Genomic DNA, 57,671 nt, shown 5'->3' on the forward strand with positions numbered 1-57,671 from the left:
GCCCCCCCACCCGGGCGGGGGGGGGGGGCGGCCCCGGGGGGGGGGGGGGGGGTGGTTCCCCCCCCCCCCCCCCCCCCCCCCCACCACGTTCCTACGACGGAAGCCCGCGCCACCCCGCCGGGTCCACCCCACCCGGCACCGGCGCCCCCGCCTCGTACGGCTCCCGCGTGAAGAAGAACGACCCCAGGTCGAGATGGCTCACCGCCCCGTCAGGCCGCCGCACCGCCCGCAGAGTCTCCCCCGCGAAGTAGCCGTCGAGCCCGGTCCAGGTGCCGTCGCCGTTCGGCCGGAACCGCGAACCGCGCCCCCCGCCCGCAAGGAGCGACAACTCGACCGCCCCATCAGCCGTCGGCCGCAGCACGAAGACGCTCGTCCCCCAGTACCAAGGCCCCGCAAGGGCCAGCAGATCCTCGTCAAGCTCGGGCAGGGGCCGCCATGCCTCCGGGATACGCGGCTCGGCCTCGGCCACGATCGTCAGGAGTTCGACAGCCAACGTCGTCACGGCAGGACCGGAGGTGCAGTTGGTCAGCGTGACCGCCACCAGGCCGTCCTCCTCGCTCGCCCACAACCCGGCCATGAAGCCCGGCAGCGAGCCACCGTGCCCGACCAGGGTGCGCCCGTCCACCCGGATCAACTGCGTGCCCAACCCGTACGTCGCATTCCAGTCCCCCGGCGGCGTGGGTGACGCCGGCGCCCTCATCTCCCGTACCGAATCGGCGGACAGGACCCGGTCGTCGCCCTCCAGGAGGAAGGCAGCGAAGCGCGCCAGGTCCGCCGTCGTGGACCACAGCTGTCCGGCCGGAGCCATGAGACCCAGGTCCTCGCTGGGTTCCGGCATCATCACGTCCGCCCACGGATGCACCGCCCAGCCACCCGCATGTGGCGCCTGCGGCTGCGCACTCGTACGGTTCAAGCCCAGCGGCTCCAAGATCTCGCGGCGGAGCACCGCTTCCCACGAGTCGCCCCGCAAGGCCTCGATCAACGAACCGAGCAGCGTATAGCCGGGGTTGGAGTAGTGGAAACGTCGACCGGTGGGGTGCTTGAAGGGCTGCTCGCCCAGTACGTCACCGAGCTCGGGGCGCTGCGAAGCAGGCGTACGCTCCCACCACTCCCCGGGCGTCTCCGCCGCCAACCCGCTGGTGTGCGCGAGTAGTTCCACGATGGACACATCGCCCGCGGCCGTGCCCGGAAGGTGCTTCCCCAGGGGATCGGAAAGGTCGAGGACACCCTCGTCGCGAAGCCGCATCACCAGGACGGCGGTGAAGGTCTTGGTGATCGAGCCGATGCGGTACTGGACGTTCTCATCCGGTGCGTGCCCCTCGACGCAGGTCCGCCCCTCGGTCCACACCACCTCGCCGTCCCGGAGGATCGAGGCGACGAGGGAAGGGGCCCGCCCCTCAGCCTGAGCGGTGGCGACGCGGTGCAGCAGGGCTCGACGAGTGGCGGGCAGTAGCTCTTCACGGGGTGGTGTCATGGTCACAGTCCACCGGCGGAGAGCCTCCACGTCGAGCGAATTCCGCTGGGCGCGCCATCCGGAACGCGTACCCGTGGCTCTATCCGTGGCTTTAAAACGCGTACCCCTGGCCTCAGCACGTACCCGTGGCTTTGAAGAACGTGTAGTGGAAGGTCCCGTCGTCGTCCGCGGCCCTGCGCAGATCGGCGATCCCACGGTCCCAGTCGGCCTCGGTGATGAGGGCCGCGGCCAGCGCGTCGTCCCTGACGGATTCGATCATGGCGATGAACGTGCCGCGGGTGAATCCGTCGACCAGCTCGGGCCGGGTCCGATCCGCGTAGACAGTGCGCGGAACCACCCGGACGTCGTCGTATCCGGCTTCTGCAAGGAGTGGCTGCAACTGCCGTCCTACCAGGGCGTTTCCGCCGCCGTCGGCTTGCAGCTGGACCTGGCAGTCGATCGCCGCGCGGGCATAGGTGCTTTCGGGGTGGAAGAACGCCGACCCGTGGTCCCCCTCGATCACGGTGATGGTCCCGCCAGGACGAAGCAGCCGCCGCAGTCCGGCGAGCGCCTGCCGGGCCGACGACAGATGCTCCAGGACGAAGCACACGAAGATGTGGTCGAACTCGGCATCCGGGAAAGGAAGATCGAAGAGGTCGGCACGGCACCACCGCACGTCCGCGTCGGGCGCGTGGGCCATGACGCGGGCGCGGGCCTTCGCCAGTGAGTCCGCCGACCGGTCGACGGCCACGAAGTGCGCGCCGGGGCTGGAGTCGACCAGGTGGACGGTCTGAGCACCGACCCCGCAGCCGACCTCCAGGACGCGGCTCCCCGCCGGATACGCCGTACCGCCGTGCAGCAGCGTGGCAAGCGTGTCCGCCTGGTCCCCCAGCCTGTGGGCCTCGCGGTGCGAGTATCCGTGGACGTACTCAACTGCCGCTCGGGTGGCGGGGTTTGTCAGCGGGGTCGCGGTTTCCGTGGCTGTACCTGCGTCTGTCTGCATGACTTCAACTCTGCTGCGACTATGGCCCGGTGAACAGGTCCAAAGAGCGCGATACCGACCGGTCCATACCGCCTGAGTCCAGGCCTATGACGTACATGAGGCCGAGCCCATGACGTACGAGACGCGGTCCCTGGCGGAGTCGGCACCGGCCGGAACAGACAGAACGGAAGCCGCACCAGCCGGAGCCGACTTCCTTCAGCTGAACATCGGCGACGCCCCGGCCGGCGGACGCTCGGACTGGCTGGCCCAGCACCTTCGCCTCGCGATAGCCGACGGCCGCCTGCCGGTGGGCAGCAGACTCCCGGCCACCCGGGTTCTCGCCGGCGAACTCCGCGTGTCCCGCGGCGTGATCACCGAGGCCTACCAGCGCCTCAGCGAGGACGGGCACGTCGCCGGGCACGGACGGAACGGCACCGTCGTGGTCGCCGCACCGGTGACAGCCCTGCCCGACACACCCGCGGACCCGCCTCCACCACCCCCGAGCACGCTGTTCACCGCCCCGCCCGACACGGACGTCTTCGACTCCCTGCGCGCCGCCCCGGCCCGGATCGACCTCTCGCCCGGCGTGCCCGATCTCGCAGCGTTCCCCCGCGCCGCATGGCTGCGAGCCGAACGCACCGTACTCAAAGAGCTTTCAGCCTCCGCCCTCGGATACGGAGACCCGCGCGGAGCCCCGGCACTGCGCGTCGCCGTCGCCGACTGGCTGGCCCGCACCCGAGGCATCCGCGCCGACCCGGGCGACATCGTCATCGTCGCGGGCACCGCCCAGACCATCACCCTGCTGGGCCAGATACTGCGTGGCGACGGAATCCGCACGATGGCCGTGGAGGACCCCGGATCGCTCGGCGCCCGCCACCATCTGCACAACGCAGGCCTCGATACACCGCCCGTCCCCGTGGACGCCGACGGGATCCGCGTCGACGAGCTGCGCGCCACGGGCGCCCCCGCGGTCCTGCTGACTCCGGCGCACCAGTTCCCGACCGGGGTGGTGCTCGGCGGCGAACGGCGGCGCGAGCTGATGCGCTGGGCCACCGAGCGCGACGGGCTGATCGTCGAGGACGACTACGACGCCGAGCACCGCTACGACCGCGCTCCGGTGCCCGCCCTGCGCTCCCTGCTCGCCGAGCACGTCTGCTACGCCGGGAGCGTGTCCAAGCTGCTCGCCCCCGCGCTGCGCATCGGCTGGGTCCTCGCGCCCCCGAAGTACCGGGACGCGCTGGTCGCCGCCAAGCGCTACGCCGACCTCGGCAACGCCACACTGCCACAGCTCGTCCTGGCCCAGCTGATGGAATCGGGCGCCCTGGAACGCCAGTTGCGCCTCCTGCGCGGACGCCACCGCCGCCACCGGGACGCGATGATCACCGCGATCAAAGCCCATCTCCCGCACGCGGTCGTCCACGGCGCCGCGGCAGGCCTGCACCTGACGATCACCTTCGATGCCGGATTCCACGACACCGATCTCGCAGCGGCGGCCCTGGCCCGCGGCGTGAAGGTCCAGCCGCTGTCCTGGCACAGACGGCGCGCGCACCGCCCCGGCCTCGTCCTCGGCTACGCCGCCCCCACCGCCACCGACATAGCCGAGGGCATCGCCACCCTCGGCGACGTCTTGCGGCGGCTGCCCTGACGCTACGGCCAGTCCGGGCCCCGCCGCGCGTCACCTTGAGATGCGGGCCCCGATGCCGTCGAGCAGGAAGTCGAGGCCGATCCGGAAGGTGTGGTCGGCGTCCAGGTGGGCGGCATCGCGCACCACCGTGGCCAGCGCGGGGAATCGGCCGGTGGCGAAGGTCCGCTCCAGGTAGGGCCCGAGTGAGGCCTGCCACCGCTTCTCGTCCATCCCGGTGGCTCGCTCGGCACGCCGCTCGGCGATCTCCCTACGCACCGCGCCGATCACGTACGCGTTGACTGCGGAAACCACCGGCATGACGGCGTCCACGTCCACGTCGTCGCCAAGTCCGGCCATCACGGCCTCCCCACTGGCCAGCGCGTGCGGCCCGAGCTGGGGTCGGCCACCCAGCAGATCGGCGAGCCATTCGTGCTCGTGAGCGGTGTGCCGAGTGGCTTCGGCAAGAGAGTGGAGCACCTCCCGCCAGCCGTCTCCGACCGGCCGGATCTCGGCGTGAGCGGCGTCGACCATCAGGTCGAGCAACTCCTCCTTGCTGGCGATGTAGCCGTACAGCCGCATCGGACGGACGTCCAACGCGGTGGCGACCTTGCGCAGCGACACCGCATCCAGGCCGTCCGCGTCGGCCAGCTTGATCGCCGCTCGCACGATCCGTTCCCGGCTCAACGGGGCCGGCACGGGTCGATTCGACGGCTCCGGCCTCTCCCACACCAACATGCCGTCAACAATACATCGCATCGAACGATACAGTGTATCGACCAGTACGCCGTATCGAAGGGGAAGCAGCCATGAAAGCAACCATTGCCATCGCCGGAGCCGGCCTGGGCGGCCTGGCTCTCGCCCGTGTGCTGCACGTGAACGGCATGGATTCCGTCGTGTACGAACGTGAATCGTCACGCTGTGCGCGCGGCCAGGGCGGCATGCTCGACATCCACTCCGGCCAGCGGGCGCTGCGCGAGGCCGGTCTGATCGACCAGTTCCACGCGATTGCCCGTGGTGAAGGCCAGGACATGCGTCTGCTCGAGCCGGACGGCACCCTGCTGCTCCAGGAGGACACGCCCGACGACGCCCCGCTCGAGCGACCCGAGGTCGACCGCGCCGATCTGCGCGACCTGCTCCTCGATTCCCTCCCCGAAGACGCGGTGCGCTGGGGGCGCGCGTTCACGTCCGCCGACAACGGCCTGCTGCACTTCGCCGACGGCAGCAGTGCGACGTACGACCTGCTGGTCGGCGCGGACGGCGCGCAGTCCCGGGTCCGCGTGCTGCTCACCGACGCCCGCCCGGCGCATATCGGCCAGAACATCGTCGAGATCGGCATTCCCGACATCGACCGCACGCACCCCGACCTCGCGGCGATGGTCGGACGCGGCAACTACTGGGTGCTCGGCAACGGAATATCCCTGGGGGCGCAGCGCAACGGCGACGGGCGCGTTCGCATCGGCCTCAGCTTCTACAACACCGCCGAGGACTGGTTCGCCACCAGCGGGATCCCGTTCGACGACCCGGCCGCCGCCCGAGCGCAGCTGATCGAGCTGCTCCCCGGCTGGGACTCACGGTTCACCGCGCTGATCGCGGCCTGCGACGACACGGTCGTGCCGCGGTCGATCACCACTCTCCCGACCGGCCTGACCTGGCCGTCGACACCAGATGTCACGCTGCTCGGCGATGCCGCGCACCTGATGCCGCCGGTGGGAGAGGGCGCCAACATGGCACTGCTCGACGGCGCCCTGCTCGGTCTCGCGCTGGCCGCGCACCCGGACGACTTTCCCGCCGCCGTCAGAGAGTACGAACGCGAGATGTTCGAACGCACCGGCGCTGCCGCCCGGATGTCCGCGGACATACAGGAATTGCTGATGTCACCGGACGCCGCCCAGAAGATGTTCGCATTCTTCCAACCGGGCTGAACGGCGGGTCAGCGCAGTCCGGCGAAGAGATCGTCCTCGGTTGCGGCCGCGCCGGTGGCGTCCTTGACCCGTACGAAGGTCTCCACGCCCATCAACTCGCCGAACCTCTCCTTGCCCATCTTGAGGAAGAAGATGTTCTCGCCCTGGCTGGCGTGCGCGGCCAGCGCATCGAACTTCTGACCGCTGAATGCGGTGGTGTCCACCCACGTGGTGATCTCATCGTCGGGGAGGCCGATCTCGGCCATCGCGGCGGCCTCGGCAGGGTCCGGCTCCGGCATGTCCTCATTGAACTCGCGCATGATCTCGCCGAACCGCTGCATCCCCGAACGGGGCATCGTCGTCCAGTACACCTTCGGCGTCAGCTCGGTCATCTCCAGCGCCGCCATCGTGATGCGGTGGGCCTGGATGTGGTCGGGATGGCCGTAGAAGCCGTTCTCGTCGTAGGTGACGACCACATCGGGACGGTAGTGGCGCATGAGTTCCGCAAGTCGGGCGGCGCCTTCCTCCACGGGGGTCTGCCAGAAGGATCCGGGGGCGTCGTTGCTCGGCCAGCCCGTCATCCCGGAATCGGCATAGTCCAGCATCTCCAGATCGCTGACCTTCAGGACGTCACAGCTCGCCTCAAGTTCCTGACGGCGCATCAGGGCGACGGCCGCCGGATCATGGCCGGGATCGCCCGGCTTGACACCCCCCGGCCCGTCACCGCAACCGCCGTCGGTACACGTCACGAGAACCGTGCGGATGCCTTCTGCCGCGTACCGCGCGAGGACCCCTCCGGTGCCGGTGGCCTCGTCGTCGGGGTGGGCGTGCACTGCCATGAGCGTCAAGGGCCGGTCAGTCATGAAACAGTCCTCCTGCGATAAATACGTCTCGGTCCGAGTGCGCGGCGGGCGTACCGCGTCCCGGGGCCCGGCCCTGGCGGGCGGACGACCTTGTGGTCCCCGTGTCCCCAGCCCGTACGGCGCCGGTGCCTCGGTCGATGCAACAGCGCCGACCGGACCGGCTGTTCCCGGCGCGGCCGCTTGGAAGTTCCGCCACGAGATGTGAGTGCCTACGACGTCAACGTCCTGCTGCGTCCGCACAACGTCCTGCTGCGTCCGCACAACGTCCCTGCTACGTCTGCGACAACGTCCCTGCTACGTCTGCGCCATGTCCACGAAGCGCGAGTAGTGGCCCTGGAAAGCCACCGTGATCGTGGCCGTCGGGCCGTTACGGTGCTTGCCCACGATGATGTCCGCCTCGCCCGCGCGCGGTGATTCCTTCTCGTACGCGTCCTCGCGGTGCAGCAGGATGACCATGTCGGCGTCCTGCTCGATCGATCCGGATTCACGCAGGTCGGAAACCTGAGGCTTCTTGTCCGTCCGCTGCTCGGGGCCACGGTTCAGCTGCGAGAGCGCGATGACCGGCACCTCGAGCTCCTTGGCCAGCAGCTTCAAGTTTCGCGACATGTCCGAGACTTCCTGCTGACGGCTCTCGGCACGCTTCGAACCACCGGACTGCATCAGCTGCAGATAGTCGATGATCACCATCTTGATGTCCGCGCGCTGCTTGAGGCGGCGGCATTTCGCGCGGATCTCCATCATCGACAGGTTCGGGGAGTCGTCGATGTAGAGCGGAGCCGCCGAGACCTCGGGCATCCGGCGCGCGAGCCGTGTCCAGTCCTCGTCCGTCATCGTGCCGGAACGCATGTGGTGCAGCGCCACGCGGGCCTCCGCGGAGAGCAGACGCATCGCGATCTCGTTGCGCCCCATTTCCAGGGAGAAGATGACGCTGGGCAGGTTGTGCTTGATGGAGGCGGCACGCGCGAAGTCCAGCGCCAGCGTCGACTTACCCATGGCGGGGCGGGCGGCGATGACGATCATCTGGCCCGGGTGCAGGCCGTTCGTCAGCGAGTCGAAGTCGGTGAAGCCCGTCGGCACACCGGTCATCTCGCCGCTGCGCGAACCGATCGCCTCGATCTCGTCGAGCGCACCTTCCATGATGTCGCCGAGCGGCAGATAGTCCTCGCTGGTGCGCTGCTCGGTGACCGCGTAGATCTCGGCCTGGGCGCTGTTGACGATCTCATCGACGTCGCCGTCGGCCGCGTATCCCATCTGGGTGATGCGCGTACCCGCCTCGACGAGGCGGCGCAGGACCGCGCGCTCGTGGACGATCTCCGCGTAGTACTCGGCGTTCGCCGCTGTCGGCACCGTCTGCACCAGCGTGTGCAGATACGAGGCGCCGCCGACCTTGGTGATCTCGCCGCGCTTGGTGAGCTCGGCGGCGGCGGTGATCGGGTCGGCCGGCTCACCCTTGGCGTACAGGTCGAGGATCGCCGTGAAGATCGTCTCGTGCGCCGGCCGGTAGAAGTCGTGGCCCTTGAGCACCTCGACGACATCGGCGATAGCGTCCTTGGAGAGCAGCATGCCGCCGAGCACGGACTGCTCCGCGTCGAGGTCCTGCGGCGGTACCCGCTCGAAGGCCGAACCGCCGCCGTCCCAGCCGCCGCCTTCACGGCCACGGTCGTGCTGTTCGCCCCGGCCGCTGCCACCGTCGCGGCGCTGCCGGGAAGCGGGCAGACGGTCACTGGGACCGCTGTCGGCCCAGGGGTCGTCCAACGGCTCGGAAATACTCACCGGGCCACCTCCTCCCGTCCGCCGCGCGGACCTAGCCGTGCCCCTCTTTCATACGGCACGACACTGACAAATGAGCGGCCCAACTCCGGTTCTGACGCGTCGGTTTTACAGGGTTTCCGAGGCCGGAGCACGAGGGGGACGTCGCACCACGGTAGGCCCGTGGCCACCGTCAGCCAATCTGGTTATCCACAGGCCATGTGGATGACGGGCGTCATGCTGTGGAGAACCCCGCCAAACCTGTGCACGGCTCGGTGGACAGCCCTGTGAACAAGCACTCAGCCTTCTCAGCAAATACACTCTGACCTGCTACTTTCCCGTCCACCGGCTGTGCAGAAGAAAAACTTTCCCAGTCGGCCGAAGATCGTGCGAAACAGCGCGCCGAAGAGTGTCCCAACAGAGACCAGGTAAGGGTCCATCAGGCATTGCATCTCTTACCTGTGGAAGATTAGATTGATGTCCATGACACCGGCTCCCACGGCGACCAAGGCCGCCCGGCGACAGCACGACCGAGAGATCGTCGCCCTCGCCGTCCCCGCCTTCGGCGCGCTCGTCGCCGAGCCTCTCTTCGTGATGGCCGACAGCGCCATCGTGGGCCACCTCGGCACCGCACAACTGGCCGGTCTCGGAGTCGCCTCGGCTCTCCTCACCACCGCCGTGAGCGTCTTCGTCTTCCTCGCCTACGCGACCACGGCCGCCGTCGCCCGCCGGGTGGGGGCCGGAGATCTCCAGTCCGCCATCCGCCAGGGCATGGACGGCATCTGGCTCGCCCTCCTGCTCGGCGCCGCCGTCATCGCCGTCGTCCTGCCCACCGCACCCGCGCTCGTGGAGCTCTTCGGCGCCTCGGACACCGCGGCTCCGTACGCGATCACCTACCTCCGCATCTCCTCGCTCGGCATCCCCGCGATGCTCGTCGTGCTCGCCTCCACCGGCGTCCTGCGCGGACTGCAGGACACGAAGACCCCGCTGTACGTCGCGCTCGGCGGCTTCATCGCCAACGGCGTCCTCAACGTGACCCTGGTGTACGGCGCCGGCCTGGGCATCGCCGGTTCCGCCTGGGGCACCGTCATCGCCCAGTGGACGATGGCCGTCGTGTACCTCTTCGTCGTCGTCCGCGGAGCCAGACGCCATGGCGCCTCACTGCGCCCCGACGCCGCCGGGATCAGGGCCTGCGCCCAGGCCGGCGCCCCGCTGCTCGTCCGTACGCTCTCGCTCCGCGCCATCCTGATGATCGCGACCGCGGTGGCCGCCCGCCTCGGCGATGCCGATGTGGCCGCCCACCAGATCATCCTGTCGCTGTGGAGCCTGCTGGCCTTCGCGCTCGACGCCATCGCCATCGCCGGTCAGGCGATCATCGGACGCTATCTGGGTGCCAACGATCCCCAGGGAGCGCGCGACGCCTGCCGCCGCATGGTGCAGTGGGGCATCGCCGCAGGGGTCGTACTGGGAGTCCTGGTCGTCCTTGCCCGGCCGCTGTTCATCCCGCTCTTCTCCAGCGACTCCGTCGTCCAGGACGCCGCCCTGCCCGCGCTGGTGATGGTTGCGGTCTCCCAGCCGATCTGCGGCATCGTCTACATCCTCGACGGCGTCCTGATGGGCGCCGGGGACGGCCCCTATCTGGCCTGGGCGATGCTGGCCACGCTGGCGGTCTTCGCTCCGGTGGCACTTTTGGTGCCGGTCCTCGGCGGCGGGCTGACTGCCGTCTGGGGAGCGATGACGCTGATGATGACGGTCCGGATGGTGACCCTCTGGCTGCGTGCGCGCTCCGGACGCTGGATCGTCACGGGCGCCACCCGCTGATCCTGGCGGCAGGCCGCCGCCGCTCTGTTTCAGCAGGCCGCCGCCGCTCTGTTTCACGTGAAACAGAGCGACCTCTGCGACCGACACCGCTTCCGTAAAACACGTTGGGCCGCACCCTGAGGGTGCGGCCCAACGGTTGCTTCAGCTCTGCCAAGCGCAGTGCTTAGGCGGAGACGACCTCGATGCTGACCTGAGCGGCAACCTCGGGGTGCAGACGCACGGACGTCGCGTAGGCGCCCAGCGTCTTGATCGGCGCGCCCAGCTCGACACGGCGCTTGTCGATCTTCGGACCACCAGCGGCCTCGATCGCCGAAGCGACGTCAGCCGGGGTGACGGAACCGAAGAGACGACCGGCGTCGCCGGAGCGGACAGCCAGACGGACCTTGACGCCCTCGAGCTTGGCCTTGACCTCGTTGGCCTGCTCGATGGTCGCGATCTCGTGGATCTTGCGAGCACGACGGATCTGCTCGACGTCCTTCTCGCCACCCTTGGTCCAGCGGATCGCAAAGTTCCGCGGGATCAGGTAGTTGCGGGCGTAGCCGTCCTTGACGTCTACGACCTCGCCGGCGGCACCGAGGCCGGAGACCTCGTGGGTGAGGATGATCTTCATTTGTCGGTCACCCTTCCCTTATCGCGCGGTGGACGTGTAGGGCAGCAGCGCCATCTCACGGCTGTTCTTCACGGCCGTGGCGACGTCACGCTGGTGCTGCGTGCAGTTGCCGGTCACGCGGCGGGCACGGATCTTGCCGCGGTCGGAAATGAACTTCCGCAGCATGTTCGTGTCCTTGTAGTCCACGTACGTGACCTTGTCCTTGCAGAATGCGCAGACCTTCTTCTTAGGCTTGCGCACAGGCGGCTTCGCCATGTGTTCTCTCCTGTTTGATCAAGAAGTGTGGGAACGGCCCACCCTTGGCCCTGAGGCCTAGAAGGGGGGCTCGTCCGAGTAGCCGCCGCCAGAGCCGGAGCCGCCGGAGCCACCGGAGCTTCCGCCCCAGCCACCGCCGCCGCCCTGCTGCTGCTGACCGCCGCCGGCCGGCGCACCGGTCGCCCAGGGGTCGTCGGCGGGAGCACCGCCGCCGCCCTGCTGCTGACCGCCACCGGAGCCGCCGCCCCAGTTGCCGCCGCCCTGCTGCTGACCGCCACCGCCGCCGTATCCGCCCTGGCCGCCTCGACCGGTGGTCTTGGTGACCTTGGCCGTGGCGTTCTTCAAGCTGGCGCCGACTTCCTCGACGTCCAGCTCGTAGACCGTGCGCTTGACGCCCTCACGGTCCTCATAGGACCGCTGCTTCAACCGGCCCTGCACGACGACGCGCATGCCTCGCTGAAGCGACTCCGCGACGTTCTCCGCCGCCTGACGCCAGACCGAGCAGGTGAGGAACAGGCCTTCGCCGTCCTTCCACTCATTGGTCTGCTTGTCGAAGATGCGGGGAGTGGACGCGACACGGAACTTCGCGACCGCCGCACCGGACGGGGTGAAGCGCAGCTCGGGGTCGTCGACAAGATTGCCGACAACCGTGATGACGGTCTCGCCTGCCATGGGGGAACCTCTCGGCGGGTTTGCTGCTGGCTGCTTTTGCTGCTGCTACTCGGAACCCGAGTACCGCTGAGCTAGGAAGCTCAGTGGGTCTCGGGACGGAGGACCTTGGTCCGGAGGACCGACTCGTTCAGGTTCATCTGGCGGTCGAGCTCCTTGACGACCGCAGGCTCGGCCTGCAGGTCGATGACCGAGTAGATGCCCTCGGGCTTCTTCTTGATCTCGTACGAGAGACGACGACGGCCCCAGGTGTCGACCTTCTCAACCTTTCCATCGCCCTCACGGACGACGGAGAGGAAGTTCTCGATCAACGGGGAGACAGCGCGCTCCTCGAGATCGGGGTCGAGGATGACCATCACTTCGTAGTGACGCATGTGGAACCCACCTCCTTTGGACTCAGCGGCCACGGTCGTTCCGTGGCAGGAGGGTCGTGATGCGTACGCAACGGTATCGGCAGCCACTGACAATCGGGCTTCCCGATCATGAAGACCGATCGGGAGTCCCTGCCATGGCCCGGGCAGACACCGGTGCAGACGGTACACACTACCCGCACCTGGGCTTCCGGTTGAAATCCGGCGGCGGACGGGCAGAATCTGTACACATCGGGTGTTGATGGCGCTACGATGCGCCGCCTTCCGCAGGAGGTGCCTTATGGCACAGGTATTGCGACCGAACACCGCTGGCTCTCTCTTCGCCACGGACGGCAAGGCCCATCCACTGCAGGACACGCTGCTCGCCGTGACCCTGGTCCTCGGTGCGATCGCCTTCGTCTCCGCGATGTTCCACAACCTCCACCTGCTCAGCTCGTGGGCCGGTCTGGTGGGAATCGCCACGGGTGCGTGGGGGCAGTTCGTCTCCGAGACGACCCGTGAGCGCTTCTGCCTGATCGTCGGCCTCGGTGCCTCGGCGGTGGGATTCTTCCTGGGCATGGCACACGGCGGCCTCTTCGGCGGACTCTGGTAACCGGCTCTCGACGCCCCCGCCACCCGTAGGCGGGGGCCAAGGTTCCGTACGCCCAGACGGGGCGCTCGCGGGGCACAGTAGGCTTCGGCGCGAGAGCCGGAGCCCCTGTACCCATGGGGACACACCAGCCCGAGGAGCGCCCCGAATGAGTCTGACCCTGAGGACCATCAGTCGCGAGCAGCATCTGGCATATATCCAGAGCCTGCCGTCGGCAAGTCATTGCCAGGTCCCGGCATGGGCGGATGTGAAGAGTGAATGGCGTTCGGAGAACCTGGGCTGGTTCGACGACCGGACCGGCGAACTCGTCGGTGCGGGCCTGGTGCTCTACCGGCAACTGCCCAAGGTGAAGCGCTATCTCGCGTACCTTCCCGAGGGCCCGGTCATCAACTGGTACGCCCCGAACCTGGACGACTGGCTGCAGCCGATGCTCGCGCATCTGAAGCGGCAGGGCGCCTTCTCCGTGAAGATGGGCCCGCCGGTCGTCATCCGGCGCTGGGACGCTCCCGCGATCAAGTCCGGCATCCAGAACCCGGATGTGAAGCGACTGCGGGACGTCGAGGCCACGCACATCGAGCCGCGTGCCTTCGAGGTCTCCGACCGGCTGCGGAAGATGGGCTGGCAGCAGGGCGAGGACGGGGGCGCCGGTTTCGGTGACGTACAGCCCCGCTACGTCTTCCAAGTGCCGCTGGCCAACCGCTCCTTGGACGAGGTCCTCAAGGGCTTCAACCAGCTGTGGCGGCGCAATATCAAGAAGGCCGAGAAGGCCGGCGTCGAGGTCGTCCAGGGCGGTTACGAGGACCTCGCCGAATGGCAGCGCCTCTACGAGATCACCGCGCTCCGCGACAAGTTCCGTCCGCGGCCGCTCGGTTACTTCCAGCAGATGTGGCGGACCCTCAACTCCGAGGACCCCAACCGCATGCGTCTGTACTTCGCGCGGCACAACGGCGTGAACCTGTCCGCGGCGACGATGCTCGTCGTCGGCGGGCACGTCTGGTACTCCTACGGCGCATCGGACAACATCGGCCGCGAGGTCAGGCCCTCGAACGCGATGCAGTGGCGGATGCTCCGGGACGCTTACGCGCTCGGCGCCACCGTCTATGACTTGCGGGGCATCTCGGACTCTCTGGACGAGACGGACCACCTCTTCGGACTGATTCAGTTCAAGGTGGGCACGGGTGGAGAGGCAGTCGAGTACATCGGCGAGTGGGACTTCCCGCTCAACAAGCTGCTCCACAAGGCGCTGGACATCTACATGTCGCGCCGCTGACCGAGACGACCCGGGACAATTCACACAGCCACACATAGTCTTCATACTTCTGATACACCGCAGCCACGAGAAAGGTTCCGGGATCCGGCCATGGCGCTCACGCTCTATGTCGACACCGCGCGCTGGCGAGCACACCACAAGCACATGCTGGAGCAGTTCCCGGGAATAGTCCCGGTCTGCAAAGGCAATGGCTATGGCTTCGGTCATGAGCGCCTCGCGGAGGAAGCGACCCGCTTCGGCTCCGACATCCTCGCCGTCGGCACCACGTACGAAGCCGCCCGGATCAAGGACTGGTTCAGCGGCGACCTGCTGGTCCTGACGCCGTTCCGGCGGGGCGAGGAGCCTGTGCCGCTGCCCGACCGCGTCATCCGCTCCGTGTCGTCGCTCGACGGCGTGCACGGTCTGGTGGGCGCCCGCGTCGTCATCGAGGTCATGTCCTCGATGAAGCGGCACGGCGTGAGCGAGCAGGAGCTCTCACAGCTGCATGCGGCCATCGAGGACGTACGGCTCGAGGGCTTCGCGATCCACCTGCCGCTGGACCGCACGGACGGCTCGGACGCCGTCGAAGAGGTCATCGGCTGGATGGACCGTTTGCGCGCCGCCCGTCTTCCGCTGCACACGATGTTCGTCAGCCACCTCAAGGCCCACGAACTCGCCCGCCTGCAGCAGCAGTTCCCGCAGACGCGTTTCCGCGCGCGCATCGGTACGCAGCTCTGGCTGGGCGACCACGACGCCACCGAGTACCGCGGTGCGGTCCTGGACGTCACGCAGGTGACCAAGGGCGACCGCTTCGGCTACCGACAGCAGAAGGTCGCATCCGACGGCTGGCTGGTCGTCGTCGCGGGCGGTACATCGCACGGCGTCGGCCTGGAGGCGCCGAAGGCGCTGCACGGCATGATGCCGCGTGCCAAGGGCGTGGCCCGTGCGGGCCTCGCGACCGTCAACCGCAACCTGGCCCCGTTCGTCTGGGGCGGTAAGCAGCGCTGGTTCGCGGAGCCGCCGCACATGCAGGTCTCCATCCTCTTCGTGCCCTCGGACGCGCCCGAGCCGAAGGTGGGCGAGGAGCTGGTGGCCCATCTGCGGCACACCACCACGCAGTTCGACCGCATCGTCGACCGTTGATCACAGCGGGAACGACTACGGACTGAAACGGCTACAGGCTGAAGGGCCGTGAGCGACAACCGTCGCTCACGGCCCTTCAGTCATTCCAGGCCACCCGGGCGGCCTGTTCGCTCAGGGTGAAACGTCGGTTGGCGCCGACCCCCACCGCACGTGGGCGCCCTCGGTGCAGTGTGCCGCGTGCCGCGGTGGATGGGCGGCCTGCCCGAGGACGAAGACATCCTCCGCGCCGTCCAGGACACCCCCCGACGGATCGTCGTCACCGGACCGCCGCACCGGGTCTCTCTCGGGCATCAGGATGTCGCGTACGACCATGGCGCACAGGTAGAGCGTCCCCAGCAGGTGGATCACGATGACGAGTTGGTAGCCCTCGGTCGGCAGGCCCTTATGGGCGTCTCCGCTTGTGGTGTACGCGAGGTACAGCCAGATCCCCAGGAAGTACGCGACCTCGCACGCCTGCCAGATGAGGAAGTCGCGCCAGCGTGGCCGGGCCAGGGCGGCCAGGGGGATCAGCCACAGTACGTACTGCGGCGAGTAGACCTTGTTGGTGAGGATGAACGCGGCGACCACCAGGAAGGCGAGCTGTGCGAAGCGCGGGCGGCGCGGCGCGGTCAGGCCCAGCGCGCCGACTCCGAGACAGGCCAGGAGCATCAGTGCCGTCGCCAGGGTGTTGACCGTGTCGGTGGATAGCGGGTCGTCCATGCGCTGGGAGAGGATCAGCCAGAAGGAGCCGAAGTCGACGCCCCGTTCCTGGCTGAAGGTGTAGAACTTCGCCCAGCCCTCGCGGATGTGGAAGCCCGTGGCGTCATGGTCGATCATCACCGGCAGGTTCACCACGAGCCAGACAGCCACGGCCGCTGTGGCCGTCTTCCAGAAGGCCCGCCAGTGCCCCGATCGCCAGCACAGGACGAGCAGCGGTCCGAGAAGCAACGCCGGGTAGAGCTTCGCGGCCGTCGCCAGGCCTAGGAGTACGCCCGCGGAGGTCGCACCGCGGCGGGACCACATCAGCATCGCCGCGGCGGTGAGAGCGACGGCGAACAGGTCCCAGTTGATGGTGGCCGTCAACGCGAAGGCGGGCGCCAGGGCGACAAGGAGGCCGTCCCAGGGGCGGCGCCGGTGGGTGCGGGCGACACAGACGGCGATGACCGCCGTGCAGGCCATCAGCATCCCGGCATTGACCATCCAGTAGAACTTCTCCTGGTGCTGGATGCTGCCGCTGCCAGGCGTCATCCAGGAGGCCACCTCCATGAACACACCGGTGAGGACCGGGTATTCGAGGTACTCCATGTCGCCGGGCAGCTTGTCGAAGTAGGGCACGAGCCCTTCGGCGAAGCCACGCCCCTGGTAGAGATGCGGGATGTCGGAGTAGCACGCGTGCGTGTACTGCGAGCTCGCACCCTGGAACCAGGCGCCGTCGTAGCACGGGATCTTCTGCACCATGCCGAGCGCGAACATCCCGATGGCCACGAGCGCGATCACGCGTACGGGAGTCCACCACGTCGCCGCGAACAGCACTCTGCGGCCGATGGGTCCGCCGATCAGCTCACTCCCGGCCGCGGCGACCTCATCCTCCCTGGTCGGCCGTACGGGCTCCGGCTGTTGTGCACTGGTGGTCTTGTGCACGCTCGTGCGCGTCGTCTCTGCACTGGGCATGCCGCACATCCTGCCGTACGCGCCTGAGAACACGACGAGGGCCGCCACACCGGTGCGGTGTGGCGGCCCTCGTCTGTGTTCTCGTCAGCCTTCGTCGGCTCACGTCGGCGCTCGGCGCCGCATGTTTCACGTGAAACCGTACGTTTCACGTGAAACACGCACTCGGAGATCTCGGTCAGCCTGAGCCGCCGAAGAGTCCTCCTCCGTTGCCGTTCCCGTTGTTCCCTCCGCCGCCGGTCGGATCTTCCGTGGCCGGTGGCGACTCCCCGCCGGTGCTGCCGTCGGTGGCCCCACCGTCCGACGCACCGCCGTTGTTGTTGCACTGCCAGTCCCAATCCGCACAGGACTCACCGGGGTCGGGACTTCCCGTTGGACTCGGGGACGGTCCGGTGTCTGTGGGACTCGGCGAGGGGGAGTTGTCAGGATCTTCGGTCTCCGTCGGGGTGGGTGTCGGGGTCGGCGGCGGAGTCTCGCCGACGACAGAACCGATCGGAGTAGGCACGTTGAACTTCTCCACGGGCTCGCCCTTGAGGGCTTGCTCCATGTAGTCCTTCCAGATCTGCGCGGGGAACGAGGCGCCGTGGATCTTCTCCTCGCCACCCGTGCCGAACATCTCCAGGAACTCGCGCTTCTTGTTCCCTTCGTTGTCGTCGAGCCGGTACATGCTGATCGCGGTCGACAGCTGCGGGGTGTACCCGACGAACCAGGCGGACTTGTTGCCGTCGGTCGTACCGGTCTTGCCCGCCACCTGGCGGCCGTTCAGCTGGGCCGAGGTGCCCGTGCCCTTCTCGACGACGGTCTTGAGCACATCGGTGACGTTGTCGGCGACCGACTCGTCGAAGGCCCGCTTGGGCTTCTTCTCGTGCTCGAAGACGGTGTTGCCCTTGTGCTCGACTTCCTTGACCGAGTACGGATCGTTCTGCTTGCCGCTGGCCGCGAAGGTGGAGTAGGCACCCGCCATGCGGATCGCGCTCGGCGACGACGTACCCAGTGAGAAGGACGGGTAATTGGCGCTGGCCAGACTGTTCGCCTTGAGACCGGAGTCGACTGCCGCGCCCTTCACCTTGTCCAGGCCGACGTCCATGCCGAGCTGTACATAGGCCGAGTTGACGGACTCCCGCATCGCCTCGCGGAGGTCAATCTGATAGGTCGGCGCGTTGTAGGACGCAGCGCCGTCGTTGGTCTGCAGCCACTCCTTGCCTTCCTTGTCCGTCCAGATACTGTCGTCGTAATTCTTGATCTTGAGCTTGTTCTTGCCGCTGTAGAGGCTCTTCGGGTTGACGATCGTGCGCTGGTCCTCGCCCTGGACCTCCGGGCCGTCCTTGGCGCGTGTGCCGTCCTTGAAGGCCGCGGCCAGCACGAAGGGCTTGAACGTCGAGCCGACCTGCGCACCGGTCTGGTCCGCGTTGTTGGTGAAGTGCTTGGTCGCGTCCTCACCGCCGTAGATGGCCTCGATCGCGCCGTCCTTCGGATTCACCGAGGCCCCACCGAACTGGACGTGGGTGTCCTTGTCCGGACGCTGTTTGGGTTTGATCTTCGCCTTGCGGACCTTCTCCACGGACTTCTCGAGCTTCTTGACCTTGTCCTTGTCAAAGGTCGTGTGGATCTCGTAGCCGCCCTGCTGGAGATCGTTGGCCGTGATCCGGCCGTCGCTGCTGTTGATCACGTACGCCTTGGCGAGGTCGACGAGATAGCCGACCTGGCCGCCCAGCTGGGCGTTGGAGCGCGGGTTCTGGAGCTTGGGGAACTTCGTGTACTTGCTCCGGACCGCAGAGGTCAGGTGGCCGTCCTTGACCTCTTCGTCGAGGATCCACTTCCACCGCTTGGTGGCCCGCTGGGTGTTGGCTTCCTGCGAAGCAGCGGGGTCGACCTCGGGGGAGCCGGCCGGGTCGTAGTACGTGGCGCCCTTGAGCACCGTCGCCAGGAGCGCGCACTGGCTGGGGTTCAGGTCGCTGGCGTCCTTGCCGAAGTAGGCGCGGGCGGCTGCCTGGATGCCATAGGCGCCACGGCCGTAGTAGGCGGTGTTGAGATAGCCCGCCATGATGTCGTTCTTCTTGACCGTCCGGCCGACCTTTATGGAGATGAAGAGCTCTTTGAACTTACGCGTGAACGTCTGGGACTGGTCACCGAGGCGCGCGTTCTTCACGTACTGCTGGGTGATGGTCGAGCCACCCTGGGTCTCGCCGCCCTTGGCCATGTTGACCAGGGCGCGGGTGATGCCCATGGGGTCGACGCCCTTGTCGTCGTCGAACGACTTGTTCTCGGCCGAGATGACGGCGGTCCGCATCGCCTTGGGGATCTTGTCGAAATCAATGATCTGGCGGTTCGTCTCACCGCCGGTCGCGACCATCGGCTTGCCGTTGGACCAGTAATAGACGTTGTTCTGGGCCGTGGCCGCTTGGTCGACCTTCGGCACCTGCACCAGGGCGTAGGCGATTCCTGTGACCACCATCAGGCTGCCGATGAACCCGACGAACAGGCCGGAGACAAGACGCCAGGACGGAACCCAGCGCCGCAGACCGTCCTTCTCGGCGCGCGGGTAGTCGATGAACCGCTTCTTACGGGGCTCATGACCGCCACGGCCTCGGCCACGGCCGGGCCCGTTCGGGCCGCCACCACCCCGCCGACCGCCGCCACCGGCGCCTCCGCGCCCGGCACCGGACCCGTCGGCAGCTCTGCGGCGGCTTCCGCCCGCGCCGACAGCGCCACTGCGCTGCGCGGCACGGCGGGCCTCGGCACGGCCGCCATAGGAACGGTCCCCGTCGTCAGGGGCCCCTGATCCGGGCGAGCCGGTTGAGGAAGTGGGCGATCCAGTGGCGCCACGCGGTGCCGCGCGGCGGCCCGACGACGTGCCTGGGGCGCCGCGTCTGGCCGCGGTGCGTCCGCCGCCCTGCGGCTGCGGCGGTTTGCGACGGTGCTCGCTCATCGAACGATTACTCCTCGGGCAGGCGCAGGTATCCGCGCCTGGAAACGGCGGCTGGTTTCCGGTCCCCCCGAAGTACGGATGCGTCTGTCCCAGCACTCATCCGCACTGCACCAGGGACGACGACGCCCTCACGCGTCACTTGGTTCCCTGTGGTCTGCATGGCGCACAGACTACGCACCGTCAAAACCCTCGTAGGACCGAAGTTCACCCCAAATCAGGCAAGTTACTTACTACGAATCAGTGATGTGACGCCGTTCACCGTTTCCCCTCTTGTCTCAACAGGCGGGCCGTTCTATCGTCTCGATGTATCGAGTCGATACATCAGCTCGGCATAAAGACCGTGTCGACAGACGCTGGCAGACGGGAGGCGAAGATGAGCAGACGCTCCGGCATCCTCGAGTTCGCCGTGCTCGGCCTGCTGCGCGAGTCCCCGATGCACGGCTATGAGCTGCGTAAACGGCTCAATACATCGCTGGGAGTGTTCCGGGCCTTCAGTTACGGGACCCTCTACCCCTGCCTCAAGACGCTGGTCGCCAACGGCTGGTTGATCGAGGAGTCGGGCGGCACCCCCGAGGACGCCCTGGCGGCTCCTCTTTCCGGGCGCCGCGCCAAGATCGTCTATCGATTGACGGCGGAAGGTAAGGAGCACTTCGAGGAGCTGCTCTCCCAGACCGGCCCGGACGCGTACGAGGACGAACACTTCGCCGCCCGCTTCGCCTTCTTCGGGCAGACCTCGCGGGACGTACGCATGCGGGTGCTCGAGGGGCGTCGCAGCCGCCTCGAGGAGCGACTGGAGAAGATGCGCGCCTCCCTGGCCCGTACCCGGGAGCGCCTGGACGACTACACGCTTGAGCTGCAGCGGCACGGAATGGAGTCCGTGGAGCGCGAAGTGCGCTGGCTGAACGAGCTCATCGAGAGCGAGCGAGCGGGGCGGGACCAGCAACGGTCCGCTCCGGACGGCTCTGCTCAGCACGACAGCACATCTGGGGAGTCGGGCGGCCTGCCCCGGCGGCGGGAGACCAACCCGCCGCCGGATCCGTCCGATGACACCGCCAAGTGAGGTTCCGCGTTCCGCAGGGCCTCATCCGGAATACACAGATCACACAGGGAGCAACCGGAATGGGTTCGGTTCGCGTAGCCATCGTCGGCGTGGGCAACTGCGCCGCCTCGCTGGTCCAGGGCGTCGAGTACTACAAGGACGCAGACCCGGAGGCCAAGGTCCCGGGCCTGATGCACGTCAAGTTCGGCGAGTACCACGTCGGCGATGTCGAGTTCGTCGCCGCCTTCGACGTGGACGCCAAGAAGGTCGGCCTCGACCTCACGGACGCCATCGGCGCCAGCGAGAACAACACCATCAAGATCTGCGACGTGCCGAGCAAGGGCGTCACCGTCCAGCGCGGCCACACCCTCGACGGCCTTGGCAAGTACTACCGCCAGACCATCGAGGAGTCCGACGAGACCCCGGTCGACGTCGTCCAGATCCTCAAGGACCGCAAGGTCGACGTCCTGGTCTGCTACCTGCCCGTCGGCTCCGAGGACGCTGCGAAGTTCTACGCGCAGTGCGCCATCGACGCCAAGGTCGCGTTCGTCAACGCCCTTCCGGTCTTCATCGCCGGCACCAAGGAGTGGGCTGACAAGTTCACCGAGGCGGGCGTGCCGATCGTCGGCGACGACATCAAGTCGCAGGTCGGCGCCACCATCACGCACCGCGTGATGGCGAAGCTGTTCGAGGACCGCGGTGTCCGTCTCGAGCGCACCATGCAGCTCAACGTCGGCGGCAACATGGACTTCAAGAACATGTTGGAGCGCGACCGCCTCGAGTCGAAGAAGATCTCGAAGACGCAGGCCGTCACCTCGCAGATCCGCGACCGTGAGCTGGGCGAGAACAACGTCCACATCGGCCCGTCGGACTACGTCGCGTGGCTCGACGACCGCAAGTGGGCGTACGTCCGCCTCGAGGGCCGCGCCTTCGGTGACGTCCCGCTGAACCTGGAGTACAAGCTCGAGGTCTGGGACTCCCCGAACTCGGCCGGTGTCATCATCGACGCCCTGCGCGCCGCGAAGATCGCCAAGGACCGCGGCATCGGCGGCCCGATCCTCTCCGCGTCCTCGTACTTCATGAAGTCCCCGCCGGTGCAGTACTTCGACGACGAGGCGTACGACAACGTCGAGAAGTTCATCAAGGGCGAGGTCGAGCGCTAAAGCTCTTCGCTCGAACGTCTGTCGAGGGTCCCCGGGCAATCCGCCCGGGGACCCTCCTCGTATGTGAGGCTGTGCCCCATGGCTGTCGTCGGTGACCTGCGCGTATTGCTGCGCCTGCGGGACTTCCGGCGCCTGCTCGCCGTGCGGCTGATCTCCCAGGGCGCGGACGGCGTCTATCAGGTGGCACTCGCCACGTACGTCGTCTTCTCGCCGGAGAAGCAGACCTCGCCGACCGCGATCGCCTCCGCGATGGCGGTGCTGCTCCTGCCCTACTCGCTGATCGGCCCCTTCGCGGGCGTGCTCCTCGACCGCTGGCCGCGTCGTCAGGTCTTTCTGTACGGCAATCTGCTGCGGGCCGTGCTTGCTTCGGTGACCGCGCTGCTGATCCTTAGCGGCGTGCCTGACTGGCTCTTCTACGCCTCCGCGCTCTGTGTCACGGCCGTCAACCGCTTCGTCCTCGCCGGGCTCTCGGCCGCGCTGCCGCGCGTGGTCGACCCCGATCGCCTGGTCATGGCCAACTCCCTGTCACCGACCGCGGGGACCTTGGCCGCCACCGCGGGCGGTGGCCTCGCGTTCGCCGTGCGCCTGGCGGGCTTCGACTCGGACGCGGCGGTGGTCCTGATCGGCGCCGCCCTCTACCTATGCGCGGCGCTCGCCTCACTGCGGATGGCGCGTGAGCTGCTCGGTCCGGGCCCTGAACTGGTCAAGACGCGGCTCCGTGCGGCGTTGTCCGGTACGGCACGGGACCTGATGGCCGGGGTGCGGCATCTGTCGCAGCGGCGCCCGGCCGCCCGTGCGCTGCTCGCGATGACACTCATGCGGTTCTGCTACGGCGCCCTGTCGGTCATGGTCCTGATGCTCTGCCGGTACGCCTGGTCGTCCTCGGAGTCCGACGGGCTCGCCCTGCTCGGACTCGCGGTGGGGGTTTCGGGGGCGGGCTTCTTCGTGGCGGCCGTGGTGACGCCATCGGCGGTGAACTGGCTGGGCCCCGGCGGCTGGATCACCGCCTGCGCGGGAGCCGCGGCGATCCTGGAGCCGTCCCTCGCCCTCCCCTTCACACCTGCCCCACTGCTGATCGCCGCGTTCCTCCTCGGCCTGACGACTCAGGGAGCGAAGATCGCCACGGACACGGTGGTGCAGTCGGCGGTGGACGACAGCTTCCGTGGCCGGATCTTCTCGCTCTACGACGTGTTGTTCAACGTCGCTTTCGTCGGTGCGGCGGGAGTTGCCGCGCTGATGCTGCCGCCTGACGGGCGATCGGTTCCGCTGGTGGTCACGGTGGCCGTTATCTACGCGGCAATTGCTGCTACTATGGCCAGATTTGGCGCGCAGTAAGTGTCACATCAATGCCACAGAGCCCCTCTGAGCTACAGAGATGCCACTGCCCCCCGATAACTTACGGACGTCGTATCCGCGCCATCGCGCTTCCGTTCGAGGGGGACCCCTAAGTGACTACTCCGCCCCAGGGCCAGAATCCGTACGGCCAGGGCGTGCAGCCCTACGGCCAGCCGGGGCAGCCCACCGCTCCGCAGCAGCCCTACCCGCCCTACAACCAGGGCGCCCCGCTTCCGCCTCCGGCCGCTCCGAGTGGTGGCCGTCGCGTCAACAAGCTGGTGCTGCGCATCGGTGCCGTCATCGTCGTCGGCATCCTCGTCGCTGTCGGCAAGTGGTACTTGGGCAAGAGCGACGCTGAGACCACCGCCGTCGGTGACTGCCTGCACAACAAGGGCACACAGTCGCAGCCGAAGCTGGAGAACGCCGACTGCTCCTCGAGTGACGCCGAGTTCAAGGTCATCGAGAAGTTCGACGGCACCAGCAGCGTCAGCAAGTGCGAGACGGTCAAGGGGACCGAGGTCTCCTACTACCAGACCGGCGGCAGCCACGATGTGGTGCTCTGCCTGAAGCAAGCCAAGTAACGGCATACGCGAAGGGGCACTGTTTCACGTGAAACAGTGCCCCTTCGCACGTCCGGATCCGCTGTGATGTTTCACGTGAAACATCGCCGCGAACCTCACCTCACTCCTGCGCTGCCCACCACTCCTTGAGCGCCGCGATCGCCGCGTCCCGCTCCATCGGCCCGTTCTCGAGCCGCAGCTCCAGCAGGAACTTATAGGCCTGACCGATCACCGGGCCCGGCCGCACCTCCAGGATCTCCATGATCTCGTTGCCGTCCAGGTCGGGACGGATCGAGTCGAGCTCCTCCTGCTCCTGAAGCTGCGCGATGCGCTCCTCCAGGCCGTCGTACGCACGGGACAGCGCATTGGCCTTCCGTTTGTTGCGCGTCGTGCAGTCGGACCGGGTCAGCTTGTGCAGCCGGCTGAGGAGGGGGCCCGCGTCGCGTACGTAGCGGCGTACGGCCGAGTCCGTCCACTCGCCCGTTCCGTAGCCGTGGAAGCGCAGGTGCAGCTCCACGAGGCGCGAGACGTCCTTCACGAGCTCGTTCGAGTACTTGAGCTCCGTCATCCGCTTCTTGGTCATCTTCGCGCCCACCACCTCGTGGTGGTGGAAGGAGACCCGGCCGTCCTCCTCGAAGCGCCGCGTACGCGGCTTCCCGATGTCGTGCAGCAGGGCCGCGAGCCGCAGCGTCAGGTCCGGGCCGTTCTCCTCCAGCGCCATCGCCTGTTCCAGAACGATCAGCGAGTGGTCGTAGACGTCCTTGTGCCGGTGGTGCTCGTCACGCTCCAGACGCAGCGACGGGAGCTCGGGCAGAACACGGTCGGCGATGCCTGTGTCGACAAGTAGAGCCAGCCCCTTCGCGGGGTACGGCGAGAGGATCAGCTTGTTCAATTCGTCACGGACGCGCTCCGCGGAGACGATGTCGATGCGCTCGGACATCGCCTTCATCGCGGCGACGACCTCGGGAGCCACCTCAAAGTCCAGCTGCGCGGCGAATCGCGCGGCCCGCATCATCCGCAGCGGGTCGTCGGAGAAGGAGTCCTCCGGGGTGCCAGGAGTCCGCAGGACACGCTCCGCCAGGTCCTCGAGCCCCCCGTGCGGGTCGATGAACTCCTTCTCCGGGAGCGCCACGGCCATCGCGTTGACGGTGAAATCACGGCGCACGAGGTCTTCCTCGATGGAGTCGCCGTACGACACCTCCGGCTTGCGCGAGGTCCTGTCGTACGCCTCAGAACGGTAGGTCGTGACCTCGATCTGAAAGCGCTGAATAGCGTCTCCGACGCGGGCATCCTTCTGGCTCCCCACCGTGCCGAAGGCGATCCCCACCTCCCACACCGAGTCCGCCCACGGCCTGATGATCTTCAGTACGTCTTCGGGGCGGGCCTCGGTCGTGAAGTCCAGGTCATTGCCGAGCCGGCCAAGGAGCGCGTCTCTGACCGACCCGCCGACCAGGGCGAGAGAGAACCCGGCCTCCTGGAAACGGCGGGCAAGGTCGTCCGCGACAGGGGACACACGCAGTAGTTCACTGACCGCGCGGCGCTGCACCTGACTCAGTGCGCTGGGAATTTCTTCATTGGCGTTCGGCACAACAGAAAAGGGTACGTGCCCCGGACGCCCCCAGCCGCCCGGTTTTCAGCGGGGCTCCGAGAGCCGCGCGCCCCTCTCCGGCCAGGTCTTCCGATCATGTGGAGCAGTCCGCGGCACTTCGCCACAGCGCACCTCGTTACCATGCGTGGACGCACAACCGACGACCACTGACAACAACGAGGACGGGCAACGCGTGGCCGAGGCGGCAGACTTTCCGGGGACCAGTCCCTCACCTGCCCGCCGGTGGCTGCGGCGTACGGCAGCGTTGATGGCCGCGGCCCCTTTGCTGACCGGGATGCTGCAGCTTCCGGCGGAGGCGGCTGCGCACGCCGCCGTGCCGAGCGCGGCGGCCGACGCCACCGGTTCAAGGACCGTCGACGTCTCGCTCGACTCGCTCACACCCACCGCCCCGGTGGACGGCGACACGCTCACCGTCTCCGGCACGGTCACCAACAACGGCAAGCAGACGGTGACGGGAGCCCAGGTCGGGCTGCGCCTCGGGCCGGTCCTGAACGGCCGGAGCTCGATCGACTCCGCCGCCAAGCGCACCGGATACCAGCCAGGAGCCGACGGCACGGAGGTCGGCGGCAAGTACGTCGAGAAGTTCTCCAAGCTGACCCCCGGCGTCCGCCAGGACTTCAGCATCTCCGTCCCGGTCAAGGCGCTGGACCTCGGCGCCGACGGTGTCTACCAGCTCGGTGTCTCCCTCACGGGCCGGACCGCCGCACAGCCGTGGTCCCAGGTCCTCGGCTTCGAGCGGACCTTCCTGCCCTGGCAGGCGGACGCCAGCGACACGAAGACCAAGACGACCTACCTGTGGCCGCTCATCTCCACCCCGCACCTCACGGCGGAGACCGGCTCGGACGAGCAGCAGACGCCCGTCTTCACTGACGACGACCTGACGAAGGAGCTCGCCCCGGGCGGCCGCCTCGATCAGATGCTGTCCGCGGGCCGCGAGCTCGACGTCACCTGGGTCGTCGATCCCGACCTGCTGGCCTCGGTCGACGCGATGACGCGGAACTACCGAGTACAGACCGCCGACGGCAAGAGCACCACGGCGGGCAAGGGCCAGGCGGTCGCCAAGGACTGGCTCAACAAGCTCGAACAGACCGTGCAGGACAAGAAGGTCGTGGCGTTGCCCTTCGCCGACCCCGACCTCGCCTCGCTCGCCCACAACGGCAAGACCGTCACCGGGTCCCTCGGCCAGCTCAAGGACGCCACCGATGCGGGGTCCGACGCCGTGAAGACAATCCTCCACGTCAAGCCCCGGTCGGACTTCGCGTGGCCCGTGGACGGCGCGCTCGATCCGTCGGTCGTCGATGTCTCCACCTCTGCGGGCGCCCACACGGTGATCGCCCGGAGCGACAGCATGCGCGAGACCGGCGGGCTTCTGTACACACCCAACGCCGCCCGGCCCATCGGCGGCGGCACGACGGCCGTGGTGGCCGACGCACGCCTCTCCACGGCCTTCCAGGGCGACATGACGGGGGCCGAGAGCTCCACGCTCGCCGTGCAGGAGTTCCTCGCGCAGAGCCTGATGGTGACACTGCAGGACCCGGATAAGCAGCGGAGCATCGTCGTCGCTCCACAGCGTATGCCGTCCGCCAGCCAGGCCCAGTCGATGGCCAAGGCGCTGACCGCCCTCTCCGACGAGCGCTGGACGCAGCCGCAGGACCTCTCGACGGCGGCGAAGGTGAAGCCAGACCCGGCGGCCACGACCCAGGTGCCTTCGGCCGGGTCCTACCCGGCGTCGCTGCGCAAGCAGGAGCTGCCGAAGTCGGCCTTCCAGTCCATTCAGAACACCCGGAACAAGCTCAGCCGCTTCAAGACGATCCTCAGCGAGCCCGACCGCGTGATCACTCCCTTCGGGCGGGCCATAGACCGTGAGATGTCCACGTCCTGGCGCGGGCGGGCCGGCGAGGCGGACACATTCCGCCGTGGCGTGGAGAAGTACCTGACGACGCTCATCGATCAGGTGGCGCTGATCAAGAAGTCTGACGCGAAGCTCTCGGGGCGCAGCGCCACGATCCCGGTGACGGTGCAGAACAACCTCGTCCAGGGCGTCGACCACATGGTTCTGCGCCTGACGTCGGAAAACCCCACACGTCTGAAGATCGGCGGCAAGGCCTACTGGGAACAGCCGGTCAAGGTCGCGGGCGGGCACGCCCAGTCGGTGAAGTTCACCACCACGGCCAACGCCAACGGCCCGGTGCCGGTCTACGCCCAGCTCTACACCGAGGACGGCCAGCCCTACGGCAAAGCGGTCAAGTTCGACGTGAACGTCACCGAGATCACCCTCACTGTGATGCTCGTCATCGCGGGCGGCGTCCTCCTCCTCGTGCTCGCCGGATTCCGGATGTACACCCAGCGCAAGCGGGCCGCCCGGCAGCAGGCCGAGGCGAGCACGGACAGCGGACCCGACGACGACTCCGACGGGGAGTCCGGCAGCGAGTCCGGAGAGGACGACCCCGAGCAGCCGAGTGACCCGACACCGGACACCGCTCCGGAAAGCACCGACCCGTCGGACACGGGTGAGAGAGTGGACCGTTGAGCGATGTCGTGGCCGGTGGGCCCGGGGACGATGAGGTGGGGTAATCCATGAACGCGCCGTACGACGGTGACCGTGGCCAGGGCGCGGGCGGTTCCGGTCCCCCTGAGGACGGACAGGTGCCACCCCAGCCTGCCCCGGACCTGTACCTCCAGGACGCCTACGACCAGGACCCTTACCGGGCGCAGGATCTCACCGCCCAGGATCCGGTGACAGAGGCGCTGTACGACCGCGCCGCGCACCCCCCGCCGCCGCCCGGCTACTACCAGGACCCCCAGCCCCTCTACGCCCAGCCACCCTCCCCCCAGCACGCCCCGGACCCCCGTGTGTGGGCCCAGACCCCGGCCCCCGAGCCCGAAGGACCTACCCGGCACCTCCCGTACGGCGACGACGCCCGTACGACGCAGTTCGTGGGCGTCGACGACCTGGTCACCCAGGCCGGGGAGGAGCGCCACGAGCCGGACGCCTTCGCCCACCTCTTCCGGGACCAGCAACCGGGCGGCTACCGCGAGCAGCCCGGCGGCTACCAGCAGGACGGCTACCCACAGGGCAACGGCTATCCCCAGGGCAACGGCTACCAGCAACCGGGCGGCTACCAACCCCCCGAGCCCCCGGTGGTCCCGGCCCCGGCAGCTCCCCCGACCCCCGCACCGGCGGCCCCGGCCCCGAAGTCGGGCGGCGGGCGGGCCTCGAGCCTGCTGAAGTCGAGCGCGGTGATGGCCGCGGGCACGCTGGTTTCCCGGCTCACGGGCTTCGCGCGCACCCTGGTCATGGCCGCCGCGATCGGCGTCGGCACGCTCAACGACTCGTACCAGGTCGCCAACGTCCTTCCGACGATGATCTACGTCCTCGTCGGCGGCGGCGCCCTGAACGCGGTCTTCATCCCTCAGCTCGTCCGCGCCATGAAGAACGACGACGACGGGGGCGAGGGATACGCCAACCGCCTTCTCACCCTCGTCATGGTCCTGCTGGCGAGCGTCACCGTCATTTGCGTGGTGGCAGCGCCGCTGCTCGTGCGCATGATGTCGCCGACGATCGCCGAAGACCCCGTCCGGATGGAAGTGACGGTCACCTTCGCCCGCTTCTGCATCCCGACGATGTTCTTCATGGGCGTGCACATCGTGCTCGGCCAGGTCCTCAACGCCCGCGGCCGCTTCGGCGCGATGATGTGGACCCCTGTCCTCAACAACGTCGTGGTCATCACCGCCTTCGGGGCGTTCATCTGGGCCTTCGGCAGCTTCAACGACACCGGCATCAACGCCAGCACCATCACGCCCGAAGGCGTACGTCTGCTGGGTCTCGGCACCCTGCTCGGCCTCGCCGTGCAGGCACTGTCGATGGTGCCGTATCTGCGTGACGCGGGATTCAAGCTCCGGCTCCGCTTCGACTGGCGCGGCCACGGACTCGGCAAGGCCGCCCGGCTCGCCAAGTGGACGCTCTTCTTCGTCCTCGCCAACCAGCTCGGCATGGTCGTCGTCACCCAGCTGGCCACCAGCGCCGGTGCGACCGCCGAGAAGCTCGGCCACCCCGGCACCGGCATCACCGCCTACAACTACGCACTGCTGCTGTGGATGATGCCGCAGGCCATCATCACGGTCTCGGTTATGACCGCGGTACTGCCCCGTATCTCCCGCTCCGCCAACGACGGAGACCCCGCAGCCGTCCGTGACGACATCTCCTACGGTCTGCGCACCTCTGCCGTGGCGATCGTGCCGTGTGCCTTCGCCTTCCTCGCCCTGGGCCTGCCCATGGCCACGCTCCTCTACGCCAGTTCCGGCTCGGGCGCACTGAACATCGGGTACACCCTGATGGCCTTCGGCCTCGGCCTGATCCCGTACTCGGTCCAGTACGTCGTCCTGAGGGGCTTCTACGCCTACGAGGACACGCGCACGCCGTTCTACAACACGGTCATCGTCGCGGCCGTCAACGCCGCCGCGTCGGCGCTCTGCTTCTTCGTCCTGCCTGCCCGCTGGGCCGTCGTCGGCATGGCCGCCTCCTACGGCCTCGCGTACACCGTCGGTGTCGGCATCGCCTGGCGTCGGCTGCGCACACGGCTGGGGGGCGACCTGGACGGCGCGCAGGTGGCGCGTACCTACACCAGGCTCATCGGGGCCTCGATTCCGGCGGCCCTCCTCGGCGGAGCCGTCAGCTTCGCGATCCTCAAGGCTCTCGGCGACGGCGCCATCGGCTCGCTCGCGGCACTGGTCGCAGGAGGAATCGTTCTCGGCGGCGTCTTCTTCGTGGCCGCCCGAAAGATGCGGATTGCGGAGCTGAATTCCATGGTCGGGATGGTCCGCGGCCGTCTCGGACGGTGAGATCCAGGGGGTTCGCACAACCATCACCGGCCACTGCGTGTCGTGCATAGGGCCGGACTGTGGGCACAATTGGCTTTGGCGTCTGACAGAGCGCAACGGATGGGGAGGCAGGAACGACGGTGGCGGAACGGAGCACGGCTGCCGTCGACGTGGCAGACAACAGCGGCGATGAGCCGCTGACCGCGAAAGCGGACGAGGCCACGGCCGACGGGGTGGCCCAGACCCGGGAGCGGGAAACGGCAGAAGAAGGCGAAGCAGAGACCGGCGAGCCCACGAGCTCGGGGGCGGCATCACCCCCCGAGCTGCACAGCGGCCACAAGCTCGCCAGACGCTATCGACTCGAAGAGTGCGTCACCCGTCTGGACGGTTTCAGCAGCTGGCGTGCGGTGGACGAGAAACTCCGCCGGGCCGTCGGCGTGCATCTGCTGCCCGCCGACCATCCGCGGGCACGATCGGTACTCGCAGCGGCCCGCTCGTCGGCGCTGCTCGGCGACCCCCGCTTCGTGCACGTCCTGGACGCGGTCGAGGAGAACGACCTCGTCTATGTGGTGCACGAGTGGCTGCCCGACGCCACAGAGCTCACCGCGCTGCTCGCGGCGGGCCCTCTGGAGGCGCACGACGCGTACCAGCTCGTCAGTCAGGTCGCCCAGGCCATGGCGGCCGCCCACCGTGAGGGCCTCGCCCATCTGCGGCTGACCCCGAGTGCGGTGCTGCGGACCTCGTCCGGCCAGTACCGCATCCGTGGCCTCGCCGTGAACGCGGCGCTCCGTGGCATCAGTTCCGACACCCCGCAGCGCACGGACACCGAAGCGGTCGGCGCGCTGCTGTACGCCTCGCTGACCCAGCGCTGGCCGTACGAGGACGATGCGTACGGCCTCGCAGGCCTCCCCAAGGGCGTCGGCCTGATCGCCCCCGACCAGGTGCGCGCAGGCGTGCACAGGGGCCTCTCCGAGCTCGCCATGCGCGCGCTCGTGAACGAGGGCGCGACGGCCTCCCGCCAGGAGCCGCCGTGCACGACGCCGGAGGAGCTGGTGAAGGCGATCGGTGAGATGCCGCGCATCCGCCCGCCGGAGCCCGTGTTCACCGCACCGCCCGAGTACCAGCGCACGACCTATCAGCAGGGCACCTACGGCCGCACCGCGCCCCGTCCGGGCGCCACCCAGCCGGTGCCGACCCCGCCGCCCCCGCTGCAGAGCCGTACCGGAAAGGCCCTCAAGTGGGCCGTGTCCGCACTCCTGATCGCGGCTCTGGGACTCGGCAGCTGGCAGCTGGCGGACGCGCTGATGGACCGGGGGAACTCAGATGACCCCGGCAGCTCGGACACCTCCGAAGGCGGCGACAAGAACAAGCCGAAGCCCTCGCATCCGATCAAGATCGAGGATGGCGAGGAGTACGTCCTCAAGGGCGACGCGCAGGACACCGTCGGCGTCCCCAACACGTACGACGGCGACAGCTCTACGTACTGGCGGACCAACAGCTTCATAGGCGGTCCCAAGCTCGCGCCCTACAAGCCCGGCGTCGGTATCGTCTACGACCTCGGCAAGGACCAGGACGTGTCGGCCGCGTCGATCGGGCTCCGCTATGCGGGCAACCACACGACGGTCAAGCTGTACGCCGCGGACTCGATGTCCTCCTCGACGCCTCCGAGCTCGATGAAGCAGATCGGGACCGTCACGACATCGGGCGGAACGGCGAAGGTCAAGGCGGAGAAACCGGTCAAGACGCGGTACGTACTCGTCTGGCTCACCGATGTACCCGAGTCACCCCGTGATGAATACAGCGGCGCGGGGTACAAGCAGGCCATCACGGACGTGAAGTTCACGGGCTGAGGAACGGGCCGACCGGGGGGAGGGGGTTCGACGGTGGATGACACCACGCACGGCGAGATGAACGACCAGGACCTCCTGGCCCGCCATGTGGCCGGAGACAAGGATGCCTTCGGTGAGCTCGTCCGGCGCCATCGCGACCGGCTGTGGGCCGTGGCCCTGCGCACGCTGGGAGACCGTGAGGAGGCCGCTGACGCGGTCCAGGACGCTCTCGTCTCCGCCTATCGCGCCGCGCACACCTTCCGTGGGCAGTCGGCCGTCACGACGTGGCTGCATCGGATCACCGTGAACGCCTGCCTCGACCGGGCGCGCAAGGCGGCGTCCCGGAAGACCTCACCCATCGACGACACGGAACGGCTCGAGCAGCTCCTCGAGCCGCATGAGTCGGCGGCGGCTCCCGTCGAGCGTGGCGATCTGCACCGCGAACTGATCGAGGCACTGGGCACACTGCCGCACGACCAGCGTGCCGCGCTCGTCCTCGTGGACATGCAGGGCTATCCCGTGGCCGAGGCGGCCAGCGTGCTCGAGGTACCCACGGGCACCGTCAAGAGCCGCTGTGCGCGCGGCCGAGCCAGACTGCTGCCGCTACTCACCCACCTGCGTGCGGAGACGCGTACGCAGGGCGGAGACAGCGGCGATGAACAGGACGCCAGGAAGTCAGACCCGGGAAGGAACCGGACGCAGGGGACATCCGTCCCACCTGCAGCGGGGCCGCGGGATGCGGGGCCAAGCGATTCAGCTGCTGTGAAGGGCGGAGGTGGGCGAGCGTGACGACGACGACCGACTCAGCCGGGCACCCAGAAGTCGCTGAGATCTCCGACCTCACAGAGGGACTGCTCACGCCGTCCCGCACGGTCGACGTGCGACGACACCTCGGTGACTGCGAGCTGTGTGCCGATGTCTACGACTCCCTGGAGGAGATCCGCGGCATACTCGGCACGCTGCCGGGACCGTCGCGGATGCCGGCCGACGTCGCCAGCCGCATCGATGCGGCACTGGCCGCGGAAGCGCTGTTGGACTCCCTCGCACCCGATTCCGTCGGCATCGCACCGCGCTCCATCGGCTCGGTCGATCGCGATCCGATGCCCGAGCCCGTGGCTGCCGTGCATGTTTCACGTGAAACATCGCCCGCTCCCGATGAAGTTCCGGCTCGCAGTGAAGCGTCACCCAACTCACCCGCCGACCGACCCGCGGGCCACCCTCGCGCGGCCACGGGACCTGGACGCGGGAGCCGCTTCCGGGGCGGCCGTCGCCGCAACGTCGTGCTCGGTGCCGTCTTCACGGCGGCTGCCATCGGGCTCGGCTCCCTGCTGATGCAGACCATGGGCGGCAACTCGGGCGGAACCGACACGGCATCGGGTAACGCCGACTCCGCACACGCCTTCTCCGATGACAAGCTCCAGGGCCAGGTGACCGACCTGCTCGCCAAGGCGCCGACCACGGGACCCGGTTCCGGGAGCGACGAGCCGTCCTTCGGCGTGCGGTCCAGCCCGGAATCTCCGAAGGAGAAGAACGCACCGCTGCGGGAGACCGCGGTCTCCGTCCCCAAGTGCGTCCAGCTCGGCATCGGCGACCGGACACCACTGGCTGCCGAAGAGGGCACATATAAGGGGAAGGACGCCTACCTCGTCGTGGCGTCCCATGACTCCGACAGCACGAAGGTCTCCGCCTACGTCATCGACGCGACGTGCGTGGACAAGCCGTCGTCGGATACCTCCGCGGGCAAGGTACTGCTGACCCACTCCTACGCGCGGCCCTGACCCTCCCACCACCCGGCAAGAGGGTTCGGTCCGGCGTGTCATCCTGACGTCCCCGACATGCTTCGCTGACATGCTTCCGTGCGCTCGGACACGTCGGGAATGCATGCCCCGTAGGATCCGTTGGGTGGGGTGAGAGACCTGAGACAGGCACCCACCAGCAGTACGCAGCAGTCTCCAGAGACGAGGAATCAAGCCGTGACCGACGTCCGTAACGTGATCATCATCGGCTCCGGGCCCGCCGGCTACACGGCGGCGCTCTACACCGCGCGCGCGTCGCTGAAGCCGCTGGTGTTCGAGGGCGCCGTCACCGCAGGCGGTGCGCTGATGAACACCACCGAGGTGGAGAACTTCCCCGGCTTCCAGGACGGAGTCATGGGCCCCGAGCTCATGGACAACATGCGCGCCCAGGCCGAGCGCTTCGGCGCCGAGCTGGTGCCGGACGATGTGATCGCCGTCGACCTGAGCGGCGAGATCAAGACCGTGACGGACACGGCGGGCACTGTGCACCGTGCGAAGTCCGTGATCGTGACGACGGGCTCCCAGCACCGCAAGCTCGGCCTGCCGAACGAGGACGCACTCTCCGGCCGCGGCGTCTCCTGGTGCGCGACCTGCGACGGCTTCTTCTTCAAGGACCAGGACATCGCCGTGATCGGCGGCGGCGACACCGCGATGGAGGAGGCCACCTTCCTCTCCCGCTTCGCCAAGTCCGTGACGATCGTGCACCGCCGCGACAGCCTGCGTGCCTCCAAGGCGATGCAGGACCGCGCCCTTGCCGACCCGAAGATCAAGTTCATCTGGGACAGCGAGGTCGCCGAGATCAAGGGTGAGCAGAAGCTCTCCGGTCTGACGCTGCGCAACCTGAAGACGGGCGAGACCGCCGAGCTGCCCGTGACCGGCCTGTTCATCGCAATCGGCCACGACCCGCGCACGGAGCTCTTCAAGAGCCAGCTCGACCTGGACGACGAGGGCTACCTGAAGGTCGAGGCTCCCTCGACCCGGACGAACCTGACCGGCGTCTTCGCTGCCGGTGACGTCGTCGACCACACGTACCGCCAGGCGATCACGGCGGCCGGTACCGGTTGCTCCGCCGCGCTCGACTCCGAGCGGTTCCTGGCTGCCCTCGCGGACAGCGAGACCGCCGCAGCCACCGTCTGACACCCCATCCTCCCCACCGCACCACCAAGTTAAGGAGCCCGCCGTGGCCGGCACCCTGAAGAACGTGACCGACGCTTCCTTCGAGGAAGACGTCCTCAAGAACGACAAGCCCGTCCTCGTGGACTTCTGGGCCGCTTGGTGCGGCCCGTGCCGCCAGATCGCGCCGTCTCTCGAGGCGATCGCGGCTGAGCACGGCGACAAGATCGAAATCGTCAAGCTCAACATCGACGAGAACCCCGGCATCGCCGCCAAGTACGGCGTCATGTCCATCCCGACCCTGAACGTGTACCAGGGTGGCGAGGTGGCCAAGACGATCGTCGGCGCCAAGCCGAAGGCCGCTCTTGAGCGTGACCTCGAGGACTTCATCGCCGAGTAACGAGCGACGTTGTTTCACGTGAAACACGAATGGGCCAGCCCTCCAGGGCTGGCCCATTCGCATGACTGCGGTGTTAAGGGGTGGGCGCGTCAGAGCGGTCGGAGCGCTGGCTCCTTCTGCACCGCCCCGAGCAATCGGTCCAGCGCCAACTCGACGTCCTCTTTCCACGAGAGCGTCGTACGCAGCTCAAGCCTCAGTCGTGGATACGAGGGGTGCGGACGGACCGTCTTGAAGCCCACCGCCAGGAGATGATCCGCGGGCAGCACACAGGCAGGCTTCTGCCATCGGGCGTCCCCGAAGGCTTCGATCGCCTTGAACCCCCGGCGCAGCAGATCCTTCGCGACTGTCTGGACGATCACGCGACCGAGCCCCTGGCCCTGATAGCCCGGCATGATCCACGCGGTCATCAGCTGCACGGCATCGGGCGACACGGGACTCGTCGGAAAAGCGGTGGCACGAGGCACGTAGGCCGGTGGCGCGTACAGCACGAAGCCCACCGGAACATCATCGACGTAGACGACTCGGCCGCACGATCCCCACTCAAGGAGGACGGCGGAGATCCACGCCTCCTTCTCCAGCTCCGGCGTTCCGGCCTTTACCGCGGCCTGGCCGCTGACCGGGTCCAGCTCCCAGAAGACACACGACCGGCAACGCTTGGGAAGGTCCGGAAGGTTGTCCAGCGTGAGCGGTACGAGCCGACGCCCCATGAAGGCGGTTCCTCACTTCCTTCGCCCGCAGCGTCACGGGCGGCAGTCAGAGCGCTGCGTTCCTTCAGCAGGCTGCCGACGAATCCGCCGACTGCTCCCAGCCCAAGGCCCGCAGTCATCAGTTCGGTGCGGCTCACCGATCGCATGGCCCTCGCCTCCCCAAAGAGGTGCCGTCAGCTGGATGCGCCATACCCAAACGCATCGTATCCACGATGCCGATTGCACCGATACCGTAGGAAAGCAAAGAGCGGGCCGTGTTCCGGTACACACCGGACACGGCCCGCTCTCAGGGGTCGGAACTGATGAGGCTCAGGCCTCTCCGTCCTTGGACGTGTCGTCCTCAACAGAGCCCTCAGCAGGAACCTCGGCGGAGTCCTCGGCCAGTCCGTTCATCAGGACCGGACCCTCGCCCGGGGCGAGCGTCGAGAGGATGCGTTCCAGGTCCTCCAGAGAGGCGAAGTCGACGACGATCTTGCCCTTCTTCTGCCCCAGATCCACCCTCACCCGGGTCTCGAACCGGTCGGAGAGGCGCGTGGCGAGTTTGGTCAGCGACGGTGACACCCGACCCCCCGCACGCGGCCCCTTGGCACGCGGGGCGCTCTGCGGCCGCGATCCCATGAGGGTCACGATCTCTTCGACGGCCCGCACCGAGAGCCCTTCGGCCACGATCCGGTGTGCGAGGCGGTCCTGCTCCTCCGTGTCCTCGACGGACAGCAGAGCACGAGCATGGCCCGCGGAGAGCACTCCGGCGGCGACCCTGCGCTGAACCGCCGGCGACAGCTTCAGCAGCCGCAGCGTGTTCGAGACCTGCGGGCGAGAGCGGCCGATCCGGTCCGCCAGCTGGTCGTGCGTGCAGTTGAAGTCCTTGAGCAGCTGGTCGTAGGCGGCGGCCTCTTCCAGCGGGTTCAGCTGCGCACGGTGCAGGTTCTCCAGGAGCGCGTCCAGGAGGAGCTTCTCGTCGTCCGTCGCCCGGACGATCGACGGGATGCGCTCGAGCCCTGCCGCACGGCAGGCTCGCCAGCGCCGCTCACCCATGATGAGCTCATAACGCGAGGCACCCACCTGCCGTACGACGACAGGCTGGAGGAGCCCGACCTCCTTGATGGACGTCACAAGCTCGGTGAGGGCGTCCTCGTCGAAGACCTCACGGGGCTGCCTCGGGTTGGGCGTGATGAAGTCGAGAGGCAGCTCGGCGAAGTGCGCAGCGGCCGGGCTCTCCGGCTCCACCGCTCCGTACGTCGGCTCTTCCGTTTCATGTGAAACGGGGCTCTGCGGGAGCGCCGCCACCTTCGCGGCCGCCACCCCCCGCTCGGCCGTGAGCACCGGTACGGCGCTGGGTGAGGCCGACGCTGCACCCATAGCCTGGGCAGTCGACTTCTCTGTGGGGGCTGCAGGGATCAGGGCGCCAAGGCCACGACCAAGCCCTCTCCGTCGCTCGCTCACTGCATCCCCTCCGTCGTGCTGTGCTGATCATTCTGAGCGCCCAGGTGGGCGTGCTGTACGTCGTAGCGAACACCGGCGCCGCGTAGCGCGATCTCCCGTGCCGCCTCGAAGTACGAGAGGGCACCGCTCGATCCCGGGTCGTAGGTGAGCACGGTCTGCCCATAGCTCGGCGCCTCGGAGATACGGACCGAGCGAGGAATGCTCGTCCGCAGGACCTCTTCGCCGAAGTGGCTGCGCACCTCGTCCGCCACCTGTGAGGCGAGCCGGGTCCGGCCGTCGTACATGGTGAGCAGGATCGTCGAGACGTGCAGATGAGGGTTGAGGTGCCCCCGCACCAGATCGACGTTGCGCAGGAGCTGACCGAGCCCCTCCAGTGCGTAGTACTCGCACTGAATGGGGATCAGCACCTCCACACCGGCAACCAGGGCGTTGACCGTCAGCAGACCGAGCGACGGCGGGCAGTCGATGAGGACGTAGTCCAGCGGCTGCTCGTACGCCTGGATGGCCCGCTGCAGTCGGCTCTCCCTGGCCACGAGAGACACGAGCTCGATCTCCGCACCCGCGAGATCGATGGTGGCGGGGGCACAGAACAGGCCCTCGACATCAGGGACCGGCTGCACGACTTCGGAGAGCGGCTTGCTCTCGACCAACACGTCGTAGATGGACGGCACTTCGGCGTGGTGGTCGATCCCCAGAGCCGTGGAGGCGTTGCCCTGCGGGTCCAGGTCGATAACCAGGACGCGCGCGCCGTGCAGAGCGAGCGAAGCGGCGAGGTTGACGGTTGTCGTCGTCTTGCCCACTCCACCCTTCTGGTTGGCAACCACCATGACGCGGGTCTGCTCCGGTCGTGGCAGGCCTTCGCCTGCACGCCCAAGAGCTTCCACCGCCAGTTGGGCAGCACGACCGATAGGGGTGTCGTCCATCGGGGGCGGTGTTTCACGTGAAACATCCTCCCCCGCCGACTCGGTACGGGGACCGGGGACCGGATCGGTCATCGGTCCCGCGATGTTGGCGTCGGACCGCAAGGATTCACTCTCCTCGACTTCAGGCTCGCAATGAACAGAGCCTCCCATGCTTTGAGGGTCATGAACCAGCGAGGCCCGGTCTTCTGTGGACGAATCCACCTCTGTGGACAACTCGGGGCCCCGTTCGAGGGATCCGAGTGGTCGGCGGTCGCGAGGTTCAGCAGCGCGACTGCGACTGATGATGCCATGCAGCAGTGAGCGACGTTTCACGTGAAACACGATGCACCGCAGCCGGGGTGCCGCTTGCGCGACACCCCGGTATGCGTACGTTTGGCAGCTTGTGTGGAGTACGGCTCGTCGTCAGGACGGATCAACGACGGCGGCGGGTCCGCTCCGTGCGAGCGGCCTTGGCGCGCTTCGCTGCGAAGCGGACACCGCCGGGACTCTCCCCGACCTCGACCCGTACGACTGTGGACAGCGGGTCCACCACGCCCTCACCGACGTGCAGTACCGAGGTGGTCACCGCGCCGAGCTTGCTCAGCGCGGCTCCGGCGGCCTTGACCTCTTCCTCGGCCGTATCGCCCTTGAGCAACAGCATCTCTCCGTACGGACGCAGCAGGGGCACACCCCAGGCCGCGAGCCGGTCCAGTGGCGCCACGGCCCGCGCGGTCACCACGTGGACGGGAGGCAGCTTCCCAAGGACCTCCTCGGCGCGGCCACGCACGACCGTCACGTGGTCGAGTCCGAGCAGCTCGACTACTTCGGTGAGGAAGGTCGTCCGCCGCAGCAGCGGTTCAAGGAGCGTGATCTTCAGATCAGGGCGGACGAGAGCCAGCGGAATGCCCGGCAGACCCGCACCCGAGCCGACATCGCACACCATCACGTTCTCGGGCACGACCTCGGAGAGAACCGCACAGTTCAGGAGGTGCCGCTCCCACAGCCGGGGCACTTCGCGGGGCCCGATCAGGCCGCGCTTCACTCCCGCATCGGCCAGCAACTCCGCGTACCGGACCGCGTCCGAGAAGCGCTCGCCGAATACCGCCCGAGCCTCCTCGGGTGCCGAGGGGAGCTCCGCTTCCTCCGTCACGGGGACCGTCCTTCCGTACCGCACTGGGGTGGCTGACTATCAGGCTGACAAAGACCGGCCCCGCCTGCGAGCAGACGGGGCCGGGAAAGCGACGTGGATCAGGCGGGAAGCACGACGACGAAGCGCTGCGGCTCCTCGCCCTCGGACTCGCTGCGCAGCCCTGCGCCCTTTACCGCATCGTGCACGACCTTGCGCTCGAAGGGCGTCATCGGCTTGAGGTTCACCGGCTCACCGGAGCTCTTCACCTCGGCCGCGGCCTTGGCGCCCAGCTCCGAGAGCTCCTCACGCTTCTTGGCGCGGTAACCCGCGACGTCCAGCATCAAACGGCTGCGGTCACCGGTCTCGCGGTGCACCGCGAGACGGGTCAGCTCCTGGAGTGCCTCCAGAACCTCACCGTCACGGCCGACGAGCTTCTGCAGATCGCGGCCGTTCGAGTCGCTGATGATCGAGACAGCGGCACGGTCGGCCTCGACGTCCATGTCGATGTCGCCGTCGAGATCGGCGATGTCCAGCAGACCCTCGAGGTAGTCCGCCGCGATCTCACCCTCCTGCTCAAGACGGGTGAGAATGTCGCCGGCGTCGACCTCGGCTTCGGCGGGGGCGGTGGTGCCTTCCGTCACGGGATGGACTCCTTCTACTTCTTGGACGGGTGCTTGGGCCGCTGCTGGCCCTTGCGCTGCCCCGACTTGGCTTGGCGTGCGTTACCTGATCCGGACTTGCCGCCCGCGGCCTTGTCCTTGGGAGCGGCGTCCTCAGGCTCGTCCTGGGTCTTCTCCAGCGACGTCTTCGCGTCCGAAGCCGTCTCCGCGTCACTCTCCGCCTTGCTCTGTGCGGCGGCGGACTGGCGCTGTGACTTGCTCTGGCGCTTGGGCTGCTGCCGCTTCGGGGCACCACCGCCGGCCGGAGTGCCGTCCTCGGTCTCCGTGGCGACAGCGGAATCACTCGGCGCGACGGAGCCGTCGGCCTGGGCCGCCAGGCCTTCCTTGCTCAGACCGTTGATGAACTTGCGCTCGAACTCGTTGCGGTCACGGCCCTTGGCGACGATCGCCTTGATGATGTTCGTGTTGCCACGGCCCCGCACCTTCTTGGTGTGCGTGAGCTGCTTCTGCAGGCGCTCCAGGAACGCGGCCTGGGCCTTGGAGCCCGGAGTCGGGTTCCGGCGGATCACGAACATCTGCTGGCACATGGTCCACAGGTTGGTGGTCAGCCAGTAGACGAGGACACCGACGGGGAAGTTGATGCCGAAGACGGCGAACATGACCGGGAAGACGTACATCAGCATCTTCTGCTGCTGCATGAACGGCGTCTTGACCGTCGTGTCCACGTTCTTCGTCATCAGCTGGCGCTGCGTGTAGAACTGCGAGAACGACATCAGGACGATCATGATCGCGGTCACGACGCGAACGTCGGTCAGCGAGGCGTGAAGCGCCTCGACCTTCTCCTGGCTGTCCATGAACTTCGCGGCCAGCGGGGCCCCGAAGATGTGCGCCTTCTGCGCGCTCTCCAGGAGCGGCTTGTCGATGACGCCGATGGTGTCGTTCGACGCGATTCCGCTGAGCACGTGGTACAGGGCGAAGAAGAACGGCGACTGCGCCAGGATGGGAAGGCAAGAGGAGAGCGGGTTGGTACCCGACTCCTTGTACAGCTTCATCATCTCTTCGGATTGACGCTGCTTGTCGCTCTTGTAGCGTTCCTGGATCTTCTTCATCTCGGGCTGCAGCGTCTGCATCGCCCGGGTCGCCTTGATCTGCTTCACAAAGAGCGGGATCAGGCAGATACGGATCAGGACCACCAGGGACACGATGGACAAGCCCCAGGCCCAGCCCGTGTCAGGACCGAAGATGGCCCCGTACAGCGAGTGGAACTGGACGATGACCCAGGAAACGGGTGTCGTGATGAAGCTGAACAGACTGGCAATCGTGTCCACTAATCAGGCTCCTTGAGCATGGGACGGGGTCTCGGCGGCCGGGCTCGGGGTATCCGGGGAGATCTCCCCGGACGGCACGCCAGCGGCGGAGGGCCCGCCCTTGCGCTCGCGCCACATGGCGCGCAGCATCTCGTGCCACCGCGGACGCTTGCGCGGCGGGACATGGTCGACGCCACCGAGCGACCACGGATTGCATCGCAGGATGCGCCAGGCAGTCAGCGCCGTTCCCTTGATCGCACCGTGCCGGTCGATGGCCAGGAAGCCGTAGCGGGAACACGACGGGTAGTACTTGCACACCGGACCGAGCAACGGACTGATCGTCCACTGATACAGCTTGATCAGAGCCAGCAGTGGGTACTTCATCGAGCGCCCCCTCCCAGCAGCCGCTGAAGAGCGGCATCCAGGTCTTGGGCCAGCTGTGCATGGGCGGCGTCGCCCGCACCGGGCAACGCTCGTACGACTACCAGGCTACCGGGGGGCAGCATGGCCACCCGGTCACGCATCAGATGGCGAAGCCTGCGCTTCACCTTGTTGCGTACGACTGCTCCGCCAACGGCCTTGCTCACGACGAAACCCGCACGCGTCGGGGGAACGCTCTCCCCAGGCGCGTGCGGGTCCGTTGCACCGCTACGTAGATGGACGACGAGAAGCGGGCGTCCGGCTCGTCGTCCTCGGCGTACCGCGGTCGCGAAGTCTTCGCGCCGCCTCAGCCGATGCTCGGTAGGCAGCACGACGTCATGACCTAAATACGTTTAGGCGGAAAGTTCGGCGCGACCCTTGCCACGACGGTTCGCGAGAATCGCGCGGCCGGCACGGGTGCGCATCCGCAGGCGGAAGCCGTGGGTCTTGGCGCGGCGGCGGTTGTTCGGCTGGAAGGTGCGCTTGCTCACTCGGGGGCTCCAGAAATGATTGTGTGGAGGCGGGACATCGCCTGGCTGTCACCGTGCGCCCACGAGAAGCTCGCGAATACGCACCGAGTGCACCGCTTCACAATCACAGATCGTGATCTTTGCCCATCGGAGGCAGGCGGCAGCAGCCATCGACAACTCGACCTGGTCACGGTACGCGGGGCTACGCCATCCGGTCAAACCGACCGTCAGGGAGAGACACTGTGCACAGCCTGTGGACAACAACTTGAACCGCAGCCGTTGCCCTGACTACCGTGGGCAAACTCCGATTCATTCCCTTCTCCCTGCCCCATCCCGATTTCCGTCCCAAGAACCACACCTTCGTGGGACCCCGTGAGAGAGCGTGCCTTGTGGCTGACGTACCTGCCGATCTTGCCGCAGTGTGGCCACGAGTGCTGGAGCAGCTGCTGGGTGAGGGGCGGGGGCACGGTGTCGAGGCGAAGGACGAGCGCTGGATCAAACGCTGCCAGCCGCTGGCGCTGGTCGCCGATACCGCACTGCTCGCCGTACCGAACGAATTCGCCAAAGGCGTACTCGAGGGGCGGCTCGCACCCATCGTCAGCGAATCGCTGAGCCGCGAGTGCGGTCGCCCGATCCGTATCGCCATCACGGTGGACGACTCGGTCGGCGACCCCATGGACCGGCCCACACCGCCGGCGCCGCCCCTCCAGCAGCAGCCCGGCCAGCAGCAACAGCACCGCTACGAAGAGCCCGAGCAGCATCCGGGCTCCGGGCAGGGGCATGAGCCGTACGACAGCTACGGCCGCCGCACCTCGGACGAGCACTCCTCTGGACCCCGGCCCGACCAGCTGCCGACCGCCCGGCCCGCCTACCCCGACTATCAGCGCCCCGGGCCCGGCGCCTGGCCGCAGCAGCAGCCCCAGCAGGACGACTACGGCTGGCAGCAGCAGCGGCTCGGTTTCCCCGAGCGCGACCCGTACGCGAGCCCTCAGCAGCCTCAGCACGATTACCGGTCGCAGCCGCCACAGGGGCGCTCGCCTTACGAGCAGCACCGCCAGGAACGGCAGGAGCGCCAGGAACGGCAGGACCAGCAGGACCGCCACGACCGGCGTGAGCGGCACGAGCAGTCGCCCGGGTCCGGGAGCCACTCCGATCCCCGGGGCGGCGGTCACAGCAACGGCCACGGCGTCCACGGCAGCGGCTCACCCGGCCCGCTGGCCGCACAGCCGGCCCCCGCTTCGGCTCCCGGCGAACCCACCGCGCGCCTCAACCCGAAGTACCTCTTCGACACCTTCGTGATCGGCGCGTCGAACCGCTTCGCACACGCGGCGGCCGTCGCCGTCGCCGAGGCGCCCGCCAAGGCGTACAACCCCCTCTTCATCTATGGGGAGTCCGGGCTCGGCAAAACGCATCTTCTGCACGCGATCGGGCACTACGCCCGCAGCCTCTACCCCGGCACGCGCGTGCGCTATGTGAGCTCCGAGGAGTTCACGAACGAGTTCATCAACTCCATCCGCGACGGCAAGGGCGATACCTTCCGCAAGCGGTACCGCGAGATGGACATCCTGCTCGTCGACGACATCCAGTTCCTCGCGAGCAAGGAGTCGACGCAGGAGGAGTTCTTCCACACCTTCAATACGCTCCACAACGCGAACAAGCAGATCGTGCTCTCCAGTGACCGGCCGCCCAAGCAGCTGGTGACCCTGGAGGACCGGCTGCGCAACCGCTTCGAGTGGGGCCTGATCACCGATGTCCAGCCGCCGGAGCTGGAGACGCGTATCGCCATCCTTCGTAAGAAGGCGGTACAGGAGCAGTTGAACGCTCCTCCGGAGGTCCTGGAGTTCATCGCGTCCCGTATCTCACGCAACATCCGTGAGCTCGAGGGCGCGCTGATCAGGGTCACGGCCTTCGCCTCGCTCAATCGGCAGCCGGTGGACCTGGGTCTGGCGGAGATCGTCCTCAAGGACCTGATCCCTGGGGGCGAGGACGCCTCTCCGGAGCTCACGGCTCCGGCCATCATGGCCGCGACGGCGGACTACTTCGGGCTGACGGTGGACGACCTCTGCGGATCCTCGCGCAGTCGCGTCCTGGTGACGGCACGGCAGATCGCCATGTACCTCTGCCGCGAGCTGACGGACCTCTCACTGCCCAAGATCGGCGCGCAGTTCGGTGGCCGTGACCACACGACCGTCATGCACGCGGACCGCAAGATCCGCGCGCTGATGGCTGAGCGGCGCTCGATCTACAACCAGGTCACCGAGCTCACCAACCGCATCAAGAACGGCTGACAGACGCGCGTCTGAGGTGCGTCTGACGCGCCGGCAGGTGCTGTCAGACGCGCTGAGAGCCACGGAAACACAGCGCCGACACGTCGCTGAAGGGCGCCCCGGAACAACTTCCGGGGCGCCCTTTGCCGTTCCGCACGCGCGCGTGGACCCCGCTCACCCCTCTCCGCTGTTCGATTTCCGCTGCTGAGGGGCCTGTTCTCCACAGATCTGCGCTCTTTTTTCCTTCCACACCCTGGGGACTGAGAAGTTGTCCAGATGCTGTCCACAGGGGACCCTGCTGAAGGATCATCAAGCCAGGTCAGGTGGTTGTGGATTCGTGGACGAAGCTCCTCCACAGGCTGTGGATAAAAAAACCACCCGCAGGGTGTGCATGAACTTGTCCACCGGCAACCCACAGGCTGGGGCCTGTTGTCCCCAGCTTTTCCCACCTTCTCCACACGGCTGTCCACTGTTCGGCAACGCGACGCGCCCCGTCACCGTGTCGAGTGAAAGCGGTCACACCAAGGGGGTCGGTTGGCCTGTGGGGAAGGTGGGTAAAGCTGGGGACAGGGCTGGGGAGAAGTACCCCTTGCCTGTGCATCGGGTGTGCAGAACTTTCGCCTGTCCACAGAAACCACCGGTTGTCCACCGTCTCCGCCCACAGGCTCGGTGGATAAAAAACCGGCACTGACCTGCGAAAACACGGTTATCCACGGTTTCCACAGGCCCTACTACTACTCCCACTTAGAGTCACCGGGAAATGAGCTTGGAAGAGGGGCCTGTGCACAACTCGCGCTCCGGACCTCGAGGACCCGTTTCCACGACTTGACCCCGAGCGGCACCCGCTGTCAGTGCTGTGCGTCAGACTGGTCCCCAGTGCCAGCAACAGCAGGAGGGCGGCTAAGTGAAGATCCGGGTGGAACGCGACGTACTCGCAGAGGCGGTGGCGTGGGCGGCGCGTAGTCTCCCGGCCCGGCCTCCGGCGCCTGTCCTGGCGGGCTTGCTGCTGAAGGCCGAGGAAGGCGCACTGAGCCTCTCCAGCTTCGACTACGAGGTCTCGGCGCGTGTCTCCGTGGACGCGGAGATCGACGAGGAGGGCACGGTCCTCGTCTCCGGCCGACTGCTCGCCGACATCTGCCGCGCCCTGCCCAACCGGCCGGTGGAGATCTCCACCGACGGTGTGCGCGCCACGGTGGTCTGCGGCTCCTCGCGATTCACACTCCACACACTTCCTGTGGAGGAATACCCCGCGCTGCCGCAGATGCCCACCGCGACCGGCACGGTCCCCGGTGAGGTCTTCGCATCGGCTGCCGCCCAGGTGGCCATCGCCGCAGGACGCGACGACACGCTGCCCGTCCTGACCGGCGTACGCATCGAGATCGAGGGCGACACCGTCACCCTGGCCTCCACCGACCGCTACCGCTTCGCGGTCCGCGAGTTCCTCTGGAAGCCGGAGGACCCGGAGGCCTCCGCGGTTGCCCTGGTGCCCGCCAAGACGCTCCTGGACACCGCCAAAGCGCTCACGAGCGGCGACACGGTCACCCTGGCGCTGTCCGGCTCCGGTGCCGGTGAGGGCCTGATCGGCTTCGAGGGTGCGGGACGGCGTACGACCACGCGTCTCCTCGAGGGCGACCTGCCGAAGTACAAGACGCTCTTCCCCACGGAGTTCAACTCGATCGCGGTCATCGAGACCGCGCCGTTCGTCGAGGCCGTGAAGCGCGTGGCCCTGGTGGCCGAGCGGAACACCCCGGTGCGGCTCAGCTTCGAGCAGGGCGTGCTGATCCTGGAGGCCGGTTCCAGTGACGACGCACAGGCTGTGGAGAGGGTCGACGCCCAGCTCGACGGCGACGACGTCTCGATCGCCTTCAACCCGACGTTCCTGCTCGACGGCCTGAGCGCGATCGATTCCCCGGTCGCCCAGCTGTCGTTCACGACGTCGACGAAGCCCGCGCTCCTGAGTGGCAGGCCGGCCCTGGATGCCGAGTCCGACGAGGCGTACAAGTACCTGATCATGCCGGTACGTCTGAGCGGCTGAGCCCACAGGTGTGTGCGGGTGTCCGGGCGTAGGCTCGGACGCGGGTACGAAGGTGCCTCCACGCCACATCGCTACTTAAGGAACCACTGATGGAGCTCGGTCTCGTCGGCCTCGGCAAGATGGGCGGCAACATGCGTGAGCGCATCCGCCGCGCAGGCCACACCGTCATCGGATACGACCGCAACGCGGACGTCGCGGACGTCCACAGCCTTCAAGAGCTTGTGGGCAAGCTCAAGGGCCCGCGCGTCGTCTGGGTGATGGTTCCGGCCGGAGCCGCGACCCAGTCCACCGTCGACGAGCTCGCCGAGCTGCTCGAGGCCGGTGACGTGGTCGTGGACGGCGGGAACTCCCGCTGGACGGACGACGAGAAGCACGCCGAGGAGCTCGCCGCCAAGGGCATCGGCTTTGTCGACTGCGGCGTCTCCGGCGGCGTCTGGGGCCTGGAGAACGGCTACGCACTGATGTACGGCGGCGACGCCGAGAACATCGCCAAGGTGCAGCCGGTCTTCGATGCCCTCAAGCCCGAGGGTGACTTCGGTTCCGTGCACGCCGGCAAGGTCGGCGCGGGCCACTTCTCGAAGATGGTTCACAACGGCATCGAGTACGCCATGATGCAGGCCTACGCCGAGGGCTGGGAGCTCCTGGAGAAGGTCGACTCCGTCACGGACGTGCGCGAGGTCTTCCGCTCCTGGCAGGAGGGCACGGTCATCCGTTCCTGGCTGCTCGACCTGGCGGTCAACGCCCTGGACGACGACGAGCACCTGGCGAAGCTGCGCGGCTTCGCCGCCGACTCCGGAGAGGGCCGGTGGACGGTGGAAGCCGCCATCGACAACGCCGTGCCGCTGCCGGCGATCACGGCCTCGCTCTTCGCCCGGTTCGCCTCGCGGCAGGACGACTCCCCGCAGATGAAGATGATCGCGGCGCTGCGCAACCAGTTCGGCGGCCACGCCGTCGAGTCCAAGAGCGAACACTGATCCACAGCCTGTGCGGGTCTTTCAGCAAGTGAAGTAGGCCGGGGGAGGTCGGCGTCCACCATGCACGTCACGCATCTGTCGCTGGCCGACTTCCGCTCGTACGCCTGGGTCGAGGTCCCTCTCGATCCGGGCGTCACCGCGTTCGTGGGCCCGAACGGGCAGGGCAAGACGAACCTCGTCGAGGCCGTCGGCTATCTCGCCTCGCTCGGCAGCCACCGCGTCTCATCGGATGCCCCGCTGGTGCGCATGGGAGCCGAACGCGCCGTGATCCGGGCCACGGTCCGGCAGGGCGAGCGACAGCAGCTGATTGAGCTCGAACTCAATCCGGGCAAGGCGAATCGGGCCCGCATCAACAGGTCATCGCAGGTCAGACCGCGTGATGTGCTCGGAATCGTCCGCACGGTCCTTTTCGCCCCCGAAGATCTGGCGCTGATCAAGGGCGACCCCGGTGAGCGGCGGCGCTTCCTCGACGAGCTGATCACGGCACGCTCCCCGCGCATGGCGGGCGTGCGGTCCGATTACGACCGCGTACTGAAGCAGCGCAACACCCTTCTGAAGTCGGCGGCCCTCGCGCGGCGGCACGGCGGCAGGTCCATGGACCTGTCCACGCTCGACGTCTGGGACCAGCACCTCGCGCGCGTGGGAGCCGAACTGCTCGCGCAGCGCCTCGATCTGATCGCCGCGCTGCAGCCGCTGGCCGACAAGGCGTACGAGCAGCTGGCACCCGGCGGCGGCCCTGTATCGCTGGACTACAAGCCGTCGGCGCCGGGCGAAGGCCACACGCGCGATGTCCTGTACGAGCAGCTGATCGCTGCCCTCGAAGAGGTACGCAAACAGGAGATCGAGCGGGGCGTGACCCTGGTCGGGCCGCACCGTGACGACCTGGTCCTGAAGCTGGGCCAGCTCCCCGCGAAGGGGTATGCGAGCCACGGCGAATCCTGGTCGTACGCCCTGGCGCTGCGCCTCGCCTCGTACGACCTCCTGCGTGCCGAGGGGAACGAGCCGGTGCTCGTCCTGGACGACGTGTTCGCGGAGCTCGACGCGCGCCGCAGGGAGCGCCTGGCCGAGCTGGTGGCTCCGGGCGAGCAGGTCCTGGTCACGGCCGCGGTGGACGACGACGTGCCGGGCGTCCTCGCCGGTACGCGGTACACGGTGGCGGACGGCGCGGTGGAGCGCGTATGAGCGCCGAAGAGCCCGCCAAGGACATCTCCCAAGCCCCTCTGGACGCCCCCAAGGACACGCCGAAGACGCCCGAGCCCTCCGGTGTCGACCTTGCCCGTGTCGCCCTGCGTGCCGCCAGAGAGCAGGCACGCGCGCGTGGCGATGCCGCGCAGCAGAAGAAGCAGGCGCGGAGGGGTGGTCTCCGCTCCGGCGCGCGCGCCGACGGGAGGGACCCGTTGCCGCTCGGCTCCGCGATCAACCGTCTGATCACCGAGCGCGGCTGGGAGACGCCGGCCGCGGTCGGCGGGGTGATGGGCCGCTGGCCGCAGATCGTCGGCGAGGACCTCGCCAAGCACTGTGTCCCGCAGAAGTACGACGAGGGCGAGCGGGTCCTGACCGTGCAGTGCGACTCGACGGCATGGGCGACACAGCTGCGCCTCATGGCTCCGCAACTGGTCGCCCGCCTCAACGAGGACCTGGGCCACGGCACCGTACGGCTCATCAAAGTGCTCGGTCCCGGTGGCCCTCCGCGCCGCTTCGGACCCCTGCGTGCGCCCGGCAGTACGGGCCCCGGGGACACTTACGGATGAGGCAGTACCGGGCAGTAGTCGAGGGTTGACACCCCGAAGCGCTGAGTGCCGCTGTGAGCCTCTTAGGGCCCCGCTCCGCATATGGGGAGTCGGATGACGCCGGTTCAGGACGGCACATGAGGACTCAGGTACCGGCAAACCCCCATCACTGTCGGCGCTACCGGTAGACTGGAAGCTAATCCCGCCCCACCTTGTGGGACGCATAGAACAACGCTGACTATCGCTGAACGACGCAGCCGCTCCGGCCACCGCCGGGTGCTTGGCTTGTGCTGTGCCAGAAAGGGCGCTTCGTGGCCGATTCCGGCAACCCCAACGAGAACATCCCGTCTACCGTCGTTGGCGAGAACGGCGAGGTCACAGCCTTGTACGACGCCAGCGCGATCACCGTCCTCGAGGGTCTGGACGCGGTCCGCAAGCGACCTGGCATGTACATCGGGTCGACCGGTGAGCGTGGCCTGCACCACCTCGTGCAAGAGGTTGTCGACAACTCCGTCGACGAGGCCCTCGCCGGGCACGCGGACACCATCGACGTCACGATCCTCGCCGACGGCGGCGTACGCGTCATCGACAACGGCCGAGGCATCCCGGTGGGCATCCACCCCGTCGAGAAGAAGCCGGCCGTCGAGGTCGTGCTCACCGTGCTGCACGCGGGCGGCAAGTTCGGCGGCGGCGGATACGCGGTCTCCGGTGGTTTGCACGGCGTCGGCGTCTCCGTCGTGAACGCACTGTCGACGAAGCTCGCCGTCGACATCAGGACCGACGGCTACCGCTGGACCCAGGACTACAAGCTGGGTGTGCCGACGGCGCCGCTCGCCAAGCACGAGCCGGTCCAGGACTCGGGCACCACGGTCACCTTCTGGGCCGACCCGGACGTCTTCGAGACGACGGAGTACTCCTTCGAGACGCTGGCACGGCGCTTCCAGGAGATGGCGTTCCTCAACAAGGGTTTGACCATCAAACTCACTGATGAGCGCGACTCGGCGAAGGCGACGGCGGGTGCGGACTCGACCGAGGCGATCGATGACGCGGTCCCCGAGGCCCGCACGGTGACGTACTACTACGAAGGCGGCATCGTCGACTTCGTGAAGTACCTCAACTCCCGCAAGGGAGAAATGATTCACCCGACCGTCATCGACGTCGAGGCCGAGGACAAGGAGCGCATGCTCTCGGCCGAGATCGCCATGCAGTGGAACTCGCAGTACACCGAGGGCGTGTACTCGTTCGCGAACACGATTCACACGCACGAGGGCGGCACGCACGAGGAAGGCTTCAGGGCGGCGCTGACCGGCCTGGTCAACCGGTACGCGCGCGAGAAGAAGCTGCTGCGCGAGAAGGACGACAACCTCACGGGCGAGGACATCCGCGAGGGTCTGACGGCGATCATCTCGGTGAAGCTCGGCGAGCCGCAGTTCGAGGGCCAGACCAAGACCAAGCTGGGCAACACCGAGGCGAAGACCTTCGTACAGAAGGTCGTGCACGAACACCTCACGGACTGGTTCGACCGCAATCCGAACGAGGCCGCGGACATCATCCGCAAGAGCATCCAGGCCGCCACGGCCCGCGTCGCCGCCCGCAAGGCGCGCGACCTGACCCGCCGCAAGGGCCTCCTGGAATCGGCTTCCCTCCCCGGCAAGCTGAGCGACTGCCAGTCGAACGACCCGACGAAGTGCGAGATCTTCATCGTCGAGGGTGACTCCGCCGGTGGTTCGGCGAAGTCCGGCCGTAACCCGATGTACCAGGCGATCCTGCCCATCCGAGGCAAGATCCTGAACGTCGAGAAGGCGCGGATCGACAAGATCCTGCAGAACCAGGAAGTCCAGGCCCTCATCTCGGCCTTCGGCACGGGCGTGCACGAGGACTTCGACATCGAGAAGCTCCGCTATCACAAGATCATCCTGATGGCGGACGCCGACGTCGACGGTCAGCACATCAACACCCTGCTCCTGACGTTCCTGTTCCGCTTCATGCGGCCGCTCGTCGAGTCCGGCCACGTCTACCTGTCGCGCCCGCCGCTCTACAAGATCAAGTGGAGCCGGGACGACTTCCAGTACGCGTACTCGGACCGCGAGCGTGACGCCCTTGTCGAGCTCGGCCGCCAGGCGGGCAAGCGCATCAAGGACGACTCGGTCCAGCGCTTCAAGGGCCTCGGTGAGATGAACGCCGAGGAGCTGCGCATCACGACGATGGACCAGGAACACCGCGTTCTCGGCCAGGTCACCCTGGACGACGCGGCGCAGGCCGACGACCTCTTCTCGGTGCTGATGGGAGAGGACGTCGAGGCACGGCGCTCGTTCATCCAGCGCAACGCCAAGGACGTCCGCTTCCTCGACATCTGAGTCGGCCGTACAAGCCGCAGCCGCACCTCGAAAGGACTTTGACCAGCAATGGCCGACGAGAACACCCCTGTGATGCCCGAAGAGGAGCCCGCCGTCCCCGGTGTGGGTATGCGTGTCGAGCCCGTCGGGCTCGAGACGGAGATGCAGCGCTCGTATCTCGACTACGCGATGTCCGTCATCGTGTCGCGTGCGCTGCCCGACGTGCGGGACGGTCTGAAGCCCGTCCACCGCCGCGTCCTGTACGCGATGTACGACGGCGGATACCGCCCCGAGAAGGGCTTCTACAAGTGCGCCCGCGTCGTCGGCGACGTCATGGGCACCTACCACCCGCATGGCGACTCATCGATCTACGACGCCCTGGTCCGCCTGGCCCAGCCGTGGTCGATGCGGATGCCTCTGGTGGACTCCAACGGCAACTTCGGCTCTCCGGGCAACGACCCGGCCGCCGCCATGCGGTACACCGAGTGCAAGATGGCGCCGCTGGCCATGGAGATGGTCCGTGACATCGACGAGGAGACCGTCGACTTCACGGACAACTACGACGGCCGCAACCAGGAGCCGACGGTCCTGCCGGCGCGCTTCCCGAACCTGCTGATCAACGGTTCGGCGGGCATCGCCGTCGGCATGGCCACCAACATCCCGCCGCACAACCTCCGCGAGGTCGCGGCGGGCGCGCAGTGGGCGCTCGAGCACCCCGACGCCTCGCACGAGGAGCTGCTCGACGCGCTTATCGAGCGCATCAAGGGCCCCGATTTCCCCACCGGCGCACTAGTAGTGGGCCGCAAGGGCATCGAGGAGGCGTACCGCACGGGCCGTGGCTCCATCACGATGCGCGCGGTCGTCGCGGTCGAGGAGATCCAGAACCGCCAGTGCCTGGTGGTCACCGAGCTCCCCTACCAGACCAACCCCGACAACCTCGCGCAGAAGATCGCGGACCTGGTCAAGGACGGCAGGGTCGGCGGCATCGCCGACGTCCGCGACGAGACGTCCTCGCGCACGGGCCAGCGCCTCGTCGTCGTCCTGAAGAGGGACGCGGTCGCCAAGGTCGTACTGAACAACCTCTACAAGCACACCGACCTGCAGTCGAACTTCAGCGCCAACATGCTGGCCCTGGTCGACGGTGTGCCGCGCACCCTCTCCCTGGACGCCTTCATCCGCCACTGGGTGACGCACCAGGTCGAGGTCATCGTCCGGCGTACGAAGTTCCGGCTGCGCAAGGCCGAGGAGCGGGCGCACATCCTGCGCGGCCTGCTGAAGGCCCTGGACGCGATCGACGAGGTCATCGCCCTCATCCGGGCCAGCCAGACGGTCGACGTCGCGCGCGAGGGCCTGATGGGCCTTCTCTCGATCGACGAGATCCAGGCCAACGCCATCCTCGAGATGCAGCTGCGCCGGCTCGCCGCCCTGGAGCGCCAGAAGATCGTCGCCGAGCACGACGATCTGCAGGCGAAGATCAACGAGTACAACGCGATCCTGGCCTCGCCCGAGCGGCAGCGGCAGATCATCAGCGAGGAGCTCGCGGCGATCGTCGACAAGTTCGGCGAGGACCGTCGCTCGGCGCTCGTGCCCTTCGACGGCGACATGTCCATGGAGGACCTGATCGCCGAGGACGACATCGTCGTCACGATCACGCGCGGCGGTTACGTAAAGCGTACGAAGACGGTTGATTACCGTTCTCAGAAGCGTGGTGGCAAGGGCGTCCGCGGTACGAAGCTGAAGGAAGACGACATCGTCGACCACTTCTTCGTGTCGACGACCCACCACTGGCTGCTGTTCTTCACCAACAAGGGCCGGGTCTACCGCGCGAAGGCATACGAACTGCCGGACGCCGGACGCGACGCACGTGGCCAGCACGTCGCGAACTTGCTCGCCTTCCAGCCGGACGAGAAGATCGCCGAGATCCTCGCGATCAGGGACTACGAAGCAGTGCCCTACCTGGTGCTCGCCACCAAGGGCGGCCTCGTAAAGAAGACGCCGCTCAAGGACTACGACTCGCCTCGCGCCGGTGGCGTCATCGCCATCAACCTCCGCGAGACGGACGACGGTTCGGACGACGAGCTGATCGGCGCCGAGCTGGTCTCGTCCGAGGACGATCTGCTGCTGATCAGCAAGAAGGCGCAGTCGATCAGGTTCACCGCGACGGACGATGCGCTGCGTCCCATGGGCCGTGCGACCTCGGGTGTGAAGGGAATGAGTTTCCGCGGCGGCGACGAACTCCTCTCGATGAATGTCGTCAGGCCGGGTACGTTCGTGTTCACCGCAACCGACGGTGGGTACGCGAAGCGGACCAACGTCGACGAGTACCGCGTTCAGGGTCGTGGTGGCCTCGGTATCAAGGCCGCCAAGATCGTGGAGGACCGTGGCGAACTCGTAGGCGCGCTGGTGACGGAGGAGACCGACGAGATCCTCGCCATCACCCTGGGCGGCGGTGTGATTCGTACGCGAGTCAACGAGGTCAGGGAGACGGGCCGTGACACCATGGGCGTCCAACTGATCAACCTGGGCAAGCGCGATGCCGTGGTCGGTATCGCTCGTAATGCCGAGGCCGGGCGCGAGGCGGAGGAAGTCGACGGCGACATCGTCGTCGACGAATCGGCCGACGGTGAGCCGGCCGTCGGTACGGACGAGGGCACGGAGTCCGCGGCCGAGTAGCGCGAGGAGAGAGTCATCGTGAGTGGAGCCACGGGCGCCGGAGCAAGTGGAACCGGCCCAGCCGGTACAGACGGTGTCCGTGGCTCCGCCACTGATTCTGATGACTCGCATGAGTCTCGTGGATCCCAGGGGGGAACTGTGACCGATACACGAGGGCCGCAGCCGGGCCAGTCCGCGCAGTACGACGGGTCGTACGCGGCCGCCGGGTCCCAAGGGGCCCAGGGGCCTCAGGGTGCGGCAGGCGCGCTGCCCGGGGAGCGTCAGCCCCAGCAGCATTCTCAGCAGCAGGCGTCCCAGCCGTACCACCCGCCGCAGGCCTATCAGCAGGAATCCCAGACGGGTTCCGTACGAAGGCCGCGGACGGGGGCGCGTACGACGCCTCGTACGCGCAAGGCGCGGCTGAGGGTGGCCAAGGCCGACCCGTGGTCGGTGATGAAGGTCAGCTTCCTGCTCTCCATCGCGCTCGGCATCTGCACGATCGTCGCGGCCGCCGTGCTGTGGATGGTCATGGACGCGATGGGTGTTTTCTCCACCGTGGGCGGCACGATCTCGGAGGCGACGGGCTCGAACGAGTCCAACGGCTTCGACCTGCAGTCTTTCCTGTCGCTGCCGCGCGTCCTGGTGTTCACGACGATCATCGCGGTGATCGACGTCGTCCTCGCCACGGCGCTCGCGACGCTCGGCGCCTTCATCTACAACCTCTCCGCGGGCTTCGTGGGCGGCGTTGAGCTGACGCTGGCTGAGGACGAGTAGCTCTCTCCCCCTCTCTCCCTCGCGCTCTCTTCCCGCTCTGTTCCCGCTCTCTTCCCCGTTTCTTCCTCTCTTCGTCTGTGTGTCGCCGCGGCCAGGGCCGCGCGTCTCTCGGTCCAGGGTCCCGCCCCGCTCAGGGCGGGGCCCTGTTCCGTCTCACGGCCCGTCCCGTCCCTGTGGAGGTATCGATTTTGGGACTGGCCCGCACGTGCGCTAATCTTCAGAGGTCAGCGCGCGGGACATACCGCAGCGCGGCGGGGCTATAGCTCAGTTGGTTAGAGCGCATCCCTGATAAGGATGAGGCCACAGGTTCAAATCCTGTTAGCCCCACAGACACGAAGAAGACCCCCAGCCTGTATTGGCTGGGGGTCTTCTTCGTGTCTGTGGGGGTCCCTGGGGGACAAACGGCCGGGGCCGTGGGCTACGGCTCCGCGGCCAGGCCGCCCGGATCCGCCTCGGCGTCAGCGCCCGTCTCCGTGTCGTCCGTGGGGAGGTGGCGGCAGCTGGGGGATGATCCGTGTGCCTCCGCGCGGATGCGTTGCTTCATCGTGGGGGGCAAGGACCGTTCGTACGCTGCTGCCCAGTGGGCCGCCAGTGGTGCCGTCATGGTCGGCGCGCTCTCGCACGATTCCGTGGCCTGCTGTACCGGCGTGGCCGCCGTTGCCGTCGTGGTGAGCCCCATCGCGGCGAAGAGTGCGAGGAAGGCGGTGATGAGCGTGGTCCACAGCTTCATGGCCTTGGTGCCGGTCATGGCTTCTCACTTTCGGGTTGGGCGATTTGCGTACTTTCCTCATGATGTGTATGCGGGATCGAGAGTGGGGGACCGACGCTCGTGGCGCGTCGATGTTCTGATGAACACCACCCGGATGGCCGTAAACGGCCCCTGAAGGGCCTGGGAGGGGTCTGGGTGAGCTCAGGAGTGGCGGCATCGCGTCGGGGGCGTGAGGGGCCAGGAGTGGCGGAGCCCTATGCGATTGCTGTGTTCAGGGCGGCAGTTGGGGTGGATCCAGGTCACCGATCGATATCGGTCGGTGTGTATAGTCGGGCGCCAGAGGTCCCTTACGTCAAGAAAGACGAGGTCGCGCGGTGAAGAAGCTTCTCCTGGTCGCACTGGCCGCCATCGGCGGACTCCTCGTGTACCGCCAGATCCAGGCGGATCGCGCCGAGCAGGATCTGTGGACGGAGGCGACTGACTCCGTGCCCACGGGTTCGTGAGTATCGCCAACAGTCTCTTCTCAAGGCCCCGGTCGCTTCTGCGGCTGGGGCCTTGTGCTGTCCGGACCCCTTCCCGGCTCTCCGTTTTTGCTTTCGCAAGCCATCGCCTTGCGTGAGCAAAGATTGTCGCGTCTGCATGCGGGCATGACTCGGCGGGACAGTTGGGTCTTCAGGGAGGGGTGGCAGGTAATGGGGCGGCTGCGCAGAGGGCGGGCGACGCTGGCGGTGGGGGCGGCGTTATGCGCGGTGGCGGCACTGCCGGGGCAGGCCGCGGGGGCGGGCGTGCCCAGCCCGTACGCCTTCGCCGACCAGGCTGTGCCGGTCGACGGCGCGACGGACAGTACGCACAGCGTGAAACTCTCGCCCGGATCGACGTACAAGAGCTCCATCGCGCGTGGGGGAAAGCTCTACTACCAGCTTCAACTCGACGCCAGGGAGACCGTGTACGTCTCGGCCACCGTTGTACCCGGGCTCAGTTCCAAGGTGGCTTACGGGGACGGCGTTGAGGTGTCCTTGCAGGACACGAACGGCAATGACTGCAACTCCTCAGACGCGCGATTCGGTACGTCGCAGAGCCCGCGGCCCATCACCGCCTGGGCGGAACGGGCGATCGGCCCCACCGAGAACCGGTGCAAGGCGGCCGGCACGTATTACGCGGTGGTCGAGCGGAACAGCGATCCCGCATCCAGCACCGAGGCGTGGGACACGGAGCTTCGCGTCGTATCGGAGCCCGCGGTGGCGAAGAACGCTCCCACGACGCCGCCAGGCTCCTGGAATTCGGCCTCGCCCACGCCTCCCACCGGCGAACGCAAGGAACGCAGGGGCGGCACCGGCTTCAACGATGCTCGGGCGCTGCGGGCGGGAACCTGGGGTGACCGGATCAAGCCAGGTCAGACGCTCTTCTATCGTGTGCCGGTCGACTGGGGGCAGCAGATCTCCGCCGGCGCCGAGCTCGGCAGTGCGAGCGGGGGTCAGGACGAGTACGTGACGTCGGCGCTCGTCATGTCGCTGTTCAATCCGGTACGCGGACGCGTCGACGACGCCGACACCGTGTACGACGGCAAGCAGAAGTCGACCGCGTTGGAACCACTGGCTCCGGTCGCGTACGAGAACCGCTTCTCGCCGGTCGACGGTGTGGCCGGGACGCGGTTCGCCGGTTGGTACTACCTCTCG

The 57,671-nt window shown here is 67.6% G+C and carries 49 protein-coding genes and 1 tRNA gene (1 of these 50 cut by a window edge); 28 read left to right on the plus strand and 22 right to left on the minus strand.

The window, feature by feature from the left end; translation table 11 throughout:
- Positions 1 to 91: 91 nt before the first annotated feature.
- Entirely contained in the window at positions 92 to 1,474 is a 1,383-nt protein-coding gene (locus ACGFSB_RS09005) for a serine hydrolase domain-containing protein (protein WP_393396288.1), read from the minus strand.
- A gap of 112 nt (positions 1,475 to 1,586) precedes the next feature.
- On the minus strand, positions 1,587 to 2,456 hold the full coding sequence (locus ACGFSB_RS09010) for a methyltransferase domain-containing protein (RefSeq protein ID WP_393396290.1): 870 nt from the start codon (positions 2,454 to 2,456) through the stop codon (positions 1,587 to 1,589).
- A gap of 109 nt (positions 2,457 to 2,565) precedes the next feature.
- On the opposite strand from ACGFSB_RS09010, the gene ACGFSB_RS09015 reads away from it, so the two are divergent.
- Positions 2,566 to 4,080 carry a PLP-dependent aminotransferase family protein gene (locus tag ACGFSB_RS09015; RefSeq protein WP_393396292.1) on the plus strand — a complete coding sequence of 505 codons (1,515 nt, stop codon included), beginning with the start codon at positions 2,566 to 2,568 and terminating at the stop codon, positions 4,078 to 4,080.
- Between the two features lie 30 nt (positions 4,081 to 4,110).
- Here ACGFSB_RS09015 and ACGFSB_RS09020 read toward each other — a convergent pair whose 3' ends face one another.
- The gene (locus tag ACGFSB_RS09020; RefSeq protein WP_393396294.1) at positions 4,111 to 4,794 is read right to left on the minus strand and encodes a TetR/AcrR family transcriptional regulator; all 684 of its coding nucleotides are present in this window, start codon (positions 4,792 to 4,794) and stop codon (positions 4,111 to 4,113) included.
- Positions 4,795 to 4,865: 71 nt separating this feature from the next.
- Between ACGFSB_RS09020 and ACGFSB_RS09025 the strand changes: the two genes are divergently transcribed.
- The gene (locus tag ACGFSB_RS09025) at positions 4,866 to 5,981 is read left to right on the plus strand and encodes an FAD-dependent oxidoreductase (RefSeq protein ID WP_393396296.1); all 1,116 of its coding nucleotides are present in this window, start codon (positions 4,866 to 4,868) and stop codon (positions 5,979 to 5,981) included.
- A gap of 8 nt (positions 5,982 to 5,989) precedes the next feature.
- On the opposite strand, the gene ACGFSB_RS09030 is transcribed toward ACGFSB_RS09025, so the two are convergent.
- Together ACGFSB_RS09030 and dnaB are read right to left on the minus strand one after the other, a co-directional pair.
- Positions 5,990 to 6,823 carry a PIG-L family deacetylase gene (locus tag ACGFSB_RS09030; protein WP_393396298.1) on the minus strand — a complete coding sequence of 278 codons (834 nt, stop codon included), beginning with the start codon at positions 6,821 to 6,823 and terminating at the stop codon, positions 5,990 to 5,992.
- 294 nt (positions 6,824 to 7,117) lie between these two features.
- Positions 7,118 to 8,596 carry a replicative DNA helicase gene (dnaB, locus tag ACGFSB_RS09035; RefSeq protein ID WP_393396300.1) on the minus strand — a complete coding sequence of 493 codons (1,479 nt, stop codon included), beginning with the start codon at positions 8,594 to 8,596 and terminating at the stop codon, positions 7,118 to 7,120.
- 453 nt (positions 8,597 to 9,049) lie between these two features.
- Between dnaB and ACGFSB_RS09040 the strand changes: the two genes are divergently transcribed.
- Positions 9,050 to 10,393 (plus strand): MATE family efflux transporter, encoded by a 1,344-nt coding sequence (locus tag ACGFSB_RS09040; RefSeq protein WP_393396302.1) that lies wholly within the window; start codon positions 9,050 to 9,052, stop codon positions 10,391 to 10,393.
- A gap of 163 nt (positions 10,394 to 10,556) precedes the next feature.
- On the opposite strand, the gene rplI is transcribed toward ACGFSB_RS09040, so the two are convergent.
- The 4 genes from rplI to rpsF all read right to left on the minus strand — a co-directional run bounded on the left by rplI (position 10,557) and on the right by rpsF (position 12,301).
- A complete protein-coding gene (rplI, locus tag ACGFSB_RS09045; RefSeq protein ID WP_393396303.1) occupies positions 10,557 to 11,003 on the minus strand; it encodes a 50S ribosomal protein L9 in 447 nt (148 codons plus the stop codon).
- 18 nt (positions 11,004 to 11,021) lie between these two features.
- Positions 11,022 to 11,258 (minus strand): 30S ribosomal protein S18, encoded by a 237-nt coding sequence (gene rpsR, locus ACGFSB_RS09050; RefSeq protein ID WP_003949403.1) that lies wholly within the window; start codon positions 11,256 to 11,258, stop codon positions 11,022 to 11,024.
- Between the two features lie 57 nt (positions 11,259 to 11,315).
- Complete coding sequence (locus tag ACGFSB_RS09055) at positions 11,316 to 11,930, minus strand: single-stranded DNA-binding protein (protein ID WP_393396305.1); 615 nt, start codon at positions 11,928 to 11,930, stop codon at positions 11,316 to 11,318.
- 80 nt (positions 11,931 to 12,010) lie between these two features.
- The gene (rpsF, locus tag ACGFSB_RS09060; RefSeq protein WP_104787430.1) at positions 12,011 to 12,301 is read right to left on the minus strand and encodes a 30S ribosomal protein S6; all 291 of its coding nucleotides are present in this window, start codon (positions 12,299 to 12,301) and stop codon (positions 12,011 to 12,013) included.
- Between the two features lie 277 nt (positions 12,302 to 12,578).
- Here rpsF and ACGFSB_RS09065 point away from each other — a divergent pair, with 277 nt between their 5' ends.
- The 3 genes from ACGFSB_RS09065 to ACGFSB_RS09075 all read left to right on the plus strand — a co-directional run bounded on the left by ACGFSB_RS09065 (position 12,579) and on the right by ACGFSB_RS09075 (position 15,279).
- On the plus strand, positions 12,579 to 12,890 hold the full coding sequence (locus ACGFSB_RS09065; protein WP_393396307.1) for a hypothetical protein: 312 nt from the start codon (positions 12,579 to 12,581) through the stop codon (positions 12,888 to 12,890).
- Positions 12,891 to 13,035: 145 nt separating this feature from the next.
- Positions 13,036 to 14,157, plus strand: coding sequence for a lipid II:glycine glycyltransferase FemX (locus ACGFSB_RS09070; RefSeq protein ID WP_393396309.1), 1,122 nt, complete (start codon positions 13,036 to 13,038; stop codon positions 14,155 to 14,157).
- Positions 14,158 to 14,247: 90 nt separating this feature from the next.
- Positions 14,248 to 15,279, plus strand: a complete 1,032-nt coding sequence (locus tag ACGFSB_RS09075) for an alanine racemase (RefSeq protein ID WP_393396311.1) — start codon at positions 14,248 to 14,250, stop codon at positions 15,277 to 15,279.
- Positions 15,280 to 15,390: 111 nt separating this feature from the next.
- Here the strand turns inward: ACGFSB_RS09075 and ACGFSB_RS09080 are convergent, their stop codons facing one another.
- Positions 15,391 to 16,938, minus strand: a complete 1,548-nt coding sequence (locus ACGFSB_RS09080) for a glycosyltransferase family 87 protein (RefSeq protein WP_393397022.1) — start codon at positions 16,936 to 16,938, stop codon at positions 15,391 to 15,393.
- Positions 16,939 to 17,104: 166 nt separating this feature from the next.
- Entirely contained in the window at positions 17,105 to 19,855 is a 2,751-nt protein-coding gene (locus tag ACGFSB_RS09085) for a transglycosylase domain-containing protein (RefSeq protein WP_393396313.1), read from the minus strand.
- 373 nt (positions 19,856 to 20,228) lie between these two features.
- On the opposite strand from ACGFSB_RS09085, the gene ACGFSB_RS09090 reads away from it, so the two are divergent.
- The 4 genes from ACGFSB_RS09090 to ACGFSB_RS09105 all read left to right on the plus strand — a co-directional run bounded on the left by ACGFSB_RS09090 (position 20,229) and on the right by ACGFSB_RS09105 (position 23,973).
- Positions 20,229 to 20,915 (plus strand): helix-turn-helix transcriptional regulator, encoded by a 687-nt coding sequence (locus ACGFSB_RS09090; RefSeq protein WP_393396315.1) that lies wholly within the window; start codon positions 20,229 to 20,231, stop codon positions 20,913 to 20,915.
- A gap of 59 nt (positions 20,916 to 20,974) precedes the next feature.
- Positions 20,975 to 22,057, plus strand: coding sequence for an inositol-3-phosphate synthase (locus ACGFSB_RS09095; RefSeq protein WP_393396316.1), 1,083 nt, complete (start codon positions 20,975 to 20,977; stop codon positions 22,055 to 22,057).
- A gap of 78 nt (positions 22,058 to 22,135) precedes the next feature.
- Entirely contained in the window at positions 22,136 to 23,392 is a 1,257-nt protein-coding gene (locus ACGFSB_RS09100; protein WP_393396318.1) for an MFS transporter, read from the plus strand.
- 113 nt (positions 23,393 to 23,505) lie between these two features.
- Entirely contained in the window at positions 23,506 to 23,973 is a 468-nt protein-coding gene (locus ACGFSB_RS09105) for a hypothetical protein (RefSeq protein WP_393396320.1), read from the plus strand.
- Between the two features lie 100 nt (positions 23,974 to 24,073).
- Here ACGFSB_RS09105 and ACGFSB_RS09110 read toward each other — a convergent pair whose 3' ends face one another.
- Positions 24,074 to 25,540: a CCA tRNA nucleotidyltransferase gene (locus ACGFSB_RS09110; RefSeq protein WP_393396322.1), complete on the minus strand. Its 1,467-nt coding sequence runs from the start codon at positions 25,538 to 25,540 to the stop codon at positions 24,074 to 24,076.
- A 193-nt stretch (positions 25,541 to 25,733) separates the two neighbouring features.
- Here ACGFSB_RS09110 and ACGFSB_RS09115 point away from each other — a divergent pair, with 193 nt between their 5' ends.
- The 7 genes from ACGFSB_RS09115 to trxA all read left to right on the plus strand — a co-directional run bounded on the left by ACGFSB_RS09115 (position 25,734) and on the right by trxA (position 35,520).
- A complete protein-coding gene (locus ACGFSB_RS09115; protein WP_393397024.1) occupies positions 25,734 to 28,091 on the plus strand; it encodes a DUF6049 family protein in 2,358 nt (785 codons plus the stop codon).
- 47 nt (positions 28,092 to 28,138) lie between these two features.
- Positions 28,139 to 30,403, plus strand: coding sequence for a murein biosynthesis integral membrane protein MurJ (gene murJ, locus ACGFSB_RS09120; protein WP_393396324.1), 2,265 nt, complete (start codon positions 28,139 to 28,141; stop codon positions 30,401 to 30,403).
- 119 nt (positions 30,404 to 30,522) lie between these two features.
- Positions 30,523 to 32,232 (plus strand): protein kinase family protein, encoded by a 1,710-nt coding sequence (locus ACGFSB_RS09125; RefSeq protein WP_393396326.1) that lies wholly within the window; start codon positions 30,523 to 30,525, stop codon positions 32,230 to 32,232.
- Positions 32,233 to 32,265: 33 nt separating this feature from the next.
- Positions 32,266 to 33,000, plus strand: coding sequence for an RNA polymerase sigma factor SigM (gene sigM, locus ACGFSB_RS09130; RefSeq protein WP_393396328.1), 735 nt, complete (start codon positions 32,266 to 32,268; stop codon positions 32,998 to 33,000).
- A complete protein-coding gene (locus tag ACGFSB_RS09135) occupies positions 32,997 to 33,989 on the plus strand; it encodes a hypothetical protein (RefSeq protein ID WP_393396330.1) in 993 nt (330 codons plus the stop codon). The genes sigM and ACGFSB_RS09135 overlap by 4 nt, the downstream gene beginning before the upstream one ends.
- Positions 33,990 to 34,184: 195 nt before the next feature.
- A complete protein-coding gene (gene trxB / locus ACGFSB_RS09140; protein WP_393396332.1) occupies positions 34,185 to 35,144 on the plus strand; it encodes a thioredoxin-disulfide reductase in 960 nt (319 codons plus the stop codon).
- A 43-nt stretch (positions 35,145 to 35,187) separates the two neighbouring features.
- Positions 35,188 to 35,520, plus strand: coding sequence for a thioredoxin (trxA, locus tag ACGFSB_RS09145; RefSeq protein WP_393396334.1), 333 nt, complete (start codon positions 35,188 to 35,190; stop codon positions 35,518 to 35,520).
- 89 nt (positions 35,521 to 35,609) lie between these two features.
- On the opposite strand, the gene ACGFSB_RS09150 is transcribed toward trxA, so the two are convergent.
- From ACGFSB_RS09150 to rpmH, 9 genes are all read right to left on the minus strand, one after another.
- Positions 35,610 to 36,227, minus strand: coding sequence for a GNAT family N-acetyltransferase (locus ACGFSB_RS09150; protein WP_393396336.1), 618 nt, complete (start codon positions 36,225 to 36,227; stop codon positions 35,610 to 35,612).
- Positions 36,228 to 36,536: 309 nt separating this feature from the next.
- Positions 36,537 to 37,670, minus strand: a complete 1,134-nt coding sequence (locus tag ACGFSB_RS09155) for a ParB/RepB/Spo0J family partition protein (RefSeq protein ID WP_393396338.1) — start codon at positions 37,668 to 37,670, stop codon at positions 36,537 to 36,539.
- Positions 37,667 to 38,743, minus strand: a complete 1,077-nt coding sequence (locus ACGFSB_RS09160; RefSeq protein WP_393396340.1) for a ParA family protein — start codon at positions 38,741 to 38,743, stop codon at positions 37,667 to 37,669. The genes ACGFSB_RS09155 and ACGFSB_RS09160 overlap by 4 nt, the downstream gene beginning before the upstream one ends.
- A 262-nt stretch (positions 38,744 to 39,005) precedes the next feature.
- Positions 39,006 to 39,722, minus strand: coding sequence for a 16S rRNA (guanine(527)-N(7))-methyltransferase RsmG (gene rsmG, locus ACGFSB_RS09165; protein WP_393396342.1), 717 nt, complete (start codon positions 39,720 to 39,722; stop codon positions 39,006 to 39,008).
- Between the two features lie 98 nt (positions 39,723 to 39,820).
- Positions 39,821 to 40,342: a protein jag gene (locus ACGFSB_RS09170; protein WP_393396344.1), complete on the minus strand. Its 522-nt coding sequence runs from the start codon at positions 40,340 to 40,342 to the stop codon at positions 39,821 to 39,823.
- A gap of 14 nt (positions 40,343 to 40,356) precedes the next feature.
- Entirely contained in the window at positions 40,357 to 41,649 is a 1,293-nt protein-coding gene (gene yidC / locus ACGFSB_RS09175; protein ID WP_393396346.1) for a membrane protein insertase YidC, read from the minus strand.
- Positions 41,650 to 41,652: 3 nt separating this feature from the next.
- Positions 41,653 to 42,012, minus strand: coding sequence for a membrane protein insertion efficiency factor YidD (gene yidD / locus ACGFSB_RS09180; RefSeq protein ID WP_393396348.1), 360 nt, complete (start codon positions 42,010 to 42,012; stop codon positions 41,653 to 41,655).
- Positions 42,009 to 42,380, minus strand: a complete 372-nt coding sequence (gene rnpA / locus ACGFSB_RS09185; protein ID WP_393396350.1) for a ribonuclease P protein component — start codon at positions 42,378 to 42,380, stop codon at positions 42,009 to 42,011. The genes yidD and rnpA overlap by 4 nt, the downstream gene beginning before the upstream one ends.
- 21 nt (positions 42,381 to 42,401) lie before the next feature.
- Entirely contained in the window at positions 42,402 to 42,539 is a 138-nt protein-coding gene (gene rpmH, locus ACGFSB_RS09190; protein WP_100597229.1) for a 50S ribosomal protein L34, read from the minus strand.
- Between the two features lie 368 nt (positions 42,540 to 42,907).
- Here rpmH and dnaA point away from each other — a divergent pair, with 368 nt between their 5' ends.
- The 9 genes from dnaA to ACGFSB_RS09235 all read left to right on the plus strand — a co-directional run bounded on the left by dnaA (position 42,908) and on the right by ACGFSB_RS09235 (position 55,613).
- Positions 42,908 to 44,806 (plus strand): chromosomal replication initiator protein DnaA, encoded by a 1,899-nt coding sequence (gene dnaA, locus ACGFSB_RS09195; protein WP_393396352.1) that lies wholly within the window; start codon positions 42,908 to 42,910, stop codon positions 44,804 to 44,806.
- A gap of 883 nt (positions 44,807 to 45,689) precedes the next feature.
- Positions 45,690 to 46,820, plus strand: a complete 1,131-nt coding sequence (dnaN, locus tag ACGFSB_RS09200) for a DNA polymerase III subunit beta (RefSeq protein WP_383331546.1) — start codon at positions 45,690 to 45,692, stop codon at positions 46,818 to 46,820.
- Positions 46,821 to 46,909: 89 nt separating this feature from the next.
- Positions 46,910 to 47,794 carry a phosphogluconate dehydrogenase (NAD(+)-dependent, decarboxylating) gene (gene gnd, locus ACGFSB_RS09205; RefSeq protein WP_393396354.1) on the plus strand — a complete coding sequence of 295 codons (885 nt, stop codon included), beginning with the start codon at positions 46,910 to 46,912 and terminating at the stop codon, positions 47,792 to 47,794.
- Positions 47,795 to 47,854: 60 nt separating this feature from the next.
- Positions 47,855 to 48,976 (plus strand): DNA replication/repair protein RecF, encoded by a 1,122-nt coding sequence (gene recF, locus ACGFSB_RS09210; RefSeq protein WP_393396356.1) that lies wholly within the window; start codon positions 47,855 to 47,857, stop codon positions 48,974 to 48,976.
- Complete coding sequence (locus ACGFSB_RS09215) at positions 48,973 to 49,545, plus strand: DUF721 domain-containing protein (RefSeq protein WP_393396358.1); 573 nt, start codon at positions 48,973 to 48,975, stop codon at positions 49,543 to 49,545. The genes recF and ACGFSB_RS09215 overlap by 4 nt, the downstream gene beginning before the upstream one ends.
- Positions 49,546 to 49,811: 266 nt before the next feature.
- On the plus strand, positions 49,812 to 51,881 hold the full coding sequence (gene gyrB / locus ACGFSB_RS09220; RefSeq protein ID WP_393396360.1) for a DNA topoisomerase (ATP-hydrolyzing) subunit B: 2,070 nt from the start codon (positions 49,812 to 49,814) through the stop codon (positions 51,879 to 51,881).
- A gap of 48 nt (positions 51,882 to 51,929) precedes the next feature.
- Positions 51,930 to 54,533, plus strand: a complete 2,604-nt coding sequence (gene gyrA, locus ACGFSB_RS09225) for a DNA gyrase subunit A (protein WP_393396362.1) — start codon at positions 51,930 to 51,932, stop codon at positions 54,531 to 54,533.
- An 18-nt stretch (positions 54,534 to 54,551) separates the two neighbouring features.
- Positions 54,552 to 55,286: a DUF3566 domain-containing protein gene (locus ACGFSB_RS09230; RefSeq protein WP_393396364.1), complete on the plus strand. Its 735-nt coding sequence runs from the start codon at positions 54,552 to 54,554 to the stop codon at positions 55,284 to 55,286.
- A 253-nt stretch (positions 55,287 to 55,539) separates the two neighbouring features.
- Positions 55,540 to 55,613: transfer RNA gene (locus ACGFSB_RS09235), tRNA-Ile, on the plus strand.
- 91 nt (positions 55,614 to 55,704) lie between these two features.
- Here ACGFSB_RS09235 and ACGFSB_RS09240 read toward each other — a convergent pair.
- Positions 55,705 to 56,034, minus strand: a complete 330-nt coding sequence (locus tag ACGFSB_RS09240) for a DUF6344 domain-containing protein (protein WP_393396366.1) — start codon at positions 56,032 to 56,034, stop codon at positions 55,705 to 55,707.
- A gap of 335 nt (positions 56,035 to 56,369) precedes the next feature.
- Here ACGFSB_RS09240 and ACGFSB_RS09245 point away from each other — a divergent pair, with 335 nt between their 5' ends.
- Together ACGFSB_RS09245 and ACGFSB_RS09250 are read left to right on the plus strand one after the other, a co-directional pair.
- Entirely contained in the window at positions 56,370 to 56,498 is a 129-nt protein-coding gene (locus ACGFSB_RS09245) for a DLW-39 family protein (protein WP_003999697.1), read from the plus strand.
- A gap of 144 nt (positions 56,499 to 56,642) precedes the next feature.
- On the plus strand, positions 56,643 to 57,671 hold the 5' portion of the coding sequence (locus ACGFSB_RS09250) for a hypothetical protein (RefSeq protein ID WP_393396368.1). The gene runs 381 nt beyond the window's last position; 1,029 of the gene's 1,410 nt are visible here — the first part of the coding sequence; its start codon is at positions 56,643 to 56,645; the stop codon falls past the right edge of the window.

The sequence above is a fragment of the Streptomyces sp. NPDC048441 genome (genome assembly GCF_043200235.1).
Lineage (GTDB): Bacteria > Actinomycetota > Actinomycetes > Streptomycetales > Streptomycetaceae > Streptomyces.

Coding starts and splice junctions, on each gene's coding strand:
- ACGFSB_RS09005 (WP_393396288.1), bottom strand. CDS start 1,474: ATGACACCACCCCGTGAAGAGCTACTGCCCGCCACTCGTCGAGCCCTG.
- ACGFSB_RS09010 (WP_393396290.1), bottom strand. CDS start 2,456: ATGCAGACAGACGCAGGTACAGCCACGGAAACCGCGACCCCGCTGACA.
- ACGFSB_RS09015 (WP_393396292.1), top strand. CDS start 2,566: ATGACGTACGAGACGCGGTCCCTGGCGGAGTCGGCACCGGCCGGAACA.
- ACGFSB_RS09020 (WP_393396294.1), bottom strand. CDS start 4,794: ATGTTGGTGTGGGAGAGGCCGGAGCCGTCGAATCGACCCGTGCCGGCC.
- ACGFSB_RS09025 (WP_393396296.1), top strand. CDS start 4,866: ATGAAAGCAACCATTGCCATCGCCGGAGCCGGCCTGGGCGGCCTGGCT.
- ACGFSB_RS09030 (WP_393396298.1), bottom strand. CDS start 6,823: ATGACTGACCGGCCCTTGACGCTCATGGCAGTGCACGCCCACCCCGAC.
- ACGFSB_RS09040 (WP_393396302.1), top strand. CDS start 9,050: ATGTCCATGACACCGGCTCCCACGGCGACCAAGGCCGCCCGGCGACAG.
- rplI (WP_393396303.1), bottom strand. CDS start 11,003: ATGAAGATCATCCTCACCCACGAGGTCTCCGGCCTCGGTGCCGCCGGC.
- rpsR (WP_003949403.1), bottom strand. CDS start 11,258: ATGGCGAAGCCGCCTGTGCGCAAGCCTAAGAAGAAGGTCTGCGCATTC.
- ACGFSB_RS09055 (WP_393396305.1), bottom strand. CDS start 11,930: ATGGCAGGCGAGACCGTCATCACGGTTGTCGGCAATCTTGTCGACGAC.
- rpsF (WP_104787430.1), bottom strand. CDS start 12,301: ATGCGTCACTACGAAGTGATGGTCATCCTCGACCCCGATCTCGAGGAG.
- ACGFSB_RS09065 (WP_393396307.1), top strand. CDS start 12,579: ATGGCACAGGTATTGCGACCGAACACCGCTGGCTCTCTCTTCGCCACG.
- ACGFSB_RS09070 (WP_393396309.1), top strand. CDS start 13,036: ATGAGTCTGACCCTGAGGACCATCAGTCGCGAGCAGCATCTGGCATAT.
- ACGFSB_RS09075 (WP_393396311.1), top strand. CDS start 14,248: ATGGCGCTCACGCTCTATGTCGACACCGCGCGCTGGCGAGCACACCAC.
- ACGFSB_RS09080 (WP_393397022.1), bottom strand. CDS start 16,938: ATGTGCGGCATGCCCAGTGCAGAGACGACGCGCACGAGCGTGCACAAG.
- ACGFSB_RS09085 (WP_393396313.1), bottom strand. CDS start 19,855: ATGAGCGAGCACCGTCGCAAACCGCCGCAGCCGCAGGGCGGCGGACGC.
- ACGFSB_RS09090 (WP_393396315.1), top strand. CDS start 20,229: ATGAGCAGACGCTCCGGCATCCTCGAGTTCGCCGTGCTCGGCCTGCTG.
- ACGFSB_RS09095 (WP_393396316.1), top strand. CDS start 20,975: ATGGGTTCGGTTCGCGTAGCCATCGTCGGCGTGGGCAACTGCGCCGCC.
- ACGFSB_RS09100 (WP_393396318.1), top strand. CDS start 22,136: ATGGCTGTCGTCGGTGACCTGCGCGTATTGCTGCGCCTGCGGGACTTC.
- murJ (WP_393396324.1), top strand. CDS start 28,139: ATGAACGCGCCGTACGACGGTGACCGTGGCCAGGGCGCGGGCGGTTCC.
- ACGFSB_RS09150 (WP_393396336.1), bottom strand. CDS start 36,227: ATGGGGCGTCGGCTCGTACCGCTCACGCTGGACAACCTTCCGGACCTT.
- ACGFSB_RS09160 (WP_393396340.1), bottom strand. CDS start 38,743: ATGGGAGGCTCTGTTCATTGCGAGCCTGAAGTCGAGGAGAGTGAATCC.
- yidD (WP_393396348.1), bottom strand. CDS start 42,012: ATGAAGTACCCACTGCTGGCTCTGATCAAGCTGTATCAGTGGACGATC.
- gnd (WP_393396354.1), top strand. CDS start 46,910: ATGGAGCTCGGTCTCGTCGGCCTCGGCAAGATGGGCGGCAACATGCGT.
- recF (WP_393396356.1), top strand. CDS start 47,855: ATGCACGTCACGCATCTGTCGCTGGCCGACTTCCGCTCGTACGCCTGG.
- ACGFSB_RS09215 (WP_393396358.1), top strand. CDS start 48,973: ATGAGCGCCGAAGAGCCCGCCAAGGACATCTCCCAAGCCCCTCTGGAC.
- gyrA (WP_393396362.1), top strand. CDS start 51,930: ATGGCCGACGAGAACACCCCTGTGATGCCCGAAGAGGAGCCCGCCGTC.
- ACGFSB_RS09240 (WP_393396366.1), bottom strand. CDS start 56,034: ATGACCGGCACCAAGGCCATGAAGCTGTGGACCACGCTCATCACCGCC.